At 72.6% G+C, this 57671-nt stretch carries 36 protein-coding genes and 2 pseudogenes (1 of these 38 running past the window's edge); 16 read left to right on the top strand and 22 right to left on the bottom strand.

Annotated features, from left to right (window positions below):
* The 6 genes from FLX08_RS20185 to FLX08_RS20160 form a co-directional block, all read right to left on the bottom strand.
* Positions 1 to 743, bottom strand: the 5' portion of a protein-coding gene (locus tag FLX08_RS20185; RefSeq protein ID WP_142620430.1) for a carbohydrate kinase family protein. The gene continues 151 nt to the left of window position 1, outside the view; the window shows 743 of its 894 coding nt (coding positions 1-743); it begins with the start codon at positions 741 to 743; the stop codon falls past the left edge of the window.
* Positions 744 to 831: 88 nt separating this feature from the next.
* Positions 832 to 1854, bottom strand: a complete 1023-nt coding sequence (locus FLX08_RS20180; protein ID WP_142620429.1) for a LacI family DNA-binding transcriptional regulator — start codon at positions 1852 to 1854, stop codon at positions 832 to 834.
* Positions 1855 to 1864: 10 nt separating this feature from the next.
* Positions 1865 to 3478, bottom strand: coding sequence for a glycoside hydrolase family 13 protein (locus tag FLX08_RS20175; RefSeq protein WP_142620428.1), 1614 nt, complete (start codon positions 3476 to 3478; stop codon positions 1865 to 1867).
* A gap of 26 nt (positions 3479 to 3504) precedes the next feature.
* A complete protein-coding gene (locus FLX08_RS20170) occupies positions 3505 to 4371 on the bottom strand; it encodes a sugar ABC transporter permease (RefSeq protein ID WP_142620427.1) in 867 nt (288 codons plus the stop codon).
* Complete coding sequence (locus tag FLX08_RS20165) at positions 4365 to 5327, bottom strand: carbohydrate ABC transporter permease (RefSeq protein WP_142620426.1); 963 nt, start codon at positions 5325 to 5327, stop codon at positions 4365 to 4367. Before FLX08_RS20165 ends, FLX08_RS20170 begins: the two co-directional genes overlap by 7 nt.
* Positions 5328 to 5330: 3 nt before the next feature.
* Positions 5331 to 6626 carry an extracellular solute-binding protein gene (locus FLX08_RS20160; RefSeq protein ID WP_142620425.1) on the bottom strand — a complete coding sequence of 432 codons (1296 nt, stop codon included), beginning with the start codon at positions 6624 to 6626 and terminating at the stop codon, positions 5331 to 5333.
* A 313-nt stretch (positions 6627 to 6939) separates the two neighbouring features.
* Between FLX08_RS20160 and FLX08_RS20155 the strand changes: the two genes are divergently transcribed.
* Positions 6940 to 8211 (top strand): ABC transporter ATP-binding protein, encoded by a 1272-nt coding sequence (locus tag FLX08_RS20155; RefSeq protein WP_142620424.1) that lies wholly within the window; start codon positions 6940 to 6942, stop codon positions 8209 to 8211.
* A 21-nt stretch (positions 8212 to 8232) separates the two neighbouring features.
* On the opposite strand, the gene FLX08_RS20150 is transcribed toward FLX08_RS20155, so the two are convergent.
* Positions 8233 to 8877: an ACT domain-containing protein gene (locus tag FLX08_RS20150; protein WP_244312773.1), complete on the bottom strand. Its 645-nt coding sequence runs from the start codon at positions 8875 to 8877 to the stop codon at positions 8233 to 8235.
* Between the two features lie 121 nt (positions 8878 to 8998).
* Here FLX08_RS20150 and pulA point away from each other — a divergent pair, with 121 nt between their 5' ends.
* The 5 genes from pulA (at position 8999) to FLX08_RS20125 (ending at position 20757) form a co-directional block, all read left to right on the top strand.
* On the top strand, positions 8999 to 14707 hold the full coding sequence (gene pulA, locus FLX08_RS20145; protein WP_244312772.1) for a pullulanase-type alpha-1,6-glucosidase: 5709 nt from the start codon (positions 8999 to 9001) through the stop codon (positions 14705 to 14707).
* Positions 14708 to 14840: 133 nt separating this feature from the next.
* Entirely contained in the window at positions 14841 to 16334 is a 1494-nt protein-coding gene (locus FLX08_RS20140) for a sensor histidine kinase (protein ID WP_142620423.1), read from the top strand.
* A 115-nt stretch (positions 16335 to 16449) separates the two neighbouring features.
* Positions 16450 to 18516 (top strand): N-acetylneuraminate synthase family protein, encoded by a 2067-nt coding sequence (locus FLX08_RS20135; protein ID WP_142620422.1) that lies wholly within the window; start codon positions 16450 to 16452, stop codon positions 18514 to 18516.
* Positions 18513 to 19478, top strand: coding sequence for a glycosyltransferase family 2 protein (locus tag FLX08_RS20130; protein ID WP_142620421.1), 966 nt, complete (start codon positions 18513 to 18515; stop codon positions 19476 to 19478). The genes FLX08_RS20135 and FLX08_RS20130 overlap by 4 nt, the downstream gene beginning before the upstream one ends.
* Positions 19471 to 20757 (top strand): alpha-2,8-polysialyltransferase family protein, encoded by a 1287-nt coding sequence (locus FLX08_RS20125; protein WP_244312771.1) that lies wholly within the window; start codon positions 19471 to 19473, stop codon positions 20755 to 20757. Before FLX08_RS20130 ends, FLX08_RS20125 begins: the two co-directional genes overlap by 8 nt.
* Here the strand turns inward: FLX08_RS20125 and FLX08_RS20120 are convergent.
* Positions 20728 to 21345 (bottom strand): XRE family transcriptional regulator, encoded by a 618-nt coding sequence (locus FLX08_RS20120; protein ID WP_208761554.1) that lies wholly within the window; start codon positions 21343 to 21345, stop codon positions 20728 to 20730. The genes FLX08_RS20125 and FLX08_RS20120 overlap by 30 nt on opposite strands.
* A 44-nt stretch (positions 21346 to 21389) precedes the next feature.
* Between FLX08_RS20120 and FLX08_RS42185 the strand changes: the two genes are divergently transcribed.
* Positions 21390 to 22751 carry a benzoate/H(+) symporter BenE family transporter gene (locus FLX08_RS42185; RefSeq protein WP_244312770.1) on the top strand — a complete coding sequence of 454 codons (1362 nt, stop codon included), beginning with the start codon at positions 21390 to 21392 and terminating at the stop codon, positions 22749 to 22751.
* Here FLX08_RS42185 and FLX08_RS20110 read toward each other — a convergent pair.
* Both FLX08_RS20110 and FLX08_RS20105 read right to left on the bottom strand, forming a co-directional pair.
* Positions 22712 to 24085: pseudogene (locus FLX08_RS20110) on the bottom strand (class I adenylate-forming enzyme family protein); the annotation flags it as partial. The gene FLX08_RS42185 and the pseudogene FLX08_RS20110 overlap by 40 nt on opposite strands.
* A complete protein-coding gene (locus FLX08_RS20105) occupies positions 24075 to 25628 on the bottom strand; it encodes an NAD(P)-binding domain-containing protein (protein ID WP_142620420.1) in 1554 nt (517 codons plus the stop codon). The pseudogene FLX08_RS20110 and the gene FLX08_RS20105, both read right to left, overlap by 11 nt.
* Before the next feature lie 62 nt (positions 25629 to 25690).
* On the opposite strand from FLX08_RS20105, the gene FLX08_RS20100 reads away from it, so the two are divergent.
* On the top strand, positions 25691 to 27181 hold the full coding sequence (locus FLX08_RS20100) for an aromatic amino acid ammonia-lyase (RefSeq protein ID WP_142620419.1): 1491 nt from the start codon (positions 25691 to 25693) through the stop codon (positions 27179 to 27181).
* 4 nt (positions 27182 to 27185) lie between these two features.
* Here FLX08_RS20100 and FLX08_RS20095 read toward each other — a convergent pair whose 3' ends face one another.
* The gene (locus tag FLX08_RS20095; RefSeq protein WP_142620418.1) at positions 27186 to 28412 is read right to left on the bottom strand and encodes a DUF6716 putative glycosyltransferase; all 1227 of its coding nucleotides are present in this window, start codon (positions 28410 to 28412) and stop codon (positions 27186 to 27188) included.
* A complete protein-coding gene (locus FLX08_RS20090; RefSeq protein ID WP_142620417.1) occupies positions 28409 to 29437 on the bottom strand; it encodes a hypothetical protein in 1029 nt (342 codons plus the stop codon). The genes FLX08_RS20095 and FLX08_RS20090 overlap by 4 nt, the downstream gene beginning before the upstream one ends.
* A 284-nt stretch (positions 29438 to 29721) precedes the next feature.
* Here FLX08_RS20090 and FLX08_RS20085 point away from each other — a divergent pair, with 284 nt between their 5' ends.
* The 6 genes from FLX08_RS20085 to FLX08_RS20060 all read left to right on the top strand — a co-directional run bounded on the left by FLX08_RS20085 (position 29722) and on the right by FLX08_RS20060 (position 37353).
* Entirely contained in the window at positions 29722 to 31248 is a 1527-nt protein-coding gene (locus FLX08_RS20085; RefSeq protein WP_167530498.1) for a sulfatase family protein, read from the top strand.
* 330 nt (positions 31249 to 31578) lie between these two features.
* Positions 31579 to 32925, top strand: coding sequence for an ABC transporter substrate-binding protein (locus tag FLX08_RS20080; protein WP_142620416.1), 1347 nt, complete (start codon positions 31579 to 31581; stop codon positions 32923 to 32925).
* An 85-nt stretch (positions 32926 to 33010) separates the two neighbouring features.
* Positions 33011 to 33985, top strand: coding sequence for a carbohydrate ABC transporter permease (locus tag FLX08_RS20075; protein WP_142620415.1), 975 nt, complete (start codon positions 33011 to 33013; stop codon positions 33983 to 33985).
* Entirely contained in the window at positions 33982 to 34872 is an 891-nt protein-coding gene (locus FLX08_RS20070) for a carbohydrate ABC transporter permease (RefSeq protein WP_341874338.1), read from the top strand. The genes FLX08_RS20075 and FLX08_RS20070 overlap by 4 nt, the downstream gene beginning before the upstream one ends.
* 41 nt (positions 34873 to 34913) lie before the next feature.
* Positions 34914 to 36305 carry a GH1 family beta-glucosidase gene (locus FLX08_RS20065; protein WP_142620480.1) on the top strand — a complete coding sequence of 464 codons (1392 nt, stop codon included), beginning with the start codon at positions 34914 to 34916 and terminating at the stop codon, positions 36303 to 36305.
* Between the two features lie 28 nt (positions 36306 to 36333).
* The gene (locus tag FLX08_RS20060; protein ID WP_142620414.1) at positions 36334 to 37353 is read left to right on the top strand and encodes a LacI family DNA-binding transcriptional regulator; all 1020 of its coding nucleotides are present in this window, start codon (positions 36334 to 36336) and stop codon (positions 37351 to 37353) included.
* Between the two features lie 127 nt (positions 37354 to 37480).
* On the opposite strand, the gene FLX08_RS43250 is transcribed toward FLX08_RS20060, so the two are convergent.
* Complete coding sequence (locus FLX08_RS43250; RefSeq protein ID WP_341874339.1) at positions 37481 to 37933, bottom strand: acyl-CoA-like ligand-binding transcription factor; 453 nt, start codon at positions 37931 to 37933, stop codon at positions 37481 to 37483.
* Here FLX08_RS43250 and FLX08_RS43245 point away from each other — a divergent pair.
* Positions 37932 to 38270, top strand: a pseudogene (locus FLX08_RS43245) (Rossmann-fold NAD(P)-binding domain-containing protein); the annotation flags it as partial. The gene FLX08_RS43250 and the pseudogene FLX08_RS43245 overlap by 2 nt on opposite strands.
* Before the next feature lie 236 nt (positions 38271 to 38506).
* On the opposite strand, the gene FLX08_RS20045 reads toward FLX08_RS43245, so the two are convergent.
* Genes FLX08_RS20045 through FLX08_RS20005 form a run of 9 tightly spaced genes read right to left on the bottom strand, consistent with a single transcriptional unit; the run spans position 38507 to position 56186 of the window.
* Positions 38507 to 41620, bottom strand: coding sequence for a non-ribosomal peptide synthetase (locus tag FLX08_RS20045; RefSeq protein WP_142620413.1), 3114 nt, complete (start codon positions 41618 to 41620; stop codon positions 38507 to 38509).
* On the bottom strand, positions 41617 to 43542 hold the full coding sequence (locus FLX08_RS20040) for a non-ribosomal peptide synthetase (protein WP_167530493.1): 1926 nt from the start codon (positions 43540 to 43542) through the stop codon (positions 41617 to 41619). Before FLX08_RS20040 ends, FLX08_RS20045 begins: the two co-directional genes overlap by 4 nt.
* Before the next feature lie 12 nt (positions 43543 to 43554).
* The gene (locus tag FLX08_RS20035; protein ID WP_167530492.1) at positions 43555 to 44970 is read right to left on the bottom strand and encodes a condensation domain-containing protein; all 1416 of its coding nucleotides are present in this window, start codon (positions 44968 to 44970) and stop codon (positions 43555 to 43557) included.
* Entirely contained in the window at positions 44967 to 45221 is a 255-nt protein-coding gene (locus tag FLX08_RS20030; protein WP_142620410.1) for an MbtH family protein, read from the bottom strand. Before FLX08_RS20030 ends, FLX08_RS20035 begins: the two co-directional genes overlap by 4 nt.
* Entirely contained in the window at positions 45218 to 47083 is a 1866-nt protein-coding gene (locus FLX08_RS20025; RefSeq protein ID WP_142620409.1) for a condensation domain-containing protein, read from the bottom strand. Before FLX08_RS20025 ends, FLX08_RS20030 begins: the two co-directional genes overlap by 4 nt.
* The gene (locus FLX08_RS20020) at positions 47080 to 47310 is read right to left on the bottom strand and encodes an acyl carrier protein (RefSeq protein WP_142620408.1); all 231 of its coding nucleotides are present in this window, start codon (positions 47308 to 47310) and stop codon (positions 47080 to 47082) included. Before FLX08_RS20020 ends, FLX08_RS20025 begins: the two co-directional genes overlap by 4 nt.
* Positions 47310 to 48893 carry a condensation domain-containing protein gene (locus FLX08_RS20015; RefSeq protein ID WP_142620407.1) on the bottom strand — a complete coding sequence of 528 codons (1584 nt, stop codon included), beginning with the start codon at positions 48891 to 48893 and terminating at the stop codon, positions 47310 to 47312. Before FLX08_RS20015 ends, FLX08_RS20020 begins: the two co-directional genes overlap by 1 nt.
* 1 nt (position 48894) lies before the next feature.
* Positions 48895 to 50481, bottom strand: a complete 1587-nt coding sequence (locus tag FLX08_RS20010) for a class I adenylate-forming enzyme family protein (protein WP_142620406.1) — start codon at positions 50479 to 50481, stop codon at positions 48895 to 48897.
* On the bottom strand, positions 50478 to 56186 hold the full coding sequence (locus FLX08_RS20005; RefSeq protein WP_208761551.1) for a non-ribosomal peptide synthetase/MFS transporter: 5709 nt from the start codon (positions 56184 to 56186) through the stop codon (positions 50478 to 50480). Before FLX08_RS20005 ends, FLX08_RS20010 begins: the two co-directional genes overlap by 4 nt.
* Positions 56187 to 56819: 633 nt before the next feature.
* Between FLX08_RS20005 and FLX08_RS20000 the strand changes: the two genes are divergently transcribed.
* Positions 56820 to 57671, top strand: an 852-nt coding sequence (locus FLX08_RS20000) for a thiamine pyrophosphate-dependent dehydrogenase E1 component subunit alpha (protein ID WP_244312769.1), incomplete at its 3' end; no start/stop codon positions are given.

Here is a 57671-nt window from a genome sequence, read left to right as displayed (position 1 = left end):
AACGCGTCGCCGGCGCCGTTGCTGTCGGCCACGGGGCCGGGCGGCGGCGCGGCCGGGAAGCGGCGCACCTGCCCTCCGGCCAAAACGTGGCAGCCCGCGGCCCCGTCCGTGCACACGACCACCGACGCGCGGCCCCGCTCGGCGATCGCCCGCATGACCTCCTCGCGCCGCCCGCCGAGCCTGGCCGCGGACAGGAAGACCAGGTCGGAGGAGTAGGCGAAGTCCTCGTGGTGCGGGTTCTCGCCGTCCCAGTCGTGCAGGTCGGTCGAGATCGTCGCGCCGTCGGGGATGTCGGCGTAGACGTGCCGGGCGAAGTCCACGATCGAGACGTGGACGTGCCGGGCCGACCGGAGGGCCGGCAGATAGAGGTCGCGGGGCATCCGCTGACCGGGGACGGCCCTGGGGTCGAAGAGCGACAGGCGCCTGCCGCCGGGGTCCACGAGCAGGACGCTGCGCCGGGTGCCCGCCTCGGACGGGGCGTAGGCGAAGTCGACCCCGCGGGCGGCGAGGTGGCCGCGGATCAGCGCGCCCTGCGGGTCGTCGCCGATGAGGTCGACGAACTTCACGCGCAGGCCGAGGGCGTGGCAGCCGAGCGCGACCCCCGAGCCGGTGTTGCCGATCCGGTCAATGACGGGCGGCACGGCATAGGTGTCGGCGTACGGCAGGGGCAGCTCGGGCACGTAGACGGTCGTGTCGGCACCGGCGCCGCCCACGACCAGGACGTCGATGGGGTGATCGGTCATTCGCAACGCTCCGCGGGAGGTCGGGAGAGTCCGGCGCGGCGACCGTGCGCGGCCGCCGGGCCGGGGAAGGCAAGACCCCGGCAGGGGCTCAGCGGTTGACCAGCGGGCCCGAGCTGGTGGAGCCGCGCACCACGAGCTCGGGCTGGTAGACCAGCTCGACGTGCTTGGCGGGAGTGCCGCCGATCTCCTCAAGCAGGGTCTCGACGGCGGCGGCCGCCATCGCGCCGATCGGCTTGCGCACGGTCGTGAGCGGCGGGTCGGTGAACGCCATCAGCGGCGAGTCGTCGAACCCGACGACCGACACGTCCCCGGGCACCGACAGCCCGCGCTCGCGGGCGGCGCGGATCGCGCCGAGCGCCATGAGGTCGCTCGCGCAGAAGATGCCGGTGCAGCCGCGGTCGAGCAGCGCCGAGGCGGCGGCCTGCCCGCCCTCCACGGAGAACAGCGAGTGCTGGATGAGGTCGTCGACGTCGGCCGGGCCGAGCAGCTGGGCCATCGCCTGGCGGAAGCCCTCGATCTTGCGGATGACCGGGACGAAGCGCCGCTGCCCCAGCGCGAGGCCGATGCGCTCGTGCCCGCGGTCCACGAGGTGCTGTACGGCCAGGCGCGCGGCGAGCCGGTCGTCGGGCGAGATGAACGGCGCGGGGATGGCCTCGTTGTAGCCGTCCACGAGCACGATCGGCAGCCCGCGGTCGGTGAGCCGCTTGTAGCGGTCCATCCTGGCGGTGGTGTCGGCGTGCAGGCCGGAGACGAAGACGATGCCCGACACGCCCCGGTCGAGGAGCATCTCGGTGAACTCGTCCTCGGGGGCTCCGCCGGGCTCCTGGGTGCACAGGATCGGCGTGTAGCCGTGCTGGATCAGCGACTTCTCCATCGCCTGGGCGAACGCCGGGAAGATCGGGTTGCCGAGCTCCGGGATCACCAGGCCGATCAGGCCGTTGCTGCGCTGGCGCAACCGCTGGGGCCGCTCGTAGCCCATCAGGTCGAGGGCGGTGAGCACGGCCTGGCGGGTGGCCGGGGAGACCCCCGCCTTGCCGTTGAGCACACGGCTCACCGTCGCCTCGCTGACTCCGGCCTGGGCGGCGATGTCGGCGAGCCGTGTGTTGTTCATGAGCATTACTTTAGACATTCCTCGCGGCCCACCAGGTGGCCGAGTCGGGAGCGAGCCGCACGATTCCGCCGGACGTCTCCGGGCCTCCGCTGGCCAGCAGCAGGTCGCCCGGCGCCTCCGTCTCCACCCACTCCCGCGTCATGTTCAGCAGGCAGGTGAACGAGTCGCCGCGCCGGAACGCCAGGGTGCCGGGCGGGCTGTCCATCCACGTCAGCGTGCCGTCGCCCAGCTCCGGGTGCTCCCGCCTGAGGGCGAGGGCGGCCCGATAGAGGCTGAGCATCGACGCGCCGTCCCGCAGCTGCGCCTCCACCGACAGGTCGCGCCAGCCGGCCGGCATCGGCAGCCAGCTCTCGTAGATGCCCGGCGGGGTGAAGCCGTACGGCGGTTCGCCCGCGGCGGTCCACGGGAGCGGCACCCGGCACCCGTCGCGCCCGCTGTCGGGGTCGCGCAGCCGCTGCGGATCCTGCAGGTACTGCTCGGGCAGGTCGAGCACCTCGGGCAGCCCCAGTTCCTCGCCCTGGTAGATGTAGGCCGAGCCGGGCAGCGCCAGCATGAGCAGCGCCGCCGCGCGCGCCCTGCGCAGGCCGCGCTCGCCGCCGCCGTAGCGGGTGACGTGCCGCTTGACGTCGTGGTTCGACAGCACCCAGGTCGAGGGCGCGCCCACCAGCGCCGACGTGCGCACGGACTCGTCGATGACCTCGCGGAAGAGCGCCGCGTCCCAGGGCGTCTTGAGGAAGTGGAAGTTGAACGCCTGGTGCAGCTCGTCGGGGCGGACGTAGTTGGCCAGCCGCTCGGGCGACGGCGCCCACGCCTCGGCCACCCCGATCCGCTCGCCGTCGTAGGAGTCGAGGATGCGGCGCCAGGCCCGGTGGATCTCGTGCACGCCGTCCTGGTCGAAGAACGGCACGACCTGCGCGCCGATCATCTCGGCCTGGCCCCGGGCGCCCACGTCGGGCAGGCCCGGCGCCTTGACCATGCCGTGCGCCACGTCGATCCGGAAGCCGTCCACGCCGAGGTCGAGCCAGAACCGCAGGACGTCGGCGAACTCCTCGTGCACCTCCGGGTGCTCCCAGTTGAGGTCCGGCTGCTCGGGCGCGAACAGGTGCAGGTACCACTGGCCGTCCTCGACCCGGGTCCAGGCGGGCCCGCCGAAGATCGACTCCCAGTCGTTGGGCGGCAGCTCGCCCGTCACGCCCTTGCCCTCGCGGAAGATGTAGCGCTCCCGCTCCGGGCTGCCCGGCCCCGCCTTCAGCGCCGCCTCGAACCAGGGGTGGCGGTCGGAGGTGTGGTTGGGCACCACGTCCACGATGATCCGCAGGCCGAGCCGGTGGGCGTCGGCGATCAGCGCCTGGGCGTCCGACAGCGAGCCGAAGAGCGGATCGACGTCGCGATAGTCGGCCACGTCGTATCCGAAGTCGGCCATCGGCGAGGGGTAGAACGGCGTCAGCCAGATCGCGTCGACACCGAGGTCGGACAGGTAGCGCAGGCGGCTGCGCACGCCGAGCAGGTCACCGATCCCGTCACCGTTGCCGTCCGCGAAGCTGCGGACGTACACCTGGTAGATCACCGCGTCGCGCCACCACCGCGTCGTGACCGCGGACGGCTGGACGGCGAGTTCGGTCATTGGGATCCCCCGATTCTCATATAGGGTCACGCCTTCGTCGCGCCGGCCGTCAGGCCGGTCACGAGGTGGCGCTGGACGAGCAGGAAGACGACGGCCGCCGGAATCGCGATCAGCACCGACGAGGCCGTCAGCAGGCCCCACTCCGCCTTGTGCTGGCCGACGAACTGGCTCAGGCCGACCGCGAGCGTGTACTTGTCGTCGCCCGTCATGAACGCGGTCGCGTACGCGACCTCCGCCCAGGCGGTGATGAACGAGTAGAACGCGGCCACGGCGAGGCCGGGCTTGGCCAGCGGCAGGATGAGCCGCCAGAACGTGCCGAAGGGGGTCAGGCCGTCGACCCGGCCGGCCTCGTCGATCGTCACGGGGACGGTGTCGAAGTAGCCCTTCATCATCCACGCGCAGAACGGCACGGTGGAGGTGAGGTAGGCGATGACGAGGGACGGGAACTGGTTGATCAGCCCGAGCCCGGCCATCAGGTTGTAGATCGGCACGATCAGGATGGCCACGGGGAACATCTGCGTGATCAGCAGCATCCACATCACCGAGCGGAAGCCGGGGAAGCGGAAGCGGCTGACCGCGTAGCCGGTCGTGGCCGACAGCAGCACGCCGAGCACGGCCGTGATCAACGAGACGATCACCGCGTTGGCGGCCCAGGTGAGGAACCGGGTCTCCCCGAGGACCTGCGTGTAGTTGGCGAGCGTGGGGTGGTCGATCGGCGCGACCGAGGCGGTCTCGATGACCGTCCGCGGCTTGAGCGAGGTCAGCACCAGCCACGCGACCGGGAACACCGACACGATGCTCGCCGCGATCAGCGTGAGGTGCAGGGCGATCGACCTGCCGGGGCTGCGCCTGTCGCGGCTCCACGCTCCGGCGGGAGCGGCCGGGCTCACCATGCCTCCCCCTGCTGCCTGAGCGCGCGCCGATAGACCGTGGCCATGACGACGAGCAGCGCGAGGATCACCATGCCCCAGGCCGCGGAGCCCGAGTAGTTCCTGATGCCCTCGAACGCCTGGCGGTAGGCGTACGTCACGAGGATCTCCGTGGCTCCGCCCGGTCCTCCCCGGGTCAGCAGGAAGATGACCGGGAACTGGTTGAAGGTCCAGATCGTGCCGAGCAGCACGACCGTGCTCGACACCGGGCGCAGGCCCGGCAGCGTGATGTGGCGGAAGCGCTGCCACGGCGTGGCGCCGTCCACCTCGGCGGCCTCGTACAGCTCGCGCGGGATGGCCTGCAGGCCGCCGAGCAGCGCGAGCATCATGAACGGCACGCCCAGCCACACGTTGCAGGCGATCACCGAGACCTTGGCCCAGAACGGGTCGTCGAGCCAGCTGACGCCGGCGAACCCCGCGGCCCGCAGCATGGCGTTGACCACGCCGAACTCGCCGTTCAGCAGGTAGCGCCAGATGAACGCGGACACGAAGGCCGGCACGGCCCAGGGCAGCACGAGCAGGATCCGATAGAGCGACCGCAGCCGCATGGGCCGGTTCAGCAGCAGCGCCAGGCCCAGGCCGATGCTCACGTGCAGGGCGACGCAGACGACGGTCCACACGACCGTCCAGGTGAGCCGGCCGAGGAACTCCGCGGACGTGAGGATGTCGGTGTAGTTCTTCAGGCCCACGAACTCATAGGTGGACGGGATGACGTTCATCCCGATCGTGCGGCCCATGTTGCCCTCGGTCGCGTCGGTGAGCGACAGGTACACGCCTCGTACGAGGGGGTAGCCGACCAGCACCAGCGTCACGATGACGACCGGCGCGGTCATCGCCCAGGCGTACCAGTGGCGCGACAGAAGGCGCCGCGCCCCCGAACGGGGCGCGGCCCTTCTCGTCGCGACGACGTCAGCCGTCATCGCCTACAGGCTCCAGCCCTTGAGGATGCCCTGGTAGGCGGTGGCGACGTCCGTGAGCATGGGCTCGGTCGTCGTCTGCCCGCCCGCGAGCTTCTGGTAGCCCTCGACCAGCGGCTGGAACAGCGAGGCGGCCTCCGGGATCCAGGGTCGCTCGACGGCCGTCTCCATCGGCTTCTGCCACTGGGCGATCTTGGGGTTGGCCGTCGCCTCGGGCGCGCTGTAGGCGGGCTGGCGGGTCGGCAGCAGGCCGAGCTTGCCGGCGACCTTCGCCTGGCTCTCCGCACTGGCCATGAACTGGACGAACAGGTAGGACGCGTCCAGGTTCTTCGAGCCCGCGTACACGGTGTAGTCGTGACCGCCCAGCGGCGAGCCCGCCTTCACCGAGCCGGCCGGAACCGGGGCGACGCCGAAGTTGTCAGGGTTGTCCTTGAACACCTTGCCACCGAGGTTGTCCGCGTTGGACCACGGGCCGTTGAAGATCATCGCGACCTTGCCGTCCTTGAACGCGGTCTCGGCGTTCGTGTAGCTGTCCTGCAGCGCGGGCTTGACGGCGGCGCCGGACGTGATCAGGTCCTCGACGATCTTCACCCCCGCCACGCTCTGCGGAGACGAGATCGTGATCTTCTTGTTCTGGACGTCGACGAAGTCGCCGCCCTCGCCATAGATGAACGGAAGCAGGAAGTAGGCGTCCACGTTGAGGGCGAGGCCGCCCGCTCCGGTCTTCGACTTGACGTCGAGCGCCACCTTCTTGAGGTCGGCCATCGTCGCCGGAGGCTGGTCGTAGCCCGCCTTCTTCAGTAGTTCCTTGTTGTACAGGAGGCCGAGGGTGTCCGTCACCTGCGGCACGCCGTACGTCTTGCCGTTGAACTTGCCGCTCGCCGCCGGGACCGGCAGGAACTCCTCGGGCTTGTCGACGGCCGGGGTGCCGTCGAGCGGCGCGAGGTAGCCGAGCGACGCGAACTCCGCGACCCAGCCCACGTCGGTGCGCAGCACGTCGGGCGCGCCCGCCCCGGACTGCGCGGCGGTCTTGAACTTGTCCCGCGCGTTCGCGAACGGCACGTTGACGTAGTTGACCTTGATCTTCGGGTATCTGGCCTCGAAGTCCTTGATGATCTCCTGGAAGACCGGGCCCTCGGTCGTGGCGTCCGAGGTGTCCCACCAGGTGACCGTTCCGGACACCTCGGCGGGGGCGGCGCTCTTGGCCGGGGCCGTTCCGGTGTCGCCGGAACCGTCGCCACAGGCGGTGACCGCCAAAGCGAGCGCCGCGGCCACCGCCGCGGACGTGAGGACTCGCCTCATGTGAGTCGCACTCCTTGCTCAGGGGGATTTGAGCGGAACGTAACAGGGGTGCGAAGGGGATGAAAGACCTTACTGAAACTTTCAGCAAATTCGTTACATTTGACGCGTCAAAGAGGGGCGCAAGGAGGTCATGACGCGACCCTGACAGCCATCTTTAGCAAGGGGAAAGTCGCGAGTAACGACAAGTTGCGGGCAGATGCCGGATCTTTCACGACACGTATGGACACGAGTGCCCGTGACGCGATGTACTACCTCATCATTCACACCGAAGGCTGGGGATCCGGGCGTGCCTGCCCGGGAGGAACGAGCGCGCATGAGCACCGTCGTCCTCGACAATGTGACGAAGATCTACCCGGGGGGGTACCTCGCGGTCGACCGCATGAACCTTCGCGCGGACGAGGGTGAGCTCCTCGTCCTGCTGGGGCCGTCAGGCTGCGGGAAGTCCACGCTGCTCCGCATGATCGCGGGGCTGGAGGAGATCACCACCGGTGACCTGTGGCTGGGCGGGCAGCTCGCCAACCACCTGGCGCCCCGGGACCGGGACGTCGCGATGGTCTTCCAGAACGGCGCGCTGTATCCCCACCGGACGGTGCGCGGCAACCTGTCGTTCCCGCTGGAGATCGCCAAAGCGGACCCCACGATGGTCAAGCAGCGGGTCGTCGAGCTGTCGCGCGCGCTGCACATCGACGAGACGCTCGACCGGCGGCCGGGCACACTGTCCGGCGGCCAGCGCCAGCGCGTGGCGATGGGCCGCGCCATCGTGCGCCAGCCCTCGCTGTTCCTGATGGACGAGCCGTTGTCCAACCTGGACGCCGGCATGCGCACCGAGCTGCGCATGGAGATCTCGTCGCTGGTGCGCTCCCTCGGGGTCACCACCATCTACGTCACGCACGACCAGGTCGAGGCCCTCACTCTGGCCGACCGCATCGCCATCATGAACCGCGGCGTGCTGCAGGACATCGGCACGCCGGCGCAGGTCTACAACGACCCCGCGACCGCGTTCACCGCCGCGTTCCTCAACTCCCAGCAGCTCAACCTGCTCGCGGCGACCGTGCGCACCCCGCAGAACCAGTTCATCATGCTCGACTTCGGCCCTCACCAGATCACCATGCCCTGGACCGATCCACGGGCGTACGCGGTGTCGCAGCACACGGGCATGCAGATCATCGTGGGGATCCGGCCGGACGGGCTGGTTCCGGTGCCGGAGCGGACGGAGGGCCCGACCTTCTTCGGCCGGGTCAGGACGCTGGAGTATCACGGCCACGAGTGGCTCGCCTACCTGGAGGCCGGTATCCCGGCCGTCAACGTGCCGGAACCGCCGGACCGCCGCCAGCTCAACGGCGCGGCGGGCGGCGGCAGGGCCCGGTCGATGATGCGCCGCCTGCTGAACGGCTCGGCCGCGGTGGAGGAAGAGGAGCCGCCGCCGCTCTCGCAGTCGGGCACGCACCGCCGCGCGGACCTGATCGTCCGGCTCGGCAACCGGCCCGTGTGGCGCGCGGGCGACGCCGGCCGGGTCGCCGTCGACGTCTCCCGGCTCATGCTGTTCACCATGGACGGCACCCGCATCGACCCGCCGCGCCGATAGAACCCCGCCGACAGAACCCCCTCAGACGGTGCGGCTGACGCCGCCGGCCAGCACGGAGACGATCCCCACCAGGCGCACGATCTTGTCCAGCTCCGCCCGGTGGAACGCGGGCCCCTGAGACCGCGCCACCACCAGGTGGACCCCGTCCATCGGCACGCTCGCCAGGTGCAGCCCGCCCTCCTCGAAGGCCGAGGCGCGCAGCGGGGTGAGGTCGGCCGCGGGGACGGCCTCCGGCGCCTGCCAGCTTCCGTGGACGATCGTGCCGTCGGCCGAGTCGACCGCCACCGCCCACTCGGCGCTGACGAGGTCGGGCACCGCGTCGACGAGGGTGACGTACGCACGGTCGGGGTCGGCGGCGACGTGGCCGAGCAGGTCGTAGTCGGGGGTCGCTCCGGGCGCCTCCCGGGTCGGCCACACGGCCTCCACCCGCGTGCCGGGCACCACGCCGATGCGTTCGCGCAGCTCACCGGGCTCGAAGACGCCCGACCACGAGACGGTGAAGTCGTCGACCGCGCGACCCGCCTGCCGCTCCAGCACGGTCACCTGCAGGATGTCCGCACCCATCACCCCGAAGGCGCGCGCCACCTGGCCGAGCACCCCGGGCCGGTCGGGGAGCGAGACCCGCAGCCGCAGCAGCATCGCCACCACCTCCTTCTCATGCGACACCAACAGTGTCGGACACACGTTTCGCGCCGGTTACGGCGGTGGGTCACGGAATGGCTGCAATGTTTCTGGAAGTTGCAGCAAAGTCTTGCACAGCCCGGGGGCCGCCAGTAGCTTCCGGGCCATGGTGACCCCCCAGCACCGGCGTACGCGCGTGCCCGTTGCGCTTGCCACGGCGACGGCACTCACCGCCGCGCTCATCGCCGTCCCCCTGACAGCTCCCCCGGCGGCATCCGCCCCGATTTCCGCAGCCACGGGTGCGGCCGGCGCGCCGTCCGACGCCGAACTCGCCCGCGACGCCCTCCGCGCGGACCTGTCCCGCGAGCGGCTCTACTTCGCGATGACCGACCGGTTCGCGAACGGCGACCCCTCCAACGACCGGGGCGGGCTGTCCGGCGACCGGCTGACGACCGGTTTCGACCCCGCGGACAAGGGCTTCTACCACGGCGGCGACCTCGCGGGCCTGATCGGCCGGCTCGACTACATCAAGGGCCTGGGCAGCACGGCCATCTGGCTCACCCCGTCGTTCAGGAACCGGCCCGTGCAGGGCACGGGCGCGGACGCCGGCGCCGGCTACCACGGCTACTGGATCACCGACTTCACCAGGATCGACCCGCACCTCGGCACCAACGCGCAGATGAAGAGCCTCGTCAAGGAGGCGCACAAGCGCGGCATGAAGGTGTTCTTCGACATCATCACCAACCACACCGCCGACCTCGTCGACTACAAGGAGAAGACGTACGGCTATCGCGGCACGGCGGCCTACCCCTACGTGGACGCCTCCGGCCGGGCCTTCGACGACCGCGACTACGCCCTGCGCGACGACTTCCCGAAGGTCACCGCCGAGTCGTTCCCGTACACGCCGGTGGTGACGGCGAAGTCGAAGGTGCCGTCGTGGCTGAACGACCCGACGATGTATCACAACCGGGGCGACTCGACCTTCTCGGGCGAGAGCTCCGAGTATGGCGACTTCTCCGGCCTCGACGACCTGTGGACCGAGCGGCCCGAGGTCGTGAAGGGCATGACCGACATCTACAAGACGTGGGTCAAGGAGACCGGCGTCGACGGCTTCCGCATCGACACCGCCAAGCACGTCAACATGGGGTTCTGGCAGCGCTTCGCGCCCGCCCTGCACGGCTACGCCGCCAAGCTCGGCAACGACAGGTTCTTCATGTTCGGCGAGGTCTACAGCTCCGACCCGGCGTTCGAGAGCCGCTACACCAGCACCGGCACGCTCGACGCCACGCTGGACTTCGGCTTCCAGGAGGCGGCCCGCTCGTACGCGAGCGGCGGCGACGCCGCGAGCCTCGGCAGGCTGTACGCCGCCGACGACCACTTCACCGACGCCGACTCCAACGCCTCGTCGCTGCCGACGTTCCTCGGCAACCACGACATGGGCCGGATCGGCTACTTCCTCAAGCAGGACGCCCCCTCGGCGGACGACGCGACGCTGCTCGCCCGCGACCGCCTGGCCCACCAGCTCATGTATCTGACCCGCGGCCAGCCGGTCGTCTACTACGGCGACGAGCAGGGCTTCACCGGCGGCGGAGGCGACAAGGACGCCCGGCAGCCGATGTTCGCCTCCAAGACGGCCGACTATCTCGACGACGACCTCATCGGCACCACCGCCACCCACGCGACCGCCAATTACGTCACCACCCATCCCCTCTACACCTCGATCGCGGAGCTGGCCCGGCTGCGCGACCGCTATCCGGCGCTGGCGGACGGCGCGCAGATCACGCGGCTGGCGAGCGGGAACGTGTTCGCGTTCTCCCGGATCGCCGCCGGGGAGCGGGTCGAGTTCGTCGTGGCGCTCAACAACGGCACGGCTGCCACTTCCGTGCGGATCCCGACCTACTCCCCCGGCGCCTCCTTCACCCAGGTGTACGGCGGGACGGCCGGGCTCACCAGCGGATCCGACGGGAAGCTGGCGGTGACCGTGCCGCCGCTGTCGGCCGTCGTCTACCGGGCCGGCGAGGCCCTGGCCGCCCCCGGGGCAGCTCCGCAGATCACCCTCACGCTGCCCGGCGAGACGCTGCGCGGCACGGCGGCCGACGGCCGGGTGGCGATCTCCGCCGAGGTGCCCGGCGACGGGTTCGGCCAGGTCACGTTCGCCGTCAAGGCGGGGGACGCGCCGTGGCGGGTGCTCGGCACCGACGACGCGCCCAACGGGCGCACCTACCGCGTCTTCCACGACCTCACCGGCGTGCCCGAGGGCGCCCCGCTCACGTACAAGGCGGTCGTGAAGGACTCGGCGGGCCGGTACGCCTCCGCCACGGCGACCGCGACGGCGGGGCCGGAGCCGGCGGAGGAGGAGCCGGGCGCGGTCACCCGCGACCACCTGGTGGTCCACTACAAGCGCGACGGCGGAGACTACGACGGCTGGGGGCTGCACGCCTGGGGCGACATCGACCAGACGGTCGAGTGGGGCTCGCCGGTCGCGTTCGAGGGCGAGGACGCCTTCGGCCGCTTCGCCTGGCTGAAGCTGAAGCCCGGCGCCACCGAGGTCGGCCTGATCACCCACAGGGGCGACACCAAGGACCAGGGCGACCGCATGGTCGATCCGGTGCGCACCGGCGAGGTGTGGCTCGTCGAGGGCAGGGCCGACGTGTACGCCTCCCGGGCCGCCGCCGAGGGATACGCCACGATCCACTACCACCGCCCCGACGGCGCGTACGACGGCTGGGGCCTGCACCTGTGGGGCGACGCCATCGCCGACGGCGCCGGCACCGACTGGGGCTCCCCGAGGCGCCCGGACGGCACCGACGCGTCCGGGGCCTTCTGGCGGGTGCCGCTGAAGAACGCCGACGCGCCGCTGAACTACATCGTCCACAAGGGCGACGCCAAGGACCCCGGGCCCGACCAGTCGTTCGTCCCGGCCCGGCAGCCGGAGGCGTACGTGAACTCGGGCGGGACGGAGATCCACGCCAGTGCGGCGGCGGCGCGGAACGTCGCGGTGCTGCACTACCACCGCGAGGACGGCGGCTACGACGGCTGGGGCCTGCACTTCTGGGGCGACGCGTCCGGATCGGCCGAGTGGGGCGACCCGCTGAAGCCGGCCGGCGCCGACGCCTTCGGCGTGTGGTTCGAGGTGCCGCTCAAGGACGACGCGAAGACGCTGGCGTGGATCATCCACAAGGGCGACGAGAAGGACCAGCAGGCCGACCAGTCGCTCGACCTCGGCGTGACCGGCCACGAGGTGTGGAAACTGTCAGGTGTGGACGGATATCTGCTGCCGCAGCCCGCGGCCACCGGTGCGGACGCCGACCTGTCCAAGGCCACGGCCCAGTGGATCGACAGGGACACGGTCGCGTGGAAGGGCACGGTCGCCGAGGCGAACCACTACGCGCTGGCCTACTCCCCCGGGGGCGACATCGCGTACGAGAGGGGCGACCTGACCGGGGACGTCCACCTGATCCGGCTGACACCGGGCACGCTCGGCGACGCCCAGAAGGCCGCCTGGCCGCATCTGGCGGCGTACGGCGCGCTGAAGGTGGACCCGCGCGACGCCGGCCTCGTGCGCGACGCGCTGCGCGGGCAGGTCGTGGCGATCGAGCGCGGGCCCTCGGGCGCGCTGCTGACCGCCACCGGCGTGCAGATCCCCGGCGTGCTCGACGACCTGTACGCCGGGGCCGCGAAGGTCCCGCTGGGCCCCACGGGCCGCGGCGGGCTCGCGGTGTGGGCGCCGACCGCCCGGAAGGTCGAACTGGCCCTCTACGACGGCCCCGAGGGCGACCGCAGGACGGTGCACAAGATGCGCAGGGACGACGCGACCGGCGTGTGGTCGATCGACGGCCCGGCGTCGTGGAGGGGCAGGTACTACACCTACCTCGTCACCGTCTACGCCCCCGCCGCCGGGAAGATCGTGACCAACGAGGTGACCGACCCCTACAGCCTGTCCGTCTCGGCGGGTTCCGGGCGCAGCCAGATGGTCGGCCTCGACGACCGGTCGCTGCGGCCCGAGGGGTGGACGGGCCTGAAGAAGCCCCCGGCGGTGCGCCAGGACCGGGCGTCGATCTACGAGCTGCACGTCCGCGACTTCTCGGCCTCCGACACCACCGTCCCGGCCGCCGAGCGCGGCACCTACAAGGCGTTCACCGAGACCGGCAGCGCCGGGATGACCGAGCTGCGGAGCCTGGCGAAGGACGGCCTCACCCACGTCCATCTGCTGCCGGCCTTCGACTTCGCCACCGTGCCCGACCGGAAGGCCGACCGCACCGAGCCCGCCTGCGACCTGGCCGCGCTGCCGCCGGACTCCGACCGGCAGCAGGCGTGCGTGGCGGAGACGGCCGCGAAGGACTCGTTCAACTGGGGCTACGACCCGCTGCACTACACCGTGCCCGAGGGGTCGTACGCGACCGACCCGGACAAACGGATCAAGGAGTTCCGCGAGATGGTCGCGGGGCTCAACCGCGCGGGCCTGCGGGTGGTCATGGACGTCGTCTACAACCACACCCACGCCGCCGGGCAGGACCCGGCGAGCGTCCTCGACCGCGTCGTCCCCGGCTACTACCACCGGCTCATGGACGACGGCACGGTGGCCACCTCCACCTGCTGCGCCAATACTGCCCCGGAGCACGCGATGATGGGCCGGCTCGTCGTCGACTCGATCGTCACCTGGGCGAAGGAGTACAAGGTCGACGGCTTCCGGTTCGACCTGATGGGCCACCACCCGAAGGCGAACATCCTGGCCGTGCGCAAGGCCCTCGACGCGCTCACCCCCGACAAGGACGGCGTGGACGGCAGGTCGATCATCCTGTACGGCGAGGGCTGGAACTTCGGCGAGGTGGCCGACAACGCCAGGTTCGAGCAGGCCACCCAGGCCACCATGGCGGGCACCGGGATCGGCACGTTCAGCGACCGGCTGCGCGACGCCGTGCGCGGCGGCACGCCGTTCGACGCCGACCCCGGCGTCCAGGGCCTCGGCTCCGGCCTGGCCGGCTCCGCGCCGGACGGCCGGCTCGCGCACTACGAAGACCTGGTGAAGCTCGGGCTCGCGGGCAACCTGCGCGACTTCACGTTCACCGGGTCGTCCGGCACGCCCGTCAAGGGCTCTGAGGTCGACTACAACGGCAGCCCCGCGGGGTATGCCGCCGAGCCCGGCGACACGGTGACCTACGTCGACGCGCACGACAACGAGACGCTGTTCGACGCGCTCGCCTACAAGCTGCCGAAGGACACCCCGATGGCCGACCGGGTCAGGATGCAGTCGCTTTCGCTGGCGACGGTCCTGCTCGGCCAGGGCACGGCGTTCGTCCACGCCGGCAGCGAGCGGCTGCGGTCGAAGTCGCTCGACCGCAACTCCTACGACTCGGGCGACTGGTTCAACCGGCTGCTCTGGGACTGCAGCCAGGGCAACGGCTTCGGCGGCGGCCTGCCGCCCGCGCAGGACAACGAGGCGCGCTGGCCGTACGCGCGGCCCCTGCTGGCCGACCCCGCGCTGAAGCCGGACTGCGCGGCGATCGGCGCGGCCCGGGCGCGGTTCGGCGAGCTGCTGCGGATCCGCTACTCCTCCCCCGCCTTCTCGCTCGGCTCCGCCGCCGAGATCGGCAGGCGGGTCTCCTTCCCGCCGTCGGGCACCCCCGGTGTGATCGTCATGCGCGTCGACGCCGCCGGGGTCGATCCCGCGAACACGGCGATCTACGTGGTGTTCAACGCCACCGGGAAGGCCGCCGCCTCCGTCGTGCCCGCCGTGAAGGGCGCCCGGGTCGCGCCGCACCCCGTGCAGGCGGCGTCGGCCGACCCGGTGGTGCGGCAGGCGTCGGCGGATCCGGCGAGCGGCACGCTGACCGTGCCCGCCCGCACGGTCGGGGTGTTTCTCGAGTCGTCGTAGGGGCTCGCAGGGGGTACGGCCAGGCGCGGACACCCGCGCCTGGTTGCACCAAATGTCAGACTTTGGGCAAGTTTGGGGCGAGCTTTCCGCTGTCGCGAGTTTCCCTAAGGATGACCATGAGTAGCCTCGGGTAATGCTCCTCCCCAGGCGCTCCCCTTCGCTGCGAGCCCGGCTGGCCCTCCTCGCCACCGGGACTGCGGCGATTCTGCTGATCCCGCTCGCGATCGTGGTGCACGTGCTCGTCCGCGACATGGTCGCGGACCGCATCTGGGACCGGAGCCTGGACACCGCCACGTCCGTCGCCGCGCAGATCCGCGACGGTCACCTGCCCAATCCCATACCCACCGGCGGGAACGACATCGACCTGATCGAGGTGGCGGCGCCGGACGGCCGGGTCGTCGCCGAGAGCTCGGCGGCCGGGCACCTGCCTCGCCTCAGCCCGTTACGCCCGGCCCCCGACCGCGAGGTCACCCAGACGACGGCCTGCTCCCCCGCGGGGCGCGACTGCCTCTACGTCACGGTGCTGCGGGTCTCCCCCGAGGCCGGCTCCGACCTCGTCTACGCCGGCCGGGCGGCTCCGGGGATCCTCGACACCTCCGTCACGCTGCCGGCGCTGCTGCTGGCGGCCCTGCTGCTCACCGCGCTCGCGGGCTGGACGGCCTACAACGTCACGGGCCGCGCGCTGCGGCCGGTGGAGGCGATCCGGTCGGAGCTCGCCGAGATCACCGACCGAAATCCCGGCGGCCGGGTGCCGGAGCCGCCCGGCGACGACGAGTTCTCCCGGCTGGCCCAGGCCGCGAACGACGCGCTGTCGCGGCTGGACACCACGATCCAGCGGCAGCGGCAGTTCGCCGCCGACGCCTCGCACGAACTGCTCACCCCCATCGCCGGCATACGCGCCCAGCTGGAGGGCGCGCGGCTGCACCCGGAGGACACCGCCGAGGCGCTGTGCGCCGCGCTGCGCGACACCGACCGCCTTGAGGCGATCGTCGCCGACCTGCTCCTGCTCGCGCGGATTCCGACGGTCCCCGAGACCGCCCGGGAGGAGGTGGACCTGTCCCATCTGGTCGTCACCGAGATCGAACGGCGGCCGGAACGGCTGCCGATCCACCTCCACAACACCCCGGGGGTGACGGTCAAGGGTGTGCGCCGCCACCTCGCCCGGGTGGTGGCGAACCTGCTCGACAACGCCGAGCGGCACGCGCTGACGGTGGTCTGCGTGCGGGTCGCGTGCACCGAGGACGCGGCCGTCCTGTACGTGCGCAACGACGGCCTGCCGATCCCCGAGGCGGACCGGGAGCGGATCTTCGAGCGGTTCTACCGCACCGACGCGGCACGCAGCCGCGACCGGGGCGGCACGGGCCTCGGCCTGGCCATCGCCCGTGAGGTGGTGGAGGCCCACGGCGGCTCCATCCGCGTGGAGGACGTCACGGACGGCGATCCCGGCGTGCGTTTCGTGATCACGCTGCCGCTCGCCCCGGACGATCCCGGCGCCGGCGCCGCGAACCTCCCCGCCGACGATCTCGATGCGGACGATCCGGACGCCGGCGATCTCGCCGCCGACTATCGTGCCGCCGACCATCGCACCCGCGACTGCGGCGACCCGGCCGGTGACACCCAAAGTTAAGGACCGCGCCCCTGGTCGTTCAGCCCAGTAACCCCGTGCGGGAGAACCTGCTGGCTAGTTTTCGGGACACCCCGGCCCCCTGGGGTCCCCGTTGTCGCAGGTAGAGGAGTCACTCGTGCGAGTGCTGGCCGTCGTCCCCGCCCGTGGAGGGTCGGTGGGCGTCCCGCTGAAGAACCTCGAGAAGGTGGGCGGCGTCCCGCTCGTCGCCCGGGCGGTGGACGCCTGTCTGCGCGCCGGACTGGTCGACGACGTGGTCGTCAGCACCGACCACGACCGCATCGCCGAAGTGGCGCGGAGCGCGGGCGCCCGGATCGTGCGCCGGCCGGCCGAGCTCAGCGGCCCGGCCGCCTCCAGCGAGTCCGCCGTGCTGCACGCCCTGTCGGAGCTCGCCGGCGAGGCGCCCGAGATCGTCGTGCTCGTCCAGTGCACCAGCGCGTTCCTCGACCCCCGCGACCTCGACGCCGCCGTCGCGAAGGTGCTGGACGGCGAGGCCGACGCGGTCTTCTCCGGCACCGAGACCTACGAGTTCGTCTGGACCGGCGCCGGCCACGGCGTGAACCACGACCCGGCCGTGCGCCCGCGCCGCCAGGACCGCGAGCCCCACTTCCGCGAGACCGGCGCGTTCTACGTCATGCGTACGGAGGGCCTGCGCGAGCAGGGCCACCGTTTCTTCGGCAGGGTCGCGGTCCAGCCGGTGCCCGCCGGGCACGCGGTCGAGATCGACACCCCGGAGGACCTGGAGATCGCCCGGGCGCTCGCGCCGTTCGTGGACGAGCCGCTGCCGATCGACGTGGACGCCGTCGTCACCGACTTCGACGGCGTGCACACCGACGACCGCGCGTTCGTCGACTCCGACGGCCGGGAGATGGTCGCGGTCAGCCGTTCCGACGGGATGGGGATCGCGCTGCTGCGCCGGGCCGGCGTGAAGGTGCTCGTGCTGTCGACCGAGCGCAACCCGGTCGTCGCCGCCCGCGCCGCCAAGCTCGGCGTGCCGGTGGTGCAGGGCCTCGGCGCCAAGGACGTCGCGCTGCGCGAGTGGCTGGCCGCCGAGGGCCTGGCCCCCGAGCGGGTGGCGTACGTCGGCAACGACGTCAACGACCTGTCCTGCATGGCGATCGCCGGCTGGCCGGTCGCGGTGCCCGACGCCCACCCCCGGGTGCGCGCCGCCGCCCGCGTCGTGCTGTCGGCCCCCGGGGGCGCCGGAGCCGTACGCGAGCTGTCCGACCGGGTGCTCGCGGCCCGCCCGGCCGCCGCGCTGGAGACCGTCACCGCCCCCGCGCCCGTCACCGCACCCGGTTACCTCGGGCAGCCGCGGCCCGTGCGGATCGGCCGGTCGCTGGTCGGCCCCGGGCAGCCCGTGTACGTGATCGGCGAGATCGGCATCAACCACAACGGCGACGTCGACATCGCCCGCAAGCTGATCGACGTGGCCGCCGACGCCGGCTGCCAGGCCGTCAAGTTCCAGAAGCGGACCCCGGAGATCTGCGTGCCGCTCGAACAGCGCGACCAGATCCGGCAGACGCCGTGGGGCCAGATGACCTACATGGAGTACAAGATCCGGACCGAGTTCGGCGCCGACGAATACCGCCACATCGCCAAATATTGCGAGGAGCGCGGCATCGACTGGTTCGCCTCGCCCTGGGACGTGCCGTCGGTGGACTTCCTGGAGGAGATGGACGTCGTCGCGCACAAGGTGGCCTCGGCCTCGGTGACCGACCACGAACTGCTGCGCGCGCTGGCCGCCACCCGCAAGCCGGTCATCCTGTCCACCGGCATGTCCACTATCGAGGAGATCGACGCGGCGGTGGAGATCCTCGGCACCGAGCGCCTGGTGATGATGCACGCCACCTCCACCTACCCGCTCCCGCCGGAGGAGGCCAACCTCCGCATGATCACCACGCTCGGGCAGCGGTACGGCGTGCCGGTCGGCTACTCGGGGCACGAGCGCGGGCTGCAGATCTCGCTCGCCGCCGTGACGCTGGGCGCGGTGACCGTCGAGCGGCACATCACGCTCGACCGGGCGATGTGGGGCTCCGACCACGCCGCCTCGCTGGAGCCCACCGGCCTGGAGCACCTGGTCCGCGACATCCGCATCATCGAGACCGCGCTCGGCGACGGCGTGAAGCGCGTCTACCCGGGCGAGGAGGCCCCGCGGGCCCGGCTGCGCCGCGTCACCGCATGATCACTCTCTCGGTGGTGCTGCCGGTCCGGGACGGCGAGGCGTACCTCGGCGACGCCCTCACGTCGCTGGTGCGCAACCGGACGCCCGAGTTCGAGACCGAGGTCGTCGTCGTGGACGACGGCTCGGCGGACGCGACGCCGGAGGTCATAGAGGACTTCCGGCGCGATCTGCCGGGGCTCACGGTCGTCCGCAACCCGGTGCCGCTGGGGCTGGCCGGCGCCCGCAACACCGGGCTGAAGCTCGCCGCGGGCCGCTACGTCACCTTCCTCGACGCCGACGACTGGCTCGCGCCCGGCTACCTGCCCCGCCTCGTCGCCGCCATCGACCGGCTCGGGTGCGACTTCGTGCGCGTGGACCACGTCCAGGTCGAGGGCCGCAGGCGGGAGACGCACCGGGCGCCGCAGCCCCGCCGCGGCGTCGTGCTGGACCCGCGCGACGGCATCCTGCCGGTCGACCACAAGACGATGGTCGACTACCCCTACGCCTGGGCGGGGATCTACCGGCGGGAGCTGGACGACCTGCTGACCTTCCCCCCCGGGCTGCACACCGCCGAGGACCGCCCGTGGATCTGGCGGCTGCACCGCCTGGCCCGGTCGTACGCCGTGGTCTCCCTCGCCGGGGTGTTCTACCGGCGGGGGCTCGCGGCCTCGCTCACTCGGATCGGCGACGAGCGGCAGCTCCACTTCTTCGACGCCTACGAGATGGTGCTCGACGAGGCCGGGCCGCGCTACCTGCCGAAGGCCGCCCGCAACCTGTGCGCGCTGCTCGCCCACCACGTGGAGCTGGCCGGCCGGTTCACCCCGGCCGTACGCGCCCGGTTCGACGAGCGGGCGCGGGCGGTGCTCGCCCGGCTGCCCCACGAGACGCTGACCGCCGCGATCGGCGGGCTGGAGCCCGAGCGGGCCACGCTGCTCGGCTCCTACCTGCCGGACCCCCAGCCGGCAGGAGGTCCGGGTGCCTGACTCCACGCTGTTCTACGCCTCCACCCTGTTCGGCGCGATGACGCTCGCGGCGGCGATCGACGAGGGGCGGTTCGGCGACGGCGTCCGGGTCCTCCTCGTGTCGGACAACGCGGCGATCCCGGAGGTCACCCCGGCGCTCGACGAGGCTCCGGGGTTCGCCGCGCTGCGCGACCGGTTCGACCGCGTCCTGTCCTGGAACGCGATCATCGCGCCGCTGCACCCGTCGGACTGGAAACCCCGCTCGATCGAGACGCCCATGCTCGGCCGCCTGCTGCGCGACCTGATCGGCGAGCCGGGCGAGCTGGTCCTGGAGTCGATCGCGGTGCCCCCGGCGCGCACGCTCGCGGGCCTGGTCAAGGACTGCCCGATCACCGTCTACTCCGACGGCCTCATGAGCTACGGGCCGACCCGCGACCCGCTGCCCCGGGAGATCGCCGGGCGGATCGCCCGCCTGCTCCACCTCGACCTCGTCCCGGGCCTGGCGCCCCTGCTCCTGGCCGAGCACGGGGTGCCGGCCGAGGCCCTGGCGGACGCGTCGTTCACGAGCGTGGCACGCCGGGTCGCGGCGGCGGCCCAGCCGGCGCCCCGCGCCGAGGCGGTCGTTCTCGGCCAGTATCTGTCCGCGCTCGGCCTGGTCACGGCCGCCGAGGAGGCCGCGCTGCACGAGCGCGTGCTGCGCGGCGTCGCGGCCCGCGGCCACCGGACCGTGCTGTTCAAGCCGCACCCCGCCGCCGGGCGGCGGCACGCCCGCGAGCTGCGGCCGCTCGCCGCGGAGCTCGGCGTCGACCTGCTCGTGGCCCCCGAGGCGACGCCCGCCGAGGCGTGCTTCGCCGCGCACCGCCCCGAGCTGGTCGCCGGATGCTTCTCCACCGCGCTGGTGACCGCGCGGCGGCTGTTCGGCCTGCCGGTCGCGGCCACCGGCACCGATCTCGTGCTCGAACGGCTCACGCCGTACGAGAACGGCAACCGGATCCCTGCGACGATCGTGGACGCCACGCTGCCCCGGCTGGAGGCCGACGGCACGGTCACCGAGCCGCCCGTCGCCGACCTCACCGCCCTGGTGGGAGCCGTGGGCTACTGCATGCAGAGCACGGCCCACCCCGGCCTGCGCGAGACCGCGGCGGCCTATGTGGACGCCCACGGACCGGCCCGCTATTTCAAGAAGCGCAGGCTGGAGTCGCTCGGCCTGATCGAGCCTCCGCCTCCCCCGCCCGCTCAGCCACTTGCGCAGTCGCCCGCGCCGCCGACCTCACGCCTGCGCCGCCTGCTCACCCGCTGACCGGCCCGGCGGCCCCGCCGGAGGGTCGTGCGGGGTGTCGTGGGGGGTGCGGATGAGGAGGATCGCGTGCGCGTCCTCGCCGCCGAGGGCCGCGTAGACGTGGGGGACGTCCGCGGCCCACGAGACGTGCTCCCCCGGGCCCGCGGTCAGCGGCGCGGCGGCGGGGCCCGTCCTGATCGTCCCCGCGACGACCGACAGGTGCTCGGTGACCCCGGGCGGATGCGCGGGCGAGGTCTGCTCGACCCCGGCGACGATCCGCAGGCGGAACAGCTCGTAGGTCGCGCCCGGCTCCCTGAACACCTCCAGCAGGGTGGAGACGACGGCCGTGCCCCGCACCGCCGAGGCGGCGCCGGCCGGGGCGCCGGGGTCCAGTGTCAGCGCGCTCATCGGCACCGACAGCGCCGCCGCGATCGCGTACATCGTCTCCAGCGTGGGGTTGCGTGTTCCGTGCTCGAGCCCTGACACGGTGGCCTTGCCGACCCCCGCCCTGCGGGCGAGCTCCGACAGCGACAGCCCGCGCGCCTCCCGGAGCCCGCGCAGCCGCCGCCCGATGGCCGGGTCTATCCGGCTTGTCCCATCTGTACCCACCTGGCTATGGTGTCACCGGAAATCGTTCCGTATACGGAACGGTCGTGTTCCTGGGAGGGGCGGTGCCGATGCGGGTGCGGACACTGCAGCCGGTGCTCACCGGCCTGGTCAGCGCGGTCGTCGGATACGCCAGCGCGTTCTCGATCGTCCTCGCGGGCCTGCGGGCGGCCGGGGCCGACTCCCGGCAGGCGGCCTCCGGCCTGCTCGCGCTGTGCGTAGGCATCGCGATCGCCGCCGCCGTCCTGTCCGTCCGCTATCGGATGCCCGTCGCGATCGCGTGGTCCACGCCGGGCGCGGCGCTGCTCGTCGCGACCGGCCACGTGGAGGGCGGCTACCCGGCGGCGGTCGGGGCCTTCGCCGTGTGCGGGATGCTGACCGTGCTCGCCGGGATCGTCCCCTGGCTGGCCCGCGGCGTCGCCGCGATCCCCGGCCCCGTCGCGGCGGCCATGCTCGCCGGCGTCCTCGTCCCGCTGTGCACCGCCCCGCTCCGCGCGATGGCCGAGGTCCCGCTGCTGGCCGGGCCGGTCACGCTGACCTGGGCCGTGCTGATGCGGTACGCCCGGCAGTGGGCGATCCCCGGCGCGCTGGTCGCGGCCGTGGCCGCCCTCGCGCTCAGCGGCACCGCGTTCCCGGCCGCGTCCCTGCGCCCCGACCCGGTGTTCACGATGCCCGCCGTGACCCTGCCGGCCCTCGTCGGCATCGCGCTGCCGCTGTTCCTGGTGACCATGGCGGGACAGAACGTGCCCGGGGCGGCCGTTCTCTCGACCTACGGCTACTCCGTGCCGCTGCGCGGCGCACTGGTGACGACCGGGCTCGTCAGCACGGCCGCCGCGCCGTTCGGCGGGCACGCCGTCAACCTCGCCGCCATCACGGCCGCCCTGACCGCCGGGCCCGACGCCCACCCCGACCCGGCCCGCCGCTGGATCGCCACCCTGGCCCTCGGCGCCGGGCAGCTCGCGCTGGGGCTGGGCGCCGCCTTCGCCACCGCGCTCGTCGTGGCCTCACCGCCGGTGCTGGTCACCGCCGTGGCCGGGCTCGCGCTGCTCCCGGCCCTCGCCTCCTCGCTGGCCGCCGCCTTCACCGGGCCGGACCTGCGGGAGGCGGCGGCGGTGACCTTCGTCGTCACCGCCTCGGCGACGTCCATCGCGGGCATCGGATCGGCCTTCTGGGGGCTGGCCGCCGGGTCGCTCGCGCTCCTGCTCACCCGGCGCCGTACGGCATCGCGGCCGCCCGAGCCGCCGGACGGCCGTCAAGGAGCGCTGTCCCCGGCCCGGGGTATCGCGGCCGCCAGAAGGCGCTTGTCCGGTTTGCCGTTCGGCGTCAGCGGCACCTCGTCGAGGACGGTGACGGCCGCGGGAACGCACTCGGCGCCGAGCCGCTCGCCGACCAGCGTGCGCAGCGAGTGAAGGTCGGGGGTCCGGCCGGCCGCCGGCACCACGAACGCGTGCACCGCCTCGCCGGTGTCCTCGTCCGGGGCCGCGACCACGTACGCCTCCGCGATGTCGGGGGAAGCGGCCAGGACCCGCTCGATCGGGCCGGTGTAGTAGAGGTTGGCGTTGACGATGACGACGTCCCGTGCCCGCCCCGCCAGGTACAGTCGTCCGTCTTCGTCGAAGTGGCCCAGGTCGCGGGTGCGCACCCACCCGTCGACGAACACCTCGGCGGTCTCCGCCGGGTCGGCCCAGTATCCGGCGGCCTGAGCGGGCGTACGGACGTACAGCTCGCCGTCGACGCCGGGCGGGACGGGCCGGCCGTCCGCGTCCCGGATCTCGACGTCGACGACGTCGGGCGGGAATCCGACGGATGGAGGGACGTCCTGCGGCGTGGCCATGGAGATCGTGCCGGTCTCGGTCTGCCCATAGCCGTGGAACACGACCGGGCCGAGCACGTCGGACGCCTCGCGCAGCCGGGACGCCTCCAGCGGCGACCCGGACACCATGAGCGCTCTGAGGCTGCTCAGGTCGGCCGGGGAGGTGCGCTGGGCGGCGACGAGTTTGTACAGGCGGGGCACGGTGATGACGCCGGCGGTCGCCCGATATCTGGTGATCGCTTCGGGGAACGCGGGCGGGTCGGCGACGACCATGGTCCCGCCCGCGGCGAGCGTGAGCACGCCGTACTCCATCATCACCTGGCTGCTCAGCGACCCGAACACCAGGTAGCGCCGCAGCCGGGAGGCCAGTTCGCGGATGGCGGGCGGCCACGCCGCCGGGCGGGCCGTCCACGCGGCGTTCATGGCGGCGTAGGTCTGCGCGCAGGCCTTGGGGACGCCGGTGCTGCCGCTGGTGTAGACGAGCCGGGCGACGTCCTCCGGCCGGCCGGACAGGCGCAGCGGGCCGTCCTCGCCGGGCGCGGCCAGCAGCTCGGAGACGGTCAGCGTGCGCCGCGCGTGGTCCGGGCCGGTGGCCGGGCCGGTGGCCGCGTCGGTCACGACCGCGGCGATGTCCTGGTGGAGCATGTGGCGCATCTGGCCGTGGGGCAGCCCGGGCCGCACGCCGACGGCCCTGGCTCCCACGACGTAGGCGGCGATCGTCGCGGCGAACGCCTCCGGGGTGACGCCGAGCACCAGGGCGAGGCCGTCCCCGGGCCCGACGGCCGCGGCGCGCAGCCCGGCCGCGATCCGCCGGACGAGGCCGAGCATCCGCGCGCCGGTGACGACACGGGCGCCGTGCTCGAAGACGGGCCGGTCACCGGCCGCGGCCAGGAGGTCCAGAACGGCGCGCGGGTAGGGCTCAGCCGGCATCGGCGAGGCACTCCTTGACGAAGACGGCCAGCGGCTGCTGGTGCACCTCCGACAGGTTCCACTCGTTCTCCAGGTTCTCCGCGAGGTGGTGGACGCCGGCCGGCGCGCCGTCCCGGTAGTGCCGCACCACCGGGTGCAGGTAGCTCGCGTCATGGGCGTGGGCCGCGTCGTTCTCGGCGACCCTCGGGATCGAGATGTCGAAGGGGTCGGCGGCGTCGTGGTGCGGGCCGTACTCCAGGGTGACGACGAACGTGTGCGGGGAGTGGCCGAGGCCGCCGTCCGCCACGTACGCCACCGGGACCTCCTCCTGGTAGAGCGCGGTGGCTCCGGCCACGCTGACGACGTCGCCGAGCACGCCGAACTGCTGCCACAGCGCCGACGAGCGGTTGACCCGGGCGATGATCGCGTCGGTGATGGCGTCGGCGGTGGGCTCGACCCGCTCGGCCGGCCAGGTCCCGCCGTGGTACCGGGTGGTCAGGATCCGGTAGAGCGCGCGCACCCCGTAGCGGAAACCGTGGATGAACCCGCTGGTGGCCTTCTTGAAGTCGCGTTGCTGGGTGAGCGTGCCGGTGAAGTAGAGATCGGGCACGTTGACCGACTCGTACGCCGGCGTCTGCTCGGGGAAGCGATCGTCGATGACCAGCGCGGGCCGGCAGCCGTCGTCGAAGATGGAGGCGTCGAACCGGAAGCCGGTGCACACGATCACCCGGTCGTAGAACAGCTCGCGCAGCGCCTCCACGGTGCGGGCATAGCGGAACATCACCCGGTAGCCGCCGCAGGCACGGCGCTCGATGCTCTCCACCGTGCCGTCCAGCACCGAGTTCTGGGACTTCAGCTGGTAGCTGTCGAGGAAGTTGTTGTTCACCGCCCGCAGGTGCCCGACGTAATGCGACTGCCAGGCCATCCTGACGGAGTGCGGCCCGGCGACGTGGATGACCGCGGCCTGGGCCATGAGCGCGTCGGCGGTCTCGAACCCGGAGTTGCCCTTGCCGATCACCAGGACCCGCTGGTCGGCGAAGGACCGCGGGTCGGTCTCGAACGCGTCGTAGCGTTCGGCGAGTTCGACGCCCGGGATCGGCGGGACGTGGAGCTGGGAGACTCCGGTGGCGACGACCAGCCGCCGCCCCCGCCACGAGCGCCCGCCGCGGTCGGTGACGGTGAACCCGTTGTCGTCCCGGCCGATACGGAAGACGTCGACGCCGTAGTGCGCCCGGACGCCGGTCGCCGCCGCGTAGTCGGACAGGTAACGCACGAAATCGTCGGCCTGCGGGAAGTACTCCTCGCTGTAGCGGGTGAACAGCAGGCCGGGATCGTCGCTCAGCAACGAGTTCCAGTCCATCCGCAGCCGCAGCTCCGGGTCGTCGTACCCCGTGTGCACCTTGTTGATGGAGATCAGCCGGCGGTGCCGCGGGAACCGGGTGAAGAAGGTGCCCGGGCCGGCCCCGCGCTCCAGGACGACATAGTCGTGACCGCCGTGTTCGAGCTCCGCGGCGAGCTGCAGCCCGGCCGGTCCGGCCCCGATGATCAAGTAGTCATGCGCCATGAGCCGGAAGCTACGGACGAATTCTCATAGGATTCTGAGAATCGGCTGCCTACAGTCCGGACATGCCCGCCGTCGAAGGCACCATCGACCTCAGCGCTCCGCTGCGCTCAGCCGACCTGCGCCGCGCCGCGGCGCCCGTGTCCGTCGTGGTCGACGCGTCCGTCCGTGACCGCGTCGAGCGCGGCCGCGGCTTCCTCCGCGACGTGCGGGAGGAGGAACGTCCGGTCTACGGCGCGACCACCGGATTCGGCGCCCTCGTGGGGTTCGCCGGCCGGGAGGAGGAGGCGGACCAGTGTGACAACACCCTGGCCCACCTCGGCGCCGGGCAGGGGCCGGATCTGGCCCATGACGTGAGCCGGGCCGCGATCCTCGTGCGTACGTGGTCGCTCGCCCAAGGGGCGTCCGGCGTGTCCGCACACGTGGTCGACGGGCTCGCCGCGATGTTCACGACGACGTTCGTCCCGGCGATCCCCCGCTACGGGTCGGTCGGCGCGAGCGGGGACCTGATCCCGCTCGCCTATGCCGCCCAGGCCCTGCGTGGCCGGGGACAGGCGTATCTCGGCGGTTCGCGGATGTCCGCGGCCGAGGCGCTGCGCCATGCCGGGCTGACCCCGCTCACGCTCGACGGCCGGGACGCCCTCGCGCTCGTCAACGGCACCTCCCTCACCACAGCCGCGACCGCCCTGGCCCTGGACAGCGTCCGGTCCTCCCACCGCGCGCTGCAGGCGCTCACCTGCCTGCTCGCCGATCTGCTCGGCTGCGACCCCGGCTTCCTCCACCCGCGCCTGCTCGGCGCCTACGGCCATCCCGGCGCGATCGACGTCGCCGACGGCATGCGCAAGACCCTTGCCGGGATCCTCCCCGCCGGCACGCGTCCGCTGCAGGAGCCGTACAGCATCCGCTGTTCCCCGCAACTGCTGGGCGCCGCCGAGGACGCCCTGCGCTACGTCGACGGTGTCGTCGCGGCCGACCTGGCCGGCGTCAGCGACAACCCGCTGTTCTTCCCCGACGACGACCTGGTCGTGCACGGCGGCAACTTCTTCGGGCAGCCGGCCGCGTTCGCCGCCGACGTCCTGGCGATGGTCACCGCTCAGCTCGGCAACCTCGCCGAGCGGCAGCTCGACCTCCTCGTCGACCCGGCCCGCAACGGCGGCCTGCCCCCCATGCTCGCCGCCGGGCCCGGCCGTCAGCACGGGATGCAGGGGGTGCAGCTCGCCACGACCGCGTTCGTCGCCGAGCTCCGCCGCGCCGCCGTGCCGGCCAGTATGCAGAGCCTGCCGACCAACCTGCACAACCAGGACGTGGTGCCGTTCGGCACTCAGGCCGCTCTGCGCGCCTACGACATGGCCGAACTGCTGCGGCTCCTCTGCGGGTCTCTGGCGGTGGGGTTGCGGCAGGCGGCGCATGTCGGCGCCCGCCGCCCCACGGCTTCGGGCTGTGCCGGGCTCCTCGACACTTTGGTCGAGGCGATCCCCGCGGTCGATCCCGACCGGCCGCTGGACGCCGATGTCCGCAGGGCCGCCCACCTGCTCACCGCGACACCCTCGCGGTGAGCGTCTAGAACGCCTTGAGATAGCGGCGCATCCGGCGCTTGGCGCGGTAGCCGTACCGCAGAACCTTGGGCGGCACCTCCAGGCGCAGCCGGGCGCGGCGGCGGGCGGCCTCGTGCTCGGGACCGTCGAGGAGCGAGCGGGCCGGCTCCAGCGTCCCCGCGCGGGCCGCGGCGGCCAGCGCGGCGACGCGACCGGTCCAGTCGCCGGCCGCGGAGTCGTGGAAGTAGTTGGCCCGGCACCACTCCTCGGCGGGGACCCGGAAGTCCGCCTTGACCAGGTCGTCGAGCGTGCCCAGGCAGCCGCTGCCCTCGAACACCAGGTTGATCATCTCCGCGCTGACCCCGAAGTCCGACAGCACGAGCAGCGGCACGCGACCGGCGATCGCCTCCAGCGCGGCCGTCGAGCTGACCGTGACGAACCCGGCGGCGCGGCTCAGATGCTCGTGCATCGGCCCGGCGGCGAAGCGCACGGCGCCCGCGGGCACCCGGCCCTCTGCCTCCATCGCGGTCCACAGCCGCTCGTAGTGGTGCCGCTCGTTGTGCGTCTGCCGCTCGTCGTCGCGGGCCCGCAGCTTGACCACCACGTCGAGGCCGGGCCGGGCCCGCCCGAGCTCCGCCAGGGCGAGCAGGATCCGCTCCCGCTCCTCGCGCCGCCGGGGCACCTTGGCCTGGGTGGCGAACACGACGCGGTCGCGTACGCCCCCTGCGCCGTGGGCGGCCGGTTCGCGGGGCAGGAGGTCGAGGTAGGGCAGGCGGGCCAGCGCCACCGCCCCTCCCCCGCCGAGCCGCGCGCCGATCTCGGAGAAGTCGGCGACCTCCCGGCCGCTGTGCACGACGAACAGGTCGCAGCCGCTGCGGAACAGCCAGGCCTTCTCCGTCGCGGGCACCGAGATGCCGGGCAGCCCCGACACCAGCACCGGCCGGGGCCGCAGCCCGGCCAGCGTCTCCGCCGCCAGCGCGTCCACCACCGGCCCGGTGCAGGCCAGCAGCACGGCGTCGGGCCGGAACCGTTCGGCGGCCCGGCGCAGCTGCCGCGCCGCCAGCACCGGGGGAAGCCTCTCGCCCCGCGCGCGGGTGCCGCTCACCGCGGCGGCTATCTGCGCCGCGGAGGGGGTGATGGGCGTGCGGACGACGGCCAGGTCCGTGACCCAGTCCTCCGGGGTCGCGTCGAGCAGGCCCGCGGCCCACTTGAGATACGAGTCGGAGTCGGCCACGGCGAGCAGACGGGTCAAGGAGCGACCTTTCCGGGATTGTGCAGGTGGGGCTGAGGTTCGTGCGCGAAGAGCTGGAGGTGGGAGCGCAGCGACGGTGCGGCCGACGCCGTCCACCAGTCGTCCGGCACGTCCACGGTCTCCACCCGTACGCCCCGGGCCGACAGCAGGACGCGCAGCGAGGTCACCGCGGTGGACGGCAGGCTCAGCACCCGCTGATCCGGCCGCAGGTCGCGCAGCGTCATCTCGGCGGGCGCCCCGGCGTCGTACACGGTCAGTCCGGCGATGCCGCGCACCCGGTCGAGGTCCCCGGGATCCTCACGCCGGTGGGGGAAGTACGCCACGGGCTCGTCGATCCGCTCCAGCCAGCGCAGGTAGCGGTCGCGGTGGACGAGCCCGTTGCGTACGAGCGAGGTGCCGAGCACGACGGTGCGCTCCGGCGGCGGCCGGTGGGCGGGCTGGGCGCGCAGCCAGGCGAAGTCGTGCCGCACGAGCCGCACGCCCCCGTCCTCCACCGCCCCGGCGAGGCCGGCGGGCACCGGGAGCGCGGTGAACACCGTGGGCCTGCGGGTGCGCAGGCGCAACCCGGCGGCCGTGGCGAGCACCTTGCGGCCGAGGCCCGGGGTGCCGCGGGCGCGCAGCAGCGGGCCGCGCGCGGCCAGCAGTTCGAGCAGGCGGATCGTGGCCAGCCCGTCGTCCACCAGCACCGTGCGGCCGGGGAGGGCGGTGACGAGGGCGAGCTGGACACGCCCGGAGAAGGCGTCGCCCACCGCCCAGACGCGGCCAGGCCGGGGAGCCCGCGCGGCCGGCTCGGCGAAGCTCAGCCCCTCGGGCGGCCCGAGCCGGTCGAGTTCGCGGAGGGTCGGCCGCAGGGCCGGCAGCCCGGCCCGCGGCACCACGGTGGTGACGGGCCCGAGGAGCCCCGCGTGGTGCGCCTCGACGACGCACAGCAGCTGCAGGGGGGACTCCACCCACGCGACGGCCTGCCCCTGCTCGGCGGCGTGGCGCCGTCTCTCGTTCTCCACGCCCCGTAAAGAAACGTTCACGACGCGCTCAACCTAGCCGCCCGACACGACGAGGACGGGAACGCGCGGTGAACAGCGCCCGGCGCGGCAAGTACGTCGAGACGTGGAAGGCCCTGGAGAAGCCGTACGCCGACGGACGGGGACATGGCCACGATCGACGGCCTCGACGAGGGCCGCCGTCTCGGCCCCGACCCCGCCGTGGCCGGCTGACCGGCCGGGAGGATTGGCCAGATCTTTCCATGAAACGGGACGCAACGCGGTCGCGTGATCACGTTGCGTACGTTTCCGCAGGCGAACGCGTGGCAATGATTGCTGCCGTGCCCCAACCACGACCAACGAGAAAGCTGTGGGCCGGGCTCGCCGCGGCGCTCCTGCTGTGCCTCGCGCTCACCGGCGCCTCCCGCGCCGAGCCCGCCCCGGCGGCTCACCGGCCCAACATCGTGCTGATCCTCACCGACGACCTGGACGCGGCGGATCTGAGCAGGTTCCCCAACATCAGCGACCTCCTGGTGCGTCAGGGCACCACGCTGTCCCGCTTCTTCGTCACCAATCCCTGGTGCTGCCCCTCCCGCTCGTCCATCCTGCGCTCGCAGTACATGCACAGCCACCACGTGGACAGCAACCGGTCGCCGACCGGCGGGTTCCCGAAGTTCCGGCCCCTGGAGGCCTCCACCCTCGGCACGTGGATGCACGACGCGGGCTACCGCACCGCGCTCATGGGCAAATATCTCAACAACTATCCCGAGGGCGCGCCGCGCACCTACATCCCGCCCGGCTGGGACGAGTGGCACGTCCCCGTCACCCGCCTCTACCAGGAGTACGGCTACGCGCTCAACGAGAACGGCGCGATCCGGCGCTACGGCCACGCCCCCGAGGACTACCTGGAGGACGTGCTGAGCGCCAAGGCCACGGCGTTCGCGACCGACGCCACGCGGGGGGACGCCCCGTTCTTCCTCTACCTCGCCCCGGTGGCGCCGCACCTGCCCGCGCACCACGCGCCGCGCCACGCCGCCGCCTTCGCCGGGGAGCAGGCGCCGCGGACCGCGTCGTTCGACCAGGCCGACGTGTCCGCCGAGCCCCTCTGGCTGCGCGAGCGCACGCCGCTGTCGGCCGCCGACACGCGCAGGATCGACCGCGTCCACCGCGACCGGCTGCGCGCCATGCTCGGCGTGGACGACATGGTCGGCGCGCTGGTCGAGGCGCTGAGCCGGGCGGGCCGCCTCGACGACACCTACATCTTCTTCACCTCCGACAACGGCTTCCATCTGGGCCAGCACCGGTTGCGGCCGGGCAAGACGACACCCTTCGAGGAGGACATCCGGGTGCCGCTGGTGGTGCGCGGTCCGGGCGTGCCGGCCGGGGGCGTGATCGACAAGCTCACCTCGACGGTCGACCTCGCGCCCACGTTCGCCGAGCTGGGCGGGGCCGTGGTCCCGCCCACGGCCGAGGGCCGCTCGCTCGTCCCGCTCATGCGCGGGCAGAACGTCCCCTGGCGCGACGCCGTGCTCACCGAGTTCTACCACCCCTCCTACTCGCCCCACTCGCCGCCCACGTACGCCATGCTGCGGACCGACCGGTACGCGTACGTGGAGTACGAGACCGGGGAGCGGCAGCTCTACGACCTGCGCGGCGACCCGGCGGAGCTGCACAACCTCGCGGCGACGGCCGACCCGGGCCTGATCACGGCGCTCGCGGCCCGGCTCATGCTGTTGCGGGCCTGCTCGGGAGCGGTCTGCCGGGTGGCGGACGCCGCGGGCCCTGTGATTTCGGGCACAGGTGTCTCGGTGAGCGGCGGCGTGTCCGTGGGCACGGCGGGCGCCACCGGCGGGTGAGGCGGCGGAACGGATAAGGGCGGACGCCCCGGCACGTTGGGGGCGTCCGCTATTCATTTCTGCCCATATGGATATGGGAGCGCTCCCAAGCGTGGTATGTCCTAGTATGTCCCCTTGACCAGCCCTAACCACCCGGGGAGTAACAGTTAGGTTTCGGCATATTGACGCCTCGGTTGCTCATAGAGGACCCTTCGTGGGAGCGCTCCCAACGTGCTCGGCACAGGGCGGGAGCACCGAGCACAACCATCGATCGCGGGCCGTGAGATCGGGGACCGGCCTGGGATGCACCTCCCACAGACGATTCGGGATACCACCTGAGAGGGGTCCGGAATGATTGCACACTCGCGCCGCGGCAGGCTGCTCGCGGTCGCCGCGGTGGCGGCGCTGGCTCTCGGCGCCGCCGCCTGCGGGTCGGACGACAGCACCGGCACGGCGTCGGGCGGCGGGTCCTCGGCGGCGGCCGGTCCCGTCACCGTCACGCTCCAGACGTTCGGCGGCGGCAAGAACTTCGGCTACAAGGAGGCCGTCGACAAGTGGAACGCCGAGCACAAGGACATCCAGATCAAGTATGACAACCTGACCGACCAGTTCGAGCAGGTCTACTGGCCGCAGATGATCCAGTGGCTGCAGTCCGGCGCGGGCGCCGGCGACGTCGTCGGCATCGACGAGGGCGGCATGGGCCTCGCCAAGGCGCACCCCGAGTGGTGGGCCGACCTGGGCGAGTTCGGCCTGCAGAACCGCAAGGCCGACTTCGCCGCCTGGAAGTGGGAGAACGGCGTCACCGCCGACGGCAAGCTGTTCGGTCTCGGCACCGACGTCGGCGGCATGAGCCTGTGCTACCGCCGTGACCTGTTCGAGAAGGCCGGCCTGCCCGGCGACCGCGACGAGGTCAGCAAGCTCTGGCCGACCTGGGACGACTTCATCAAGGTCGCCCACAAGTTCCAGGACAAGATCAAGGACACCAAGTTCGTCGACGGCACCAACACGCTCTACAACGTGGTCCTGGTGCAGGAGGCCGCCAAGAACGGCAACGTCTCCTACTTCGACAAGGACAACAACCTGATCGTCGACAAGAACCCGGCGGTCAAGACGGCGTACGACTTCGCCCAGCGGATCAGCCAGGAGGGCCTCACGGCCAAGCTGCGCAACTTCACGCCGGAGTGGAACACCGGCATGAAGAAGTCGCAGTTCGCCACCCTCGGCTGCCCGTCGTGGATGCTCGGCGCGGTCAGCGGCGACGGCGGCGCCGGACCGGACTTCAAGGGCAAGTGGGACGTCGCGGCGGTGCCCGGCGGCGGCGGCAACTGGGGCGGCTCCTGGCTCGCCGTGCCGAAGCAGTCGAAGCACCCCAAGGAGGCGGCGCAGGTCCTCGACTACCTGACCGGTAAGGAGGCCGAGGTCAGCGTCTTCAACTACGCCGGCAACATGCCGTCCAACATCCAGGCGCAGCAGGACCCGGCCGTCCAGGGCGCGAAGAACGAGTACTTCAACGACGCCCCCGTCGGTGACATCTTCGCCAAGTCGGCCGCCGCGCTCCAGCCGGTCTTCCTCGGCGTGAAGCACGCCCAGGTCAAGAACGCCATCGAGTCGGTCGTCTCCGCCATCGACGACGGCTCGGTGCCGTACGCGAACGGCTGGAAGCAGCTCGTCGACGACGCCGTGAAGGCCGCGGGCTGATCACGCCCGCCAGATGAGCACCGGTCCGCCGCAGCGGTACCCCCGCCGGCGGGCCGGTCGCCTGCTTTCACCCGAAAGGTAACTTATGAGCCTGCACGTCGACGCCGGGCACCCCACCCGGGCACCGATGCCGCCCAGCCGGAGGCACGTCCGGCCGAGACCGGGCCGGTCCTTCATGACCTGGCTGGACCTCAAGGCCGCGCCGTATCTCCTGGTCTCGCCCTACTACCTGCTCTTCCTGCTCTTCGGGCTCTTCCCGCTCGGCTTCACCCTCTACTTCTCGCTGTTCGACTACGACCTCACGGGCACGGTCGAGTGGACGGGCCTCGGCAACTACACCGCCATGCTCGGCGACGCCGCCTTCTGGAAGGCGGTCGTCAACACCCTCGGGATGTTCGTCATCGCGACGGTCCCGCAGATTCTGCTGGCGCTGATGCTGGCCAACGCGCTGAACAAGCGGTTCAAGTTCCAGCTGTTCGTCCGGCTGGGCGTCCTGCTCCCCCTCGTGACCTCGGTCGTCGCGGTGGCGGTCGTCTTCACTCAGCTGTACGGGCGCGACTGGGGCGTGGTCAACTGGGTTCTCGGCTGGTTCGGGGCCGACCCCATCGACTGGAAGGCCGAGCGTCTCCCCTCCTGGCTCGCCATCGCGACCATGATCGACTGGCGCTGGACCGGCTACAACGCGATCATCTTCCTCGCCGGCATGCAGACGATCCCGAAGGACCTCTACGAGGCGGCCTCGATCGACGGCGCATCGCGGCGGCGCCAGTTCTGGCAGATCACCGTTCCGATGCTCCGGCCCACGATGATCTTCGTGGTCCTGAACTCCACCATCGGCGGCCTCACGCTGTTCGCCGAGCCGACGACGTTCTACAACGGCAACGTTCACGGCGGCACCAACAGCCAGTTCCAGACCGTTTCGATGTTCATCTACGAGCAGGGCTTCCGCGAGTTCGACTACGGCTACGCCTCCGCGGCCGCCTGGCTGCTGTTCCTGCTCATCCTCATCGGATCGGGCATCAACTTCCTGCTCATCCGCCGGATCGGGGGCAACAAGTGACCACGCTCTCCGCGCCCGCCACCACGCGGCGGCGCCGCAAGGCGCCGGGAGGCACCGGCGGCCTCTGGGCCGCCACGCCGATGACGAGGCTCATCCTCGCGGTCACGATCATCATCTCGGCGTTCCCGCTGTACTACATGATCGTCATTGCCTCGCGCACCAACACCGAGGCGACCGACATGCCGCCGCCGTTCCTGCCCGGCGGCAAGCTCGGGGAGAACATCCAGCGCGTGCTGTCCAACCCCGACGCGCACTACCTGACCGGTCTCACCAACTCTCTGATCATCGCCTGCACGGTGACGGTCTCGGTGGTGGTGATCTCGACGTTCGCCGGCTTCGCGTTCGCCCGGCTGAACTTCAAGGGCGGCAAGATCCTGCTGCTGCTGGTGCTGCTGACCATGATGGTCCCGCTGCAGCAGATGGGCATCGTCCCCCTCTACCGGCTCATGGTCAGCCTCGAATGGGTCGGCTCGATCAAGGCGGTGATCCTGCCCTACCTGCTCAACGGTTTCGGCGTCTTCCTCATGACGCAGTACACGCAGCAGGCCGTGCCCAACGAGCTGGTCGAGGCCGCCCGCGTCGACGGCGCCTCCACCCTGCGGATCTGGTGGAACGTCGTCCTGCCCGCCGTACGGCCGGGCATGGCGGTGCTGGGCATCAACACGTTCATGCTGATCTGGAACGACTTCATGTGGCCGTTGATCGTGCTGACGCCGGACAACCCGACGGTCCAGGTCGCCATCAACTCGCTCAATGCGAAGTACGGGACGGACTACGTGCTGATCTTCAGCGGCACGCTCATGTCGATCCTCCCGCTCATCGTCGTTTTCATCGCGTTCGGCCGACAGATCATCGGCGGACTCATGGAAGGTGCGGTCAAGGCGTGACAACGCAAGGCACACGTCCCGAGGCAGAGGCCCCCAGCGTGATGTTCCCCACCGGGTTCGTCTGGGGCGCCGCCACCTCCGCTTACCAGATCGAAGGCGCCCTCACCGCCGACGGGCGGGGGCGCTCCATCTGGGACACCTTCTGTAGTCAGGACGGGCGGATCGTGGGCGGCGACACCGCCGAGATCGCCATCGACCACTTCAACCGGTATCGCGAGGACGTCAAGATGATGGCGGACCTCGGCCTCACGGCCTACCGGTTCTCCGTCTCCTGGCCGCGGATCCAGCCCGACGGCTCCGGCACGTACAACAGCAAGGGCCTCGACTTCTACAAGAGGCTGGTCGACGAGCTGCTGAGCTATGGCATCGACCCGTGGCTGACGCTTTATCACTGGGACCTCCCCCAGGCACTCGAAGACGCGGGCGGATGGCCGTCGCGCGACACGTCGAAGCGCTTCGCCGACTTCGCCGCGACCGTGCACGCCGAGCTCGGCGACCGGGTCAGGAACTGGAGCACGGTCAACGAGCCCTGGTGCGCCGCGTTCCTCGGCTACGCCTCGGGCGAGCACGCCCCCGGGCGGCGCGAGCCGGCCGCCGCGCTGCGCGCCGCGCACCACCTCAACCTCGCGCACGGTCTGGCCGTCCAGGCGATGCGGGCGCAGAACCCCGACTCGCTGATCGGCGGCTGCGTCAACGTCTATCCGGTCACGCCCGCCAGCAACAGCGAGGCCGACCAGGACGCCGCCCGCCGCATCGACGGGCTGCAGAACCGCTTCTTCCTGGACGCGCTGCTCAAGGGCTCCTATCCGGAAGACGTGCTGGCCGACCTGAGCAGCCTGTCCGACATGGAGTTCATCCACGACGGCGACCTGGCCACGATCGCGGCCCCGATCGACATGCTGCTGATCAACTACTACAGCCGCTTCACCGTCTCGGGCACGCCCGGCGGCGCGGCGTCCGCGGCCGCCGCGCCGACGGACTCCGGCTCGCCGTGGATCGGCAGCGAGCACGTGGGCTTCGTCAACGGCGGCCGCCCGGTCACCTCGATGGGCTGGGAGATCGACGACAGCGGCCTGCTGGAGATGCTGCGGCGAATCGCCGACGAGTACCCGCGGATCCCGCTCTACATCTCCGAGAACGGCGCGGCCTACGACGACGTGATCGGCGAAGACGGCGCCGTGCACGACCCCGAGCGGGTGGCCTACATCGAGGCCCACCTGAGGACCTGCCACGCGGCCATCGAGTCGGGCATCCCGCTCCAGGGCTACTTCGCCTGGTCCCTGATGGACAACTTCGAGTGGGCCTGGGGCTACGGCAAGCGCTTCGGTCTCGTGTACGTCGACTACGAGACCCAGGCGAGGACCATGAAATCAAGCGCCTTGTGGTATGCCGACACCATCAGACACGGCGGCCTGCTGGGTCGGGCACAATAAGCGCAGACGCGATAAGGGGGCAGTATAGATGAACGGGGACCGCCGTTCCGGAGGCCGGCCGACTCTGGAAGCGGTCGCCGCGCGCGCCGGGGTCGGCCGCGGCACCGTGTCGCGGGTCATCAACGGCTCGCCCAAGGTGAGCGACCGTGCCCGCGACGCGGTGTTACTGGCGATTCAGGAGCTCGGCTACGTGCCCAACCGGGCGGCGCGCACCCTCGTGACCAACCGGACCGACACCATCGCGCTGGTGGTGTCGGAGTCGGAGCAGCGCGTCTTCGACGAGCCGTACTTCGCCGGGCTGATCCGCGGCATCGGCTCCGCCCTGGCGGAGACCGGCCTCCAGCTCATCCTCACCATGGCGCAGAACCGTGCCGAGCACGACCGGCTGGAGCACTACCTGACCGGCCAGCACGTCGACGGCGTGCTGCTCACCTCGGTGCACGGCGCCGACCCGCTGCCGGGACGGCTGGAGGAGCTGGGCGTGCCGACCGTGCTCGGTGGCCGCCCGGTCGGGCTCAACCCGTACAGCTTCGTCGACATGGACAACCGGGCCGGCGCCCGGCAGGCGGTCAAGTATCTGCTCTCCAAGGGCCGTACCAAGATCGCCACCATCGCCGGTCCGCAGGACATGGGCGTGGGTGTCGACCGTCTGGCCGGATACCGCGACGCGCTGCTGGCCACCGGGATGACCGAGCGCGTCGCGTACGGCGACTTCTCCGAGGAGAGCGGGGAGGCGGGCATGCGCGACCTGCTCGCCCGTCACCCCGACCTGGACGCCGTGTTCACGGCCTCCGACCCGATGGCGGTCGGCGCCCTGCGGGTGCTGAAGGAGCAGGGGCTGGTCGTGCCCGACGACGTCGCGCTGATCGGCTTCGAGGACTCCAAGGTGGCGCTGCACACCGATCCGCAGCTCACGAGCGTGCACCAGCCCACCGAGGCGATGGGCCGGCAGATGGTCCAGCTCCTGATCGCCCGGATCAACGGCGAGCCGCTGGAGCAGCCGGTCGTCATCCTCGACACGCACCTGGTGATCCGCGCCTCCGCCTGACGCGCAACGGCGACCACGAGACCGCCGCGCACCCTCCCCGGGTGCGCGGCGGTTCCGTTTCCGCCGGCGTCCGCCGGCATCCGCGAGCGTCAGCTCCGGGCGATCGACGGCCGGAGAAGGAGCGGCGTCAGGCCTGGGGCCGCGCCTGTGCCTGTGCCTGTGCCGGTGCCTGTGCCGGTGGGGCGGTCGCGGAGAGGGCGCGCAGATCGTCGAATGCCTGGAGAAGATGCGCGTACAGGCTCCGCGAGGGGTCGTCGATCCAGGCCTGCATCGCGTGGTGGAAGGCGGCCCAGCCGGTCTGCGAGGCCAGGCCGGCCAGCCGCTCGGGGACGCGCCGCCGCAGCGCCTCCGCCAGGGCCTCGCTGATCGACGCGGCCTTGGCCAGGTCGCGTTCCCGCAGTGCCGGCGTCTCCGCGATGACCCGCAGGCGTGGTTCGGCGAACGGGCGGTTGCCCTCGAGAATCCCTTCGGCCTTCCGGAAGGCGCGGAGCAGCGTTTCGAGCGGCTGCAGATCAGCAGGCGCGTCGGCCACCGACTGTGTCAGCGCGGCGCGCAGGCGCTTCTCCGACCTCGGCGACATGATGAGACGCGACCGGACCGCGATCGAGACGCTCGGCCGGCCGCTGGAACATTCGGGCAAGCCGTTCGTCGTCACCTCCGGCACCCTGGTCATGCCCGCGGGACGGGAGACCACCGAGAAGGACGAGCCCGACACGGCCGGGATCGCGGCCTTCCGCATCGCGGGTGAACGGGCCTGCCTGAACTTCGCCGCCCGGGGAGCGCGCGCGAGCGTGGTCCGCCTCGCCCCCACCGTCCACGGTCCCCGCGCCCACGGTTTCGTCCCCATGCTCATCGCCACCGCGCGGAAGACCGGCGTCTCGGCGTACGTCGGAGACGGCGCCAACCGGTGGCCCGCGGTGCACCGGCTCGACGCGGCCGTCCTGTTCCGTCTCGCGCTGGAGAAGGCGCCCGCGGGCAGCGTGCCGCACGGCGTGGCCGAAAGCGGGGCTGGTCGCCCACCCACCCGGCGCTGCTCGACGACCTGGAGCACGCCGACTACCTGGACGCGCCGGCCTCCTGACCGGACGACACGAGGCGGACGCCCGGACGACACGAGGCGGACGCCCGGACGACACGGGCGCCCGCCTCGCGGTCAGAGGTCGGCGGACGAGAGCAGCCGCTCGGCCTCCTCGTCCGAGATCTCCTCCAGCTCGGCCATCAGCAGGTCCTCCACCGCGACCGCCAGCTCGGCCACGGTGCGCCGCTCGAAGATGGTCCGCACCGGGACCTCCACCCCGGTCGCCCGGCGCAGCCGCGCCGCGATCCTCGTCGCGAGCAGCGAGTGCCCGCCCAGCGTGAAGAAGTCGTCGTTCACGCCGATGGCGTCCACGCCGAGCAGCTCCGACCAGATCTCGGCCACCAGCAGCTCCGCGTCCGTGCTCGGCGCGACGTGCCCGGCCGACGAGGCCCGCACCGGCGCGGGCAGCGCCGCGCGGTCCACCTTGCCGCGGCTGGTGAGCGGCAGCGCGTCGAGGACGACCCAGGCGGTCGGGACGAGGTGGCGGGGCAGGGTCCGCGCGAGGTGCCCGGCCAGCTCCTCCCCGGTCGCGGTCCCCGTGACGTACGCCACCAGTTCCTCGGCGTGGACCGTGACGAACGCCTGGCCGACGCCCGGATGGTCGAGCAGCCGCGCCTCGACCTCGCCCGGCTCGATGCGGAAGCCGCGGACCTTGAGCTGCCCGTCGAGCCGTCCGAGGAACTCCAGCGTGCCGTCCTGGTTCCAGCGCGCCCGGTCGCCGGTGCGGTATCTCCGCGATCCCGGCGGCCCGAGCGGGTCGGGGACGAAGGCGGCGGCCGTGAGCGCCGGGCGGCGCAGATAACCGCGCGCCACCCCGGCGCCGCCGATGACCAGCTCGCCGATCACCCCCTTCGGCACCGGCGCCCCGGCGGCGTCGAGCAGGTGGACGGTCGTCGCGCCGACCGGCCGGCCGATCGGGGGCCTGCCGTACGGCGTCGCGCCGAGGTCGGTCGCGGTCGCGATGACCGCCGCCTCGGTCGGGCCGTAGGTGTTCACCAGGCGGACGCGGTCGCCGAACCGGTCGTGCCACCGCGTCACCGCGCCGCCGGACGCCTGCTCGCCGCCGATGACGACCAGGCGGAGCGCGGGCGGCCAGGCGATCTGGTCGATCTCCTCGACCAGGTGGTGCCAGTAGGCGGTGGGCAGGTCGAGCATCGTGACCCGCTCGCCGCCCGGGGCGGCCAGCAGGTCGGGCAGCGTCGCCGCCCCGCCGGGCAGCAGCACCAGGGCGGCGCCCGCGGCGAGGGTGGGGAAGACCTCTTCGAGGTGGGTGTCGAAGCTCAGCGACGCGAACTGGACGACGCGGTCTCCGGGCGCCAGGCCGTACTCCTCCCGCATCCATCGGATCCGGGCCGCGATGGCGCGGTGCTCGACGGCGACGCCCTTGGGCCTGCCGGTGGAGCCTGAGGTGGAGATCACGTAGGCCAGGTCGCCCGGGCTCGTCTCCTCCGGTTCGCCCGGGTCGCCGGTGGCCGCCTCGTCCTCGCCGGCCGACGGGCCGACGGCGGTGAGCCCGGCGGGCAGCGCCCGGGTCGTGATTACATGTGTCGCCCCGGCGTCCGCGAGCGAGAAGGCCAGCCGCTCCTCCGGCTCCTCCGGCTCGAACGGCAGGTAGGCCGCGCCGGCCCGCCAGACGGCGAGCAACGCGGTGATCGCCTCGACCGAGCGAGGCAGGCAGACGCCGACCACGTCGCCGGGGCGCACGCCCCGGGCCCGCAGCGCGGCGGCGAGCCGCGCCGCCCGCCGGTCCAGCTCGCCGTAGGTGACCTCGGTCTCCCCGCAGACCACGGCGACGGCGTCCGGCGTGCGCCGGACGACCTCCGCGATCATCTCGGGAACCGTCTCGGGAACCAACGCCCCGGCGGCGTCGGCGCCGTCGCCGGCCATGGCGCGGATGTCGGCCTCGTCGTCCCCGGTCCAGACGCGCAGCTCGGAGATCCGGCGACGCGGCTCGGCCACCGCCGATTCGACCAGGAGCAGGAAACGGTCGGCGAGCCGGCGGACGGCCTCCGCCTCGTGCGGGGATCCGCTGGACCCGTCGTGGCCGAACGACACGACGATCTCGCCGTCCTCGAACCACGCCTCGGCGTACAGGCCGAGCTTGACCTGCCGATATCCGTCCGGGAAGTAGCCGACGGACAGGTCGCCGAACGCCCGGCTGAGTCCCAGGTCCTGGGTGTGCAGGATGAACATGGTCGGCATCAGCGCCTCGGCGGGATGCCCGATCCGCTCGAACGGCACCGAGGGCCGGCTCAGGGCCGTCAGCGCCTCCTGCCGGGTGCGCCCCAGCAGCTCGGCGAACGACGGATCGCCGCCGAGGTCGCCGCGCAGCACGACGGTCTGCGAGAGATAACCGATCATCGGCTCCAGCTCGACCCGGTCGCGCCCGGCCACGGCCGTGCCGACGAGGACGTCGGTGTGGCCGGTGTGGCGGTGGAGCAGCACCTGGTAGGCCGCCATGAGCACGGTGAACAGCGTGGTCCTGTTCTCGCGGGCGAGCCGGTCCAGCTCGCCCGCGATCTCCCGGCCCAGCCGGACGACCTGGAAGTCCCCCTGGCCCTCGCCCCCGTTGCCCATGCCGCAGGGCAGGTCGGGCGGCGGCGGATCGGCCAGCCGCTCCTGCCAGTAGGGCACCGCGCGCTCGGCGCGGCGGCGCTGCCAGCGGGCGTAGTCGGACGGCTGGACGGGCAGCGGCGCCAGGCTCGGCGCACGCCCGTGCAGGCGCGCGGTGTAGCACTCCGCCAGGTCGTCGAAGAGGATCCCCAGCGACCAGCCGTCACCGATGATGTGGTGCATCGTGACGCACAGCACGTGGTCGAGCGCGCCGATCGTGATGAGCGCGACGCGCAGCGGCACGCCCTCGGCGAGGTCGAACGGCGCGTTCACCCGCTCGGCGACGAGCCGCCGGGCGTGCTCCTCGCCGTCGGACCGAAGCCGTTCGACCGGCGGGACGGACCCCGCCGACCCCGGCGGCTCGGCGACCGCCCAGGGAACGCCTTCCTCCTCCTCGAACCGGGTGCGCAGGCCCTCGTGGCGGGCCACGACGTCGGCGAGCGCCCCTTCGAGGGCGGCCTCGTCGAGAGGTCCGCGCAGCCGGCGGACGGTGTACATCGTGTAGGAGGCGTCGGCGGGGTCGAGCCTCTGCAGCAGCCAGAGCCGTTCCTGGCCCGGGGACAGGGGCGCCCTCATTTGTCCGACGCCATCTCGTCGAGCACGGCCGCCAGGTCCTCGGCGCTGAGGCCGTCGAGCTCGTCGCGAAGCGCGGCGATGTCGGCGAGGTCCAGGTCGTCGTCGTCGAGCCGGTCCATCGCCGACGCCAGCTCGGCCACCGTGGGGTTCTCGAACAACACCACGATCGGCACGTTGGTCGCGAAGCGCGCCTGGATCCTGGCGATGATCTGGGTGGCCGTCAGCGAGTGCCCGCCCAGCTCGAAGAAGTCGTCGTCGACGCCGACCGGCTCGGCGATGCCGAGCACCTCCCCCCACATCGCCGCGAGGTCCTCCTCCAGAGCGGTGGACGGTTGCCGGTAGGGCCGGCTCCGCGCCCGGGTCCACTCGGGCACGGGCAGGGATTTGCGGTCGAGCTTGCCGTTGGGAGTGAGCGGCAGGGCGTCCAGCACCACGAGGTGCGCGGGCACCATGTATTCGGGCACGTCGCGGCGCAGCCGGTCACGCAGCGACGGCCACAGGCCTGCATCCCCGGGCTCCCCCGGCTCTCCGGCCTCTCCGGCCGCGCGCACGACGTAGGCGACCAGGCGCGGCAGTCCGTCGGGGCCGTCGCAGACGCCGACGGCGGCGTCGGCCACCTCGGGCGCGGCCCGCAGCACGCTCTCGATCTCGCCGAGCTCGATCCGGAACCCGCGCACCTTCACCTGCTGGTCGGCCCGGCCGAGGTAGCAGAGCCTGCCGTTCTCGATCCTGGCGAGGTCGCCCGTGGCGTACAGGCGGGCCCCCGGCACGCCGGAGAACGGGTCGGGCAGGAACCTGGCGGCCGTCTGGCCCGGCATGCCGCGGTATCCCCTGGCCAGGCCGGCGCCGCCGATGTGCAGCTCGCCGGCCTCGCCGGGCGGCACGGGACGGCCGTCGGGGCCGAGGATGTGCACGGTCGTGTTGCCGATGGGCCCGCCCAGGTCGACGGGGGCGGGCGACGGGCTGACGCGCCCGGCCGTCGACCAGACCGTCGTCTCGGTCGGGCCGTACACGTTCCAGAGCCGGGCGCCGCCGTCGAGGAGGGCGTCGGCGAGGTCGCGGGGCAGCGCCTCTCCCCCGCACAGCCGGGTCGCGATGTTCTCGGGGACTCCGCCGGATTCGAGCAGGATGCGCCAGCTCGCCGGGGTCGCCTGCATGATCGTGACGGCCTCGGTCACGGCACGCGCCCGCAGGGCGCGGCCGTCCGCCGTCTCGTGCCCGGACGCGACCACGACCCGTGCGCCGCAGGTCAGCGGCAGCAGGAGCTCCAGCACCGAGATGTCGAACGACAGCGTGGTGACCGCCAGCCAGGCGTCCCGCGGGGTGAGCTCCAGCAGGGAGGCGAAGGACTCCAGCAGGTTGACCACCGCGCCGTGCGGGACGGCGACCCCCTTGGGCCTGCCGGTGGAACCGGAGGTGTACATGAGGTAGGCCAGGTCGCCCATCGCGTCACCGACCGGGCCGTCGGCCGGCACCTGACCGCCGCCGGACGCGCCGCCCGCGACGGGAACGCCGTCCTGCGAGAGCTCGACGACGTCGGGGACGCCGTCGAGCAGCCGCGACTCGACGCCCCGGCCGGCCAGCACGAGCCGGATGCCCGCGTCCTCCCGCATGAACCGGAGCCGGTCCTCGGGGAAGCCCGGGTCGAGCGGCACGTAGGCGCCGCCGGCCCGCCACACGGCGAGCAGGGCGACGACCATGCCGGGGCAGCGCTCCAGGCACAGGCCCACCGGAACCTCGGGGCCGACGCCGCGGGCGCGCAGCAGCGCGGCCAGCCGGTCGACCCTGTCGTGCAGCTCCCGATAGGTCAGCACGCCGTCGGCGCCGCTCACCGCGACCGCGTCGGGGCTCGCGTCACGCCACCGGCGGATCAGCGCGAGCGCCGTATCAGGGAAGGTCACGCCGCTCACCGCGTCACTCACTTTCCACACCTTTCACTTCGGGAACGGGCCGCCCAGCGCGGACAGCGGGAGGTCAGGGTCGGCCCCGGCACGCCGTACGACCTCGGCGAAGCCGCCGAGGAGGCGGCGCGCGGCCGCGGGCGTGAACAGATCGCTGCTGTAGTCGAAGACGCCGCCCAGCCCTTCCGGGCCCCGCCACAGGTCCATCGAGACCTCCGACTTGGTGTGGCTGGGCGGGACCACGTAGACCTCCCGGTCGAGGTCGGCCATGCGGGTCCCCAGCAGATCGTCCTTGGGCAGGTTGTGCAGGTTGAACATGGCCTGGCACAGCGGCGGCCTGCTGATGTCGCGGGGGACGCGCAGCGCGGCCAGCACGTGCTCGAACGGCACCTCCGCGTGCCGCATCCCGGCCAGGGTCGCCTCCCGCACCCGGTCGAGCAGCTCGTGGAACGACGGGTCGCCGGACAGGTCGGCACGCAGCACCATCGTGTTGCCGAAGTAGCCGATCAGCGGCGTCAGCTCGCTGCGCGACCGGCCGGCCACCGGCACGCCGACGCAGAAGTCGGTCTGCCCCGACGCCAGGGCGAGGGTGGCCTGGTAGGCGGCGACCAGGGCCATGAAGGACGTGCAGCGCCGCTTCCTGGCCACCTTCTCCAGCGGCGTGATCTCGTCCGGCGGCAGGAGCAGCTCCTCGCGTCCGCCGCGCCCCGACCAGCGGGCGGGGCGGGGACGGTCGGCCGGAAGGTCCAGCGCGGGGGCGCCGGCCAGGCGGCTCGTCCAGTGCGCCAGGCCCTCCGTGTGGTCGCGCCGCCTCTCCTGCACCGCGAAGCGGGGATACTGCGTGGGCAGGTCCGGCAGCTCGGGCTCACGTCCCTCGCGTCCGGCGGCGTAGCACTCCGTGAGCTCGCGCAGGAGCACGTCGAGCGACCAGCCGTCCATCACGATGTGGTGCAGGACGATGCACACGACCGCGTCGTCCTCGCCCGCCTCGGCCAGGCCGACCCGCAGGGGAGGCGCGTTCTCCAGGTCGAACGGGCGCTCGACGAACTCCTTCAGCACCCGGTCGAGGTCCGTCTCGCCGGACACCGCGAGCCGCTCCACCGGCACCGGCCCCGGCGGCAGCACGACCTGCACGGGTGCGTCCCCGCGCAGCCGGAAGCGGGTGCGCAGCACCTCGTGCCGCGCCACGATCCGGGTGAACGCCGCGGTCAGCGCGGCCACGTCGAGCGGCCCGCGCAGCCGCATGCACCAGGGCGTGTTGTAACTGGTGTCGCCGGGGTCGAAGCGGCTGAGGAACCACAGGCGCTCCTGTCCCGGCGACAGCGGCCACTCCTGTCCGCCGGGGTCCCGCTGGGCGCCCCCGAGGGAGCGCAGCAGCGCCGCCCGCCGCTCGGGGGGCAGCCCGGCCAGCTTCTCGATCAGCGCGGCGCGGCGCTCCGCGCTGGTCATCTGTCCCGGGAGCTCGACGTCGCCGGGTCGCGCACGGTCAGCGTGTCCGGGTCGCGTACGCTCCGCGTCTCCGGGTCGCGTACGCTCCGCGGCCGCATGTCGGTCCACACGGTCTCGATGTGGTCGAGGCATTCCTGCCGGGTGCCCGCGAAACCGGTGGCCCGCCACCCGGCGGGCGGTTCGCGGTCGCTCCACCATACGGAGTACTGCTCCTCGTCGTTGACGACCACGAGCATCGGGGAGTCGGTCATGTCACCTTCCCAAGACGGTCATTGCTGATGTCGGGGCCCCGGCCGCCGCCCTCGATCAGGCGGGGACAGGCGGGCCAGCCCGCGGGGCCGGCCGGCGGCTCGGCGCACAGGACGTAGTGGTGGGGGGCGAGCACGTCGGTCCGGCCGGCCGCGGCGCGCATCACGGCGGCGTGGACGGCCTCGGGCGTGTCCAGCCCGGGACGGGCCACGAGATACCCCGTCAGCCGGGGCGCGTCCCTGTCGCCGCCCTTGTCGCCGGCCCCATCTCCGGTGCTGTCTCTGGTCGCATCTCCGGCGTCCTGCGCCTTGTGCTCGACCACGACCACGGCCAGGTCGGTCCCGCAGGCGCGGCGCAGCAGCGCCTCGGTCGCCGGCACGTCCACCCAGTCGTGGCCGATCACCGTCCATCCGGAGGGGCGCGCCACCGGGTCCAGGCCCGCGACCTTCGCGACCTGGTCCAGCGGCACGTCCTCGGAGACCGCCCGGACCAGCAGCTCCTCCAGGCCGGTGAGCATCCGCGGGGCGACGTCGCCGGGCAGGAAGGCCGTGTCCACCAGCACGTAGAACTCGCAGGTGGACGGGGACAGGCCGGTGGCGAAGAAGATCCTCGCCTTGACCTTCGAGTAGGCGCCGACGAAGAACGTGCGGGTCCGCTCCCGCAGCGCGGCGAGCGCCCCGGCGTCCCCGGGATCGACCGGCGGCAGGCCCTGCCAGCGGCCCCCCTGCCTGACGTCGTTGAAGAACGCGTCCAGGTCGATGTCGGCGCCGCGGCTCCACGCCTCCGCGTCCCACGCGGCGTGCACGAGCGCGGGGTCGTAGTGCCCGTTCCGGTAGGTCGCCATGGTCCTGCGGTGCCCGTGCCGCAGCGCGTCGGCGAACGTGCCGGCGCCCAGCTCGATGACGCACAGCCCGTCCTGGGCGGCGGGCCCGGCCATCGCCTCCATGCCCGGGTGGTGCCGGTTCGACACGATGAGCTGCAGCGCCGCCGTACGGTGCCCGGTGACGGCGGCCAGCAGCGCGGCGCTCGCGACCGTGAGCACGCTGGAGGTCGTCACGTCGTGCCGGGCGGCGAGCGCCTCGGCGGCGACGGCCGCCGCCGGGGAGTCCATCCCGTGCCGGACGAAGCGCGGCTCCTCGGGCTCCCGCACCGGGAAGTCGAACATCGAACGCGGGGCGGACGCCAGACCGGTCCGCCAGCGCCGCAGCGCCTGGCCGCCGGGCGGCGGGTCCGACCGTTCGAAGGCCGCCTGGTCGAGCGGCTGCCGGCTCGGGCCGGGCAGGTCCTCCCCGGCCACGAGCCGCGGCCACTCCGCGGCCACCATGTTCAGCGACCAGCCGTCGAGCGCGAGATGGGACAACGCGAGCGCCAGCGCACGCGGCCGGCCCCGCCGGCAGACGACCGCGCACCGGATCGGCAGCTCGGCCGCGTAGTCGAACCCGGTCGCGGCCAGCTCGGCGGCCAGCTCCTTGGCCGCGCTCATCGGCTTGGCCGCCGCCTCGTACACGCCCACGGTGAGCCGGCCCTCGCGGCTCACCCTCTGGATCGTGTCCTCGCGGTCTTCCCCGGCGTCGTTCCCGGCGTCGTCCCGGACGCGGACGAACGCCGTGCGCAGCGTCTCGTGCCGCTCGACGAGACGGCCGACGGCGCGCAGCACGGCGTCCAGACCGGCCGCGCCGGTCACCGGCAGGGTCCAGGCCAGGTTGAAGTAGGGGTCGCCGTCGTCCAGCCACTGCGTGGAGCGCCAGATCCCCTGCTGGCCCCAGGTCAGCGCGGCCTGCCCGCCCCGCGCGCCGCGGAACTCCACGGTGCGCGGCGGCAGTGGCGTGAGACCGGTGACCTGCGCCGGCGGGCCCGCGGTCACTTCCGCTGCCCCGCGATGTGCTCGACCAGGCCGTCGAGCGTGTCGAGGTGGCCGCCGTCCAGGTCGACGTCACAGTCGAACTCGGTCTCCAGCAGGTCGATCAGCCGGAGGTAGGCGATCGAGGTGAGGCCGAGCGCGGGCAGGCTGCACTCCGCCGCCAGGATGTCGGCGACGGCCAGGTCGCCGCCGCTCGCCTTCGCCACCAGTTCGGCCACGCGCTCCCGCATCACGCCTCCTCCCGCAGCCGGGCGACCTCCGCCGCGATCCCGTTGATCGTCGGGTCGTCGAAGAACACGTCGAAGGACAGCTCCACGTCCATGCGCTCGCGCACCTTCGCGATGATCTGGGTTATCGACAGCGAGTGCCCGCCGAGGTCGAACAGGTCTTCGTCCGGGCCGATCTCCGGCATGCCGAGCACCTCGCGCCAGATCTCGCCCACCTCCGCGACGTACGGCACGGCGTCCGCCGCACCGCCCCGCGCCGAGGCGGACGGCTCCCCGGCCCGGCCGGAGGACGACTCGACCGCACTGGCGACCACCGGGGACGGCAGCGGCAGGTCGGCCACGTCGGCGTCCGGGGCGGCGGCCACCGCGCGCAGCAGCGCGAGCAGGTGCCCGGCGACGCTCTCGCAGCCGGAGCGGCTCAACATGAGCGGGTTGAACTGCAGCCGGGCCGCGACGCCGTCCGGCGCGTCCACCACCTGCAGGTGCAGCGTGCCGCGCACCGCCTGGTTGAACGCCATCCAGTCCACCGACGCCTCGACGCCGGGGAACTCCGGCGTCGAGGCGTCACGCCTGCGGTAGCTGACCGACACCGGCGTCAGCGCGGTGCGCGGGCTCACGCCGCCGACGGCACGCGCGAGCGGCACCTGCCGGAACCGGTAGGTGGCCCGCAGCTCGTCGCGTACGGTGCGGGCGAAGTCGGCGAACCTCCCGGAGGGCGTGGGGGCGGGCACCGGCAGCTCGTTCACGAACAGGCCGATGTGTCCCCGCGTCTCCTCGGTCCTGGTGGACAGGTCGACGGCCACGGCCGCGTCCTCGTTGCCGTACGCCGTGAGCAGGGTGTGCACGGCGGCGAGCACCAGCTCGAACCGGGTGACGCCCAGCTTGTCGGCGGCGACGGCGAGATCGGAAGGCAGCGCGAAGTCGACGGCCTCGCCGGCCGCGGCGCGGACCGAGACCCCGGACAGCCCCGGCAGCCGCAGGTCCTGCCGGTCGTTCCAGCGGCCGCGCCAGAACTCGGCGGCCTCGCCGAGCAGCTCGGCCACCCGGGCGTTCTCCCGCTCGGCGATCTCGCCGTGCGTCAGGGGGAGGGCGGACACCGGCCGCCCGGCGTACGCGGCGGCCAGGTCGCGCACCAGGATGTCCTTCGACATGCCGTCGAAGACGGCGTGGTGGGCGACGAAGACGAGCAGGTGCCGCTCCGGCGCGAGCCGGAACACCGTGAACCGGGCGGCCGGCCCGGTGCCCAGGTCCAGGGCGAGCGACGTCTCGCGGTCGACCAGCTCACCGGCCTCATATCCCGCGTCCTCGAACCCGGAGGCGTCCTCGAAGCCGATCGGCGGCGGCACGGCGGCGGGCACGAGGCGCACCTCGCCGTCCCGCTCCGCCAGGGCCGCGGTCAGCTGGGGATGCGCGCGGACGACGTCGTGGCACGCGGCCAGCAGCCGGTCGACGTCGAGGGGGCCGTCGAGGCGGATGGCCAGCGGCATGTGGTACACCCGGCCCCCGCAGCCCATCCGTTCCGTTATCCACATGCCGTGCTGTGCGAGGGAGGCCTGCTCCCCCTCGCCGATGAGTGTCGGTGACATCTCACTCGCCTTCCGTCGTGCTGCTCACGGAGCCGCCCAGCAGCGCGGGCAGCTCCTTCTTGATGACCTTGCCTGACTGGTTCCTGGGCAGGCTGTCGACCACGAGGACCCGTTCGGGCAGCTCGTGCCAGGCCAGCCGGTCCATCAGGAAGGCGCGCACCTCACTCTCGGACAGCCCGGGGCTCTCCGGCTGTGCCGCCGTCCTGGGCACGATCGCGGCGCCGAGCACGGAGCCCAGCACCGGATGCGGGAGCCCGAACACGGCCGCCTCGGCGATCCCCGGGTGCTCGTGAAGCGCGGCCTCCACCTGGAGCGTGGACACCTTGAACGCGCCGCTCTTCACCACGTCGCTCTCCCGGTCGACGAGGTAGAGGTAGCCGTCGGCGTCCACGTATCCGACGTCGCCCATGCGCACCCAGCCGTCCCGGAACGACCGGGCGCTGGCCTCGGCGTCGCCGTAGTAGGACCGGGTGGCGGTGGGCGACCGCATCCACACCTCGCCGGTCTCCCCGGGCGGGAGCGGGTTGCCCTCCTCGTCCGTGATGCGCAGCGAGCCCCCGAACGCCGGCCGCCCCAGGGCGGCGGGCCGCGTACGGTCGTAAATCATGATCGTCTGGGCGGGGGCGGCCTCGGTGGACGTGTAGTAGTTCGTCACGGTCGCGTTCGGGAAGGCCGCCGACAGCCGCTCCGACAGGGCGGGGGGAAGCGCGGCCGCCGCCGACCCGAGCAGCACCACGCTGGACATGTCGTGCCGCTCGTGCAGCCCGGCGTCGAGCAGCTCGATCGCCATGGACGGCACCAGGAACACGGTGCCCGGGCGGTAGGTCTCGATCAGCCGGGCGAACCGGCCGGGCGTGAACCTCGCCGGGGTCAGCACGGCCGGCCGCGCGTCCAGCGCGTTCATCAGCATGGTCTGCCCGGCGTTCGTGCCGATCGGGAAGGCGTGCAGCAGGTGGCGTGAGTGGGCGAACCTGCGGTGCTTGGGCTGCGTGACGCACCCGTAGGCGAGGTTGGCGTGGCTGGCGCCGACCCCCTTGGGCCGCCCGGTCGTGCCGGAGGTGTAGAGGATCTGCGCCAGGTCGCCGGGCCGCACCCGCGGCGTTTCCGGCCCTGTCTCCGGCGCCGTCTCCGGGTCGGAACCGGCCTCCAGCTCCGCCGGGGTCGCGGTCCAGTGCTCTCCCTCGGGCGCCGTCAGATCGCGGCCGAGCAGCACCGCCGACGCCGCGCAGTGGCCGGCCATGTAGCGTAGCTCGGCCGGAGCCAGCCGGTCCGACATGGGCACGGCCACCGCGCCCGCCTTGAGCACCCCGAAGAACGCCACCGCGAAGTCGATCCAGTCGCGGCTGCCGAAGTGCAGCGCCACCCGGTCGCCGGGGGCGACGCCCCGGCCTGCCAGCCCGGCGGCGAGCGCCGCCGACCTGCGGTCCCACTCGGCGAAGGTGAGCGTCCCGTGCCCCTCGACGATCATCGCGACGCCCTCGGGCTCCTGCTCCGCGCGCAGCCGCAGCAGCTCCGGCACGGTGAGCGCGGGCACGCCCCGCGTCCTCGGCGTCCTCGGCGTACGCGTCGTCCTCGGCGTCCCCGTCATGCGTGCTCCTTCTCCGGCTCGCGTGCCGCCCGCGTGTCGCCTGTCCGTGTGCCACCTGTCCGTGTGTCACCTGTCCGTGTGTCACCTGTCCGTGTGTCACCTGTCCGGGCGTCACCTGTCCGTGTGTCACCTGTCCGGGCGTCCGTCTTGACGTCCGTACGGGCCGCCGCGATGCGTTCGGTCAGCGCCTGGTAGCCGACGATGTCGTCCGGCAGGGCGTCGGGCACCTCGACGTCGAACCGGCGCAGCACCCGGATCCGCAGCGCGACCAGCGCGATGACCGCGATCGCCACCCCGAAGCAGGCGTACATGAAGCCGATGCCGCGGCCGGCGCCGGTGCCGAGCAGAACGCCCGCCGTGTTCGCGAGCGGCCCGTCCGGCGCGAGCAGCGGCTCGAACACCTGCGCGCCGTACGGGGCGACCAGGCCGAATCCGATCGGCAGGGTGGACCAGGCGATCAGCGTGTTCAGCGCGATGACCCGGCCGTGGAACCGCTGCGGCACCTTGACCTGGATGATCGTGGCGTAGACGCCGTTCAGCAGGGTGAGGCACAGCGACATGCCGAACGCGCCGACCGCGATGAGGAACAGGTCGGGGCGCAGCCCGGTCAGCAGGCAGAACACCGACAGGGCGAGCGTCGACAGCAGCACGCCGAGCAGGCGCCTGCGGCGCGGCCCGCCCCACGCGGCCATGGCCAGGCCGCCGAGGAAGGCGCCGAGCCCGCCCGCGAACGACACCCGGCCGACCTCGGCCAGCGTGCCGAACGACAGCACCAGCGGCGAGATCATCATGAACAGCGGGGACAGGAAGATGTTCAGCACCGCGAAGTAGAACAGCATCGCGCGGAAGCCCCGGTTGCCCCAGGAGTGGCGGATCCCGCCCAGCATCTCGGCGAGCACGCTCTCGCGCCGCTTCCAGGCCATCGTCGCCGGGAAACGGATCAGCGCGACGGTCAGCGTGGCGACGACGTAGCTGGCCACGTCGATGACGAGGATGCCCTCCAGCCCGATCGCCGCCATCAGCCCGACCGCGATCAGCGGCACGATGAGCTGCGCGGTGCCGGTGGCCATCTGGACGACGCCGTTGGCGTGCCCGAGGAACCGTTTCGGCACGAGCTGCGGGATCGCCGAGCCGTACGCGAGCCGTTGGAAGGTGAGCGCGACGGACAGGCAGACCAGCAGCGGATAGATGTGCCAGATCTGGAGGTTGCCGGTCCACAGCAGCAGTCCAAGCATGAGCTGGGTGCCGCCGGCGGCGGCGTCCCCGGCGACCATGACCTTGCGCCGGTCGAACCGGTCGACGATGGCGCCGGCCAGCGGGGCCACGAGCATGCCGGGCAGCAGGCCGAGCACGGAGAACAGCGCGAACCTGGCGAGCGACCCGGTGGTGAGATAGATCCACAGCGGGATGGCGAACTCGGTCAGCGCGGACCCGGTCATCGAGACGAGCTGCCCGGCCGCGACGACGAGGAAGCGCCGCATGCTGGGCGGCGGGCCGACCCGCACCCGCGTCTCCACCGCACCGTCCACACCGCCGGCACCATCCACATTGTCGGCACCGTCCACACCGCCGGCAGCCTCCTGCGCCGCGGCCCCCTCGGCCGTGCCCGTCCCGGCCCCCGCCTCGGCGGAGCGGCGCGAGACACCTTGCAGCCACCAGGTGCGGCTGTCGTCCCGCTCCATCCCCTCCGTACGCCCCGAGGCGAGCGCGTGGTGGATGCCGGTGACGATCTCGGCGAGCTCCTCGTTGCGGTAGCGCAGGAAGAAGTGGCCGGCCTCGTCGAGGACGACGCACGCCGTCTCCTCTGACAGGCAGTGCCACTCCTTGTAACGTTCCTGGTAGAACTCGGCCGCCGGGTCGCGTTCGCCGACAACGGCGATCACCGGCGCGCGCAGCGCCGGGCCGCCGCCCTCCTCGAAGATCTGGGTGAAGTAGCGCTCGGCGGCGCGGGTGCCTTCGCGGCGGTTGCGCACGATGAGTTTGACCTGTTCCCGGCCCAGCTCCTCCACGTCGAGCCCGGCCGCGGTCAGGGCGTTGACCCGCTGCTGGTCGCTGGTGAGGCGGTCGAAGAAGGACCCGAGCCAGTTCAGGCCGCGGCCCGGCCGGGCGAAGGGGAACACCCCGCCGAGATACAACGCGTCCACGGTGCGGCCGTCCGCCTCCAGCCTCCGGGCGATCCCGGAGGACAGCATGACGCCGAGGCCGCAGTGGCCGTACAGCACGAGCGAGCCGCCGTTCCTGTCCAGGATCTCGGAGATCTCGGCCACGCAGTCGACGACGACCTCGTCGAACGGCCGGGCCTCCTCCCCCAGCTCGTGGCCGGGCACGGCGACCGAGTAGAGCGCCCAGTCGTCCGGCAGCGCGTCCGCGAGCGGCTGGTAGACCACGGCGCTGCCCCCGCCGTACGGCACGCACACCAGGGTGGTGGTGGCGGCCCTGGCGGGGGTGAGCCGGTGCAGCAGCGACCGCGGCACGTCCCCCTCGGCCGTGAGCAGCCGGGCCAGCTCGCGGACGGTGCGGTGCTTGAACACGTCGAGCACCGTGATCCGCCGGTCCGGATGCGCCTTGCGCAGCCGGGCGATGACCCGCATCGCGAGCAGCGAGTGGCCGCCCAGGGCGAAGAAGTCGTCGAGCGCCCCCACGCGCTCGACGTCCAGCACCTCCGCCCAGACGCGGGCCACGTCCTCCTCGGGGCCGGGCGCCGGAGCGACGTATTCGGCCGCCGCGACGTCCGCCTCCGGCTCGGGCAGCCGCGAGCGGTCCACCTTGCCGTGCGACTTGAGCGGCAGCTCGTCGAGCCAGGCGTACCGCGAGGGGACCATGTACGCGGGCAGCCGGTCGGCCAGCCACGCGCGCACGTCCGCGGTATCCGGCCGCGCGCCGTCCACGGCGGGGACGAGGTAGGCGACGAGCTGCTCGCCGCGCGGCTCGGCCACGGCCTGGGCGACGTCCGGATGGTCGGCCAGCACCGACTCGACCTCGCCGAGCTCGACCCGATAGCCGCGGATCTTCACCTGGAGGTCGCGGCGGCCGAGGAACTCCAGGTCGCCCGTGCCGGACCAGCGGCCGAGGTCGCCGGTGCGGTACATGCGCGCCCCGGGCGGGCCGTACGGGTCGGGCAGGAACCGGTCGGCGGTCAGGGCCGGCCGGTTCAGGTAGCCGCGGGCCAGCCGCTCGCCGCCGAGGTAGATCTCCCCCGGCACTCCGGCGGGCACCGGCCGCAGCCGCTCGTCCAGCACGTACGCCCGCGCCCCGGGCAGCGGCGAGCCGATCGGCAGGCTCACGCTCGCCTCGGCCGGGCCGTCGGGAGCGGGCAGCCGGGCGACGTCGTAGGTGGTCACGCCCACGGTGGCCTCGGTCGGCCCGTAGTGGTTGACGACCCGGCAGCGGCCCAGCGCCGCGAGCTCGGCCGCCCAGCCGCGCGGGGCCGCCTCGCCGCCCAGGAGCAGCAGCTTCCTGGGCAGCAGGTCGCCGGGCCCGGCGTCGGCGAGCAGCGCCGCCAGATGCGACGGCGTGATCTTGAGGTAGTCGATCCCGGTCCGCCGGAAGATCTCCGCCAGCTCGGGACCGGCGGTGCGCGAGGGCACCAGGTGCAGCGTGCCGCCGGTCATCAGGCACAGGTAGAAGACCGTGACGCCGAAGTCGAAGGCGAGCGACTGCAGCAGGGCGAAGGACGAGCCGGGCTCCACGCCCAGGCGCTCGCGCACTCCGGCGAGATAGACCATGACCTCGTGGTGCTGCACCGCGACGCCCTTGGGCCGCCCGGTGGTGCCGGAGGTGTAGATCACGTACGCGAGGTCGCCCGGCGTCGCGGGCTCCCAGGGATCGACCGGCTCCGGCGCCTCCTCGCCGAGGTACACGGCGGTGACGTCGTCCGGCAGCCGGTCGCGCAGGTCCGGGCTGGTCACGACGATCGACGCCGCGGCGTCGTCCAGGACGAACTCGAGCCGGCCACGCGGGTGCTCCGGGTCGAGCGGCAGGTAGGCCGCGCCCGCCTTGAGCACGCCGAGCACCGCGACCGCGAGCCCGGCCGACTGCTCCAGGCAGATCGCCACACGGTCGTCGCGCCCCACGCCGAGCCCGCGCAGCCGCCGGGCGAGCCGGTCGGCCGCCGCGTCCAGCTCGGCGTACGTGAGGGCGTCGCCGCCGCAGGCGACGGCGGTCGCGGACGGGGTGCGGGCCGCCTGCGCGGCGATCGCCTCGTGCAGCGACGACGCCCCGCCGAACGCGTCCGCCGGGGGCGTCTGGGCCTCGGGGCCCGCTCCCGCGAACGCGAGCACGCGGTCGCGCTCGGCCGCCGGGAGCAGCTCCAGGTCGGACACCCGGGCGCCGGGATCGGCGACGATCGACCTGAGCAGATGCTCGAAGCACTCCGCCATCCGCGCGATCGTGGCCGGGCGGAACAGCTCGGTGCGGTAGGTGATGTTGCCGTAGAGGCCGTCGCCCTGGTCCATGAGGTAGAGCGCGAGGTCGAACCGGCTGGCGGTCACCTCGAACGGGTACGCCGACATGGTCAGGCCCTGGGTGCGCAGTGGGGCCGACCGGTAGTTCTGCAGCGCGAACATCACCTGGAACACCGGCGACCTGCTCACGTCGCGCTCGACGCCGAGCTCGCCGACCAGCCGGTCGAAGGGCAGCTCCTGGTGCGTGTACGCGTCCAGCGCCGTCTCGCGCACCCGGCCGAGCAGCTCGGTGAAGGTCGGGTCGCCGGACAGGTCGGCCCGCATCGGCAGCGAGTTGATGAAGAGCCCGACGACCCGCTCCAGCTCCGGCAGGTCGCGTCCCGACACGGGCGATCCCACCGCGAAGTCGTCCTGGCCGGAGTAGCGCGCGAGGAGCACCTGGAAGGCGGCGAGCAGCGTCATGTAGAGAGTCGCGCCGTTCGCCGCGCCCAGCGCCGTGAGCGCGTCAGCCAGCTCGCGGTCGAGCGTGACGCCGTGGGCCGCTCCCGCGGAACCCTGCTCGGGCGGGCGCGGCAGGTCGGTGGGAAGTTCGAGCGGCGGCAGCCCGGCCAGCCGCTCCCGCCAGTAGCGGATGTCGTCCTCGTGGGTCCGTCCGCGTTCCCAGAGCGCGTAGTCGCCGTACTGCACGGGCGGGTCGGCGAGACCGGCGTCGGTGCCGGTGCGGTACGCCTCGTGGAGGGCGAGCAGCTCCTCCAGCACGATGTCGCACGACCAGCCGTCGGTGACGGCGTGGTGCATGGTCAGGAGCAGCACGTGCTCGCGGGCGCCGAGCCGGACCAGGAGCAACCGCAGCAGCGGGCCGGTCGCCAGGTCGAACGGCCGGGCCAGCTCCGCCTGGACCTCCTCCCGCGCGGCGGCGGGGTCGTCCGATTCCGTCAGCCGCAGCTCCACCAGCCGCAGCTCCACCAGGGGCTCGTCGTCCAGCACGATCTCGGGCGTCCCGTCGTCGGTGGTGACGAACCGGGTGCGCAGGCTCTCGTGGCGCCGGGCCACCTCGGCGAGCGCGCGCTCCAGAGCCTCGCCGTCGATCTCATGGCCGTCCAGCCGGACGGCGAAGGCGACGGTGTAGGCGGTGGTGCCCGGGGCGTACTGCTCCAGGAACCACAGGCGCTCCTGGGCGTGCGAAAGCGGCGGGTGGGTGGCGGCCGGGCGTGGCGGCACGGTGACCCTCGCGGCTTTCCCGGCCCTGAGCCGCTGCGCCAGCAGCGCCTGCTTCGCCGGTGAGAGGCCGGTCCGGGTCACGACGCCGGCACCTCTGTTGAATTTTTTATTAAGAACATGGCATTCCTCTGTGCGCTCTGCGCTTCGGCACGCCGGCGATTCGTTGCGAAGACGCGGACCAACGACCCGACGGCGGAATCACCGCCGGAAGCTTCCATACTGGTGCCTGGCGCGGCGCGGAATCCACTGCCGCTCGCGCCTTAACCCCCATTTTCGGACGCGGTAGTGGGAACGCTCCCACGGCAGTGGAGGCTAGGGATCACGGCTTTCGTTCGTCAAGTGTCATGGAAGTTTCTGTCCGTTATTAGCCCCAAGACGGTGAATGTGAGGATATTGCCGCAGATCACGGACAATGCGGTCGTAATCTCCCAAATTTGCTGTTCGGCCAGGGATTGACACGGCCTCTTACCGCACCTACCCTCCGTGGGAGCGCTCCCAGACAGGACGGTCCTCAACAGGATGTTCCTGTCGAAGGGTGCTGGCGCTCCTGTCAACGGATGCCGCTGCTCCTGTGCTGGATGCCGTGGTGCTCCTTTCCCTGGCGACGGGGCCCGGCGTCGAGCGCACCACCTCGACCAGAGACGCACCAGGAGCGGACCACCTGTGATCGTCACCGCTGCACCGTCCCGGAGCCCGGGGCATGCCCTGAACGACGTGGACCTCCGCTCACTCCTGCTCATCCGGCACTTCGAACGCGCCCTGCTCCGCCTGTTCGAGCAGGGCGTGCTGAGCGGCACCACCCACACCTGTCTCGGGCAGGAGTACATCCCGGTCACGGTGTCGTCCCTGCTCCGCGACGACGACTTCGTCTTCAGCAACCACCGGGGGCACGGCCACTTCCTCGCCCGCCATCCCGACCCGCACGGCCTGCTCGCCGAGATCATGGGGCGGGAGGGCGCGCTGTGCGGGGGCGTCGGCGGCAGCCAGCACATCTACCACCAGCGGTTCCTTTCGACCGGCGTGCAGGGCGAGAGCCTGCCCGTGGCGACCGGGGTGGCACTCAAACTGGCCGGCACGGGAGCGCTCGCCTGCGCGTACATCGGAGACGGCACCTGGGGCGAGGGCGCCGTCTACGAGGCGCTGAACATGGCGTCCCTCTGGCGGGTGCCGCTGCTCGTCGTGGTCGAGCACAACGGCATCGCCCAGTCGACCCCCACGTCCGCGCAGATGGCGGGCACGATCGCCGCCCGGGCGGCGGCCTTCGGGGTGCGGCACCACCACATCGCCGGCACCGACGTCGGCGAGATCAGGCAGGCGCTCGCCCCGCTCGTCGAGGCCGTGCGGACCGAGCCGTCCCCGCTGGTGGTCGAGTTCGCCACCCACCGCCTCGGACCGCACAGCAAGGGCGACGACACCCGCCCGCCGGAGGAGATCCGCCGGGCCCGCGAGTCCGACTGGTACGACCGGTACGCCGAGGCCGATCCCGAGCGGTTCGCCCGGATCGACGCCGAGCAGCGGGAGCTCGTCGAACGCGTGGTCGCCGAGGTCTCCGCCCGGCCGGGGGGA

Source organism: Microbispora hainanensis (assembly GCF_006874475.1).
Classification (GTDB): Bacteria; Actinomycetota; Actinomycetes; order Streptosporangiales; family Streptosporangiaceae; genus Microbispora; species Microbispora hainanensis.
Note: the sequence above shows the minus strand (reverse complement) of the source record. Positions and strands in the feature narration are given on the sequence as shown.

Bases quoted from the DNA above. Each gene is read 5' to 3' on its own strand.
- FLX08_RS20180 (WP_142620429.1), bottom strand. From the start codon at position 1,854: ATGAACAACACACGGCTCGCCGACATCGCCGCCCAGGCCGGAGTCAGC.
- FLX08_RS20175 (WP_142620428.1), bottom strand. From the start codon at position 3,478: ATGACCGAACTCGCCGTCCAGCCGTCCGCGGTCACGACGCGGTGGTGG.
- FLX08_RS20170 (WP_142620427.1), bottom strand. From the start codon at position 4,371: ATGGTGAGCCCGGCCGCTCCCGCCGGAGCGTGGAGCCGCGACAGGCGC.
- FLX08_RS20165 (WP_142620426.1), bottom strand. From the start codon at position 5,327: ATGACGGCTGACGTCGTCGCGACGAGAAGGGCCGCGCCCCGTTCGGGG.
- FLX08_RS20160 (WP_142620425.1), bottom strand. From the start codon at position 6,626: ATGAGGCGAGTCCTCACGTCCGCGGCGGTGGCCGCGGCGCTCGCTTTG.
- FLX08_RS20155 (WP_142620424.1), top strand. From the start codon at position 6,940: ATGAGCACCGTCGTCCTCGACAATGTGACGAAGATCTACCCGGGGGGG.
- pulA (WP_244312772.1), top strand. From the start codon at position 8,999: ATGGTGACCCCCCAGCACCGGCGTACGCGCGTGCCCGTTGCGCTTGCC.
- FLX08_RS20140 (WP_142620423.1), top strand. From the start codon at position 14,841: ATGCTCCTCCCCAGGCGCTCCCCTTCGCTGCGAGCCCGGCTGGCCCTC.
- FLX08_RS20130 (WP_142620421.1), top strand. From the start codon at position 18,513: ATGATCACTCTCTCGGTGGTGCTGCCGGTCCGGGACGGCGAGGCGTAC.
- FLX08_RS20105 (WP_142620420.1), bottom strand. From the start codon at position 25,628: ATGGCGCATGACTACTTGATCATCGGGGCCGGACCGGCCGGGCTGCAG.
- FLX08_RS20100 (WP_142620419.1), top strand. From the start codon at position 25,691: ATGCCCGCCGTCGAAGGCACCATCGACCTCAGCGCTCCGCTGCGCTCA.
- FLX08_RS20085 (WP_167530498.1), top strand. From the start codon at position 29,722: ATGATTGCTGCCGTGCCCCAACCACGACCAACGAGAAAGCTGTGGGCC.
- FLX08_RS20080 (WP_142620416.1), top strand. From the start codon at position 31,579: ATGATTGCACACTCGCGCCGCGGCAGGCTGCTCGCGGTCGCCGCGGTG.
- FLX08_RS20075 (WP_142620415.1), top strand. From the start codon at position 33,011: ATGAGCCTGCACGTCGACGCCGGGCACCCCACCCGGGCACCGATGCCG.
- FLX08_RS20065 (WP_142620480.1), top strand. From the start codon at position 34,914: ATGTTCCCCACCGGGTTCGTCTGGGGCGCCGCCACCTCCGCTTACCAG.
- FLX08_RS20060 (WP_142620414.1), top strand. From the start codon at position 36,334: ATGAACGGGGACCGCCGTTCCGGAGGCCGGCCGACTCTGGAAGCGGTC.
- FLX08_RS43250 (WP_341874339.1), bottom strand. From the start codon at position 37,933: ATGTCGCCGAGGTCGGAGAAGCGCCTGCGCGCCGCGCTGACACAGTCG.
- FLX08_RS20045 (WP_142620413.1), bottom strand. From the start codon at position 41,620: ATGAGGGCGCCCCTGTCCCCGGGCCAGGAACGGCTCTGGCTGCTGCAG.
- FLX08_RS20035 (WP_167530492.1), bottom strand. From the start codon at position 44,970: ATGACCAGCGCGGAGCGCCGCGCCGCGCTGATCGAGAAGCTGGCCGGG.
- FLX08_RS20030 (WP_142620410.1), bottom strand. From the start codon at position 45,221: ATGACCGACTCCCCGATGCTCGTGGTCGTCAACGACGAGGAGCAGTAC.
- FLX08_RS20020 (WP_142620408.1), bottom strand. From the start codon at position 47,310: ATGCGGGAGCGCGTGGCCGAACTGGTGGCGAAGGCGAGCGGCGGCGAC.
- FLX08_RS20015 (WP_142620407.1), bottom strand. From the start codon at position 48,893: ATGTCACCGACACTCATCGGCGAGGGGGAGCAGGCCTCCCTCGCACAG.
- FLX08_RS20010 (WP_142620406.1), bottom strand. From the start codon at position 50,481: ATGACGGGGACGCCGAGGACGACGCGTACGCCGAGGACGCCGAGGACG.